The sequence below is a fragment of the Collinsella vaginalis genome (assembly GCF_900176655.1).
In the GTDB taxonomy this organism is placed as follows: domain Bacteria; phylum Actinomycetota; class Coriobacteriia; order Coriobacteriales; family Coriobacteriaceae; genus Collinsella; species Collinsella vaginalis.
This window is the reverse complement of sequence record NZ_LT838843.1, coordinates 844,057-892,400: the sequence shown is the minus strand read 5'-3', so window position 1 is coordinate 892,400 and position 48,344 is coordinate 844,057. Positions and strand designations below refer to the sequence as shown.

Sequence of the window (48,344 nt, the reverse complement as noted above, 5' to 3'; positions counted from 1 at the left end):
CCGGAAAGCGGGCTATAGAGCCAGTCAACCGCCTCAGGTGCAGGCCACCACGCGGTATCCTCCGCACGCCCCTCGCACACGGCGTGAATCGTCTCCGCAAGATGGGAGAGGGCCGTGAGCTGCTGCCCCGCGACGGTCTCGGCGAAGCGCTCGCGACGGGTGACCGAGGCCGCGATGCTGCGGGCGGCAAGGCGGGGCGCCAAGGCGGAGAAGAGCGCAGACGCCGCCGGAGCGACCACGACGATATCACGAGCCCCCGCCTCGACCATGCGCTCGATCTCATCGGCATACACGCGATCCCGGGCGTGGGGGCCCGCGATCTCCAGGAAGGACGCGCTTGGCGCATCTGGAGCAGCAGGGGGGACAACCGGTCCGGGTACAGGCGCGCAGGCTGCGCCCGCCGCAGCAAGCGCCCGTTGGATCTCAGGCCAAGATCCGGCGCGCCCCGCATCGAGCAGCCAAACCACCTCGCCCGCACGGGAACAGGCTGCGAGGAGCCTCAAGGCGTAGCCGGGTAGTCGGTCGATATCGCGCAGGAAGACCCTACGGGCCGCCGTGGGGACGGGCGCGGCTCCGATGAGATGGGCAAGCGCGCAAGCCGCTGTGGACGGCTCGACGAGCCCCCGTTTTTTGAGCTCGCTGCCATAGGAGCCGAGCAGCCTGAGGACGACCCGCTCAGCCGCGGACGCCCCGTCTCCCACCGACACGAACGGCAGGAGCTCGGCCGCCATGGAGGCGGCGAGGCGCACCGTGCCGGGGTTCCCGCGCAGCGGGGCCAGATCCTCCTCGGGGGTGTCGGCGATGAGCTGCGCCATCAGGAGCTGCCGCTCAAGCGGGGCGACGATGCGCCGTCCATCCCCCAGAAGCTCCCAGAGCTCCTCGACCCACGCGCCCACGGTGCCGACCCAGGCCCCTGTGCCGACCCCCGCCTCGGCGAGGGAGCGGCGCGCGGCATCGCGCTCGGAGGATGACGGGACGAGGAGGACGGCATGGCCGGCATCATGAACCGCGGCACCGATCAAGGCGGCCTCCCGCCCTCCGAGCCCGGCGCATGGATCTGCGTGTTCTACGTATGCGGTCACGGCGCCCTCCATCCCTCATCTTCTTGGAACCTATCTTACTCAGGCGTGCGGACACAACCTCCGCGGTGCTGGCGAGACCATTAAAAAGGCCCGCCCCTACGAGGGACGGGCCTCCTTCCGCCTCATGTCGGCGGCGCGTCAGGCGCGCTCCGCGAAGTCGATCAGAACCTTGCGGTATCCGCCCCACTCACCGTTCAAGGCCTTCGACACCCGGCTCACCGTGGTGGACGAGGCCCCGGTGCGCGCTTGCACCTCAACATAGGGCTCCCCCTCATCGAGCAGGCGGGCCACCTCCAGGCGCTGGGCGAAATCGCAGATCTCGCGCGGGGTGCACAGGTCTGTGAGGAAGGCCTGGGCCTCCTCCTTTGAAGAGATGGTGAGGAAGGCCTCGACGAGCTGCTCCACATCGGTGCGCTCGAACATCGTCTCAATATTCATACGGCAACCACCCGGTTCTCCTGTGACCCATCGAATGGCGGCGAACGGAACCCGGATGCGTCACCAAGCCCGTTGGCACGGAACAGAGTGTAGCACACCACCGCGCTAAAGCGTCTATTTTCATATGGAACGTTTCAGCAGATGAAAGCCAGTATCTCAGAGCGTGGGAAGGGTCGGTATGAGGGAGAGCGAACCTTCGAGGCCGCTCGTCCACAGCACCTCGTCGCGCGCGGTGATGAGCACGGCCTCAACGCCTTCGATGCCCTCGATGAACGGGAGCGCGGCCTCAGCGCCCATCATGAGCGCGGTCGTGGAGTAGCCATCGCAGTCGAGGGAGCGGCGGGCAACGATGGTGGCGCTCACGAGGTCCGTCTCGGCCGGCATGCCCGTCGCAGGATCGAGGATGTGGTGGTAGGTGACTCCGCCGCGGGTGAACCGCCGCTCATGCAGACCACTCGTGACCACCGAGCCATCCGCGATGTCTACGATGGCACGGTGGTGCGCGGGGTCGCGCGGGTTCACGATGCCGATGCGCCAGGGCGATCCGGACACCGTGCGCGGCCCCCGCTCGCCATCCGCCGGCCGGCCGCCGGCCACCACCACGTTCCCCCCGAGGTTCAGCACGAAGCGGCTGTGCCCCCGATCATGCAGGAGCCGAGCCAGGTCGTCGGCGATGTACCCTTTCGCGATGCCGCCGAGGTCCAGGACCGTGGCCGGATCTGCGATCGAGAGGGTCGGGACCCCATCCGATGCGGTCCCAACCCCGATGCGCTCCGCCCCCACGTGCGGCAGGGCGCGGGCGAGGGCGAGCTTGCTCGGGATGATGCCCGCATGAAAATCCCAGAGCGAGGTCAGGGTCCCCATGGTGATATCGAAGAGGCCGCCGCTCCGCTCCCCGTATCCGAGGGCGAGGCACACGAGCTCGGCGGTCTCAGGCGCCACCGGAACGGGGGCCGGCGCGGCCGCGTGAGCGCGGGCGATATCGGAATCGGGCCGGGTCCTTGAGAGGGTTCGCTCGAAGAAGAGACACCGATCCCGACAGGCAATCAGGGCCTCATCGGGACCGCATGCGGCAGCGTCGGAACGCCTTCCGTCCGGATACAGATACAGGCGCACGTCCGTGTTGAAAATGAACATCGCGAGCTCACGTGATCCCGCCAGTCCCGCATGAGGGCTCGCGGCATCCGGATCAAGACACGGGCTTTGCTCCTGCGGCATCCGCGCGCTCCCTTCGCATTCTGCGTCCTCGACCGAAATGGGGCATAATGCCCTCAACCGGTCATTCTAACGCCAGCGCGTCTGTGGAGAGGAGCCCCCATGCGCTTCATCCTGAACACCCTGCTCACCGCTATCGCCGTCGCGGTCGCGGCCTTCCTCGTCCCTGGTATCAACCCTTACGGGGCCGACCCCTGGGTCTCCTTCATCTTCGTCGCGCTCTTCCTCGGTGTCGTGAACTCCCTGGTGAAGCCTTTCATCACCCTGATCTCGCTGCCGGTGACGATCCTCACCTTGGGGATCTTCCAGCTCGTGGTCAACAGCTTCATGCTCGAACTCGCCAGCTGGCTCTCCGTGAACCTGCTGGGGGCGGGCATCTCCATCTCGGGGTTCTGGTCAGCCTTCTTCGGCGCCATCATCGTGAGCATCATCAGCTCGTTGCTGGGTGGGGCCGCAGAGCAGTCATGACCCCGCTCCCCGTGTGCTGGAAGCGCGACAGCTCCGCCGCAGCGCCGGATCGTGCTGCACGGGGTGGCCCGACGACGTGAACCGCCCCCACGCGTGGGCGCAAAGGGAACGGGCCCCGCCAGCCGTATGGCAGCCGACGGGGCCCGTTCTCCACAAGGCGCTCTCTTAGATGAGCTTCCCCTTGCAATGATCGATCATGTGCTGAATCATCTGGGCTGTGAACCCGGCGAACTCCCCGCGCCGGTGCACAAGGGCCCCATCTTTGATCACATCGTAATCAACCTTGATCTTGATGTGGCGCGTGACCGTCGCCACCTCATCACGGGTCATGCAGCCTTCCTGCACGCGCTCGGGACCGAGACCAAAGACGAGCTTCGGGTTGAGCATGACCTGCGGCACCCCATCGTCCCCTTCAATGGCGAACAGCGCGCGGGTCACGCCGATCTGGTTCGCGGCGAGGCAGCCCGCGTCGTCGAGCGAGGCCAGGGTGTCGAGCAGATCCTGGGCCGTATCCGCATCAGCCGCGGTCGCGGGCTCGCAGGGGGTTGAGAGCAGCGCCTCGTCGCGCACGAGCTCTTTGATCATGGGCGGTTCCCTTCAATCGGTCTTATCGGCGGCTATTGTACCGCAGCGATTTGGACGACAGGCACAACCGTCCATGGGAATCGACCGCGGCGATGCTCATCGCCCCCCCCAGGCACGCATCACGCCTGGCTATCGCTTCTCCCCCGCCGGCACGAGACAGTCGAAGCGCACCGCCTTGCCCATGATACGGTGACTCGGGGCCCGACCGGCGAGATCGGGGCCGTGAAGGGGCCGTTTGACGACCACCTTCCGCGGACCAGCGGCAACCGCCGCGGTGAGCAGCTCCCCAGGATTCGCACAGGGTGTCTCCAGCAGATGCAGGAGCTGGAACTTCTTCTTCACCGCCGCGCTCTTGCGGCGCTCGGGAAACATGGGATCGAGATAGACCACATCGGGCGCGGAGGGGAGTCCTGCCAACGTCGCGATCCCGTCGCCCTCGCGAACGCGCATGCGCGCGGCGATCGGGGCGAGCGCGGGATCATGCGCGGCACGGGCGAGAGCGTCCGCAAGCAGGACGCAGATAACCGGATTGTTCTCGCAGAGCAGGACCTCGGCACCGGCAGCCGCCAACAGAAAGGAATCCTCTCCCAAACCGGCGGTGGCGTCGACTACCTGAAGCGGGACGGGGCCGCCCTTGATGCGCACCGCACGCACCACGAGCTCACGCCCGAGCCGATCGGGCCGGATGCGGGGAATGAGCCGCGAGAAGTCCTGGCGGAGCTCCATGCCGTCGGCCACCAGCGCGAGACCACGCGAGTCCGCGAACATCACAAGGTCATTCGCGGCAGCAGGGCGCGAGGCCAGAGGGGCGTTGAGATGGGCGGCGAGCGATGCGGCATCCTCCTCGAAGCCTGGCTCGGCGGCGACCACAAGCCGCCGGCCGTCCGCCGCAGTCACCCCCGCCATCGCCTCTCCCCTCTGCATCGCCGCAAGTCCGCTGCGACCTCATACGGCCGCGATGCGCCCGTCAGCACCGCGCGCCTCCGGCTAGCCCAGCAGCATCCGGTCGTTCGCGAATTCGTCGCCGGCCGCACGCCCGAACTTCTGCAGCAGATCAGCCACCGTGAGGGCGCGTTTCTCCTCGCCGGCCACGTCGAAGATCACCTGGCCGTCGTGCATCATGATCAGGCGGTTGCCGAGACGGATCGCATCGTTCATGTTGTGCGTGATCATGAGCGTGGTGAGATGGCGCTCCTCCACGATCTGCGCCGTGAGCTCGAGCACCTTGGCCGCCGTCTTTGGGTCGAGGGCCGCCGTGTGCTCATCAAGCAGCAGGACGCGCGGGTCGGTGAGCGTGGCCATGAGCAGGGTCAGGGCCTGGCGCTGGCCGCCCGAGAGCAGGCCCACCTTGGTGCGCATGCGCGTCTCGAGACCGAGGTCGAGGGTCGCCAGCAGCCTGGGGAACTCGGCGCGCTCCTTTGCCGAGATCCCCCAGGCGAGGCCGCGGGATTTGCCGCGCCGCGCGGCGAGGGCGAGGTTCTCCTCGATCCACATGTCCGAGGCCGTACCGCGCATGGGGTCCTGGAACACACGGCCGAGGTACTTGGCACGCGCCGGCTCGGAGAGGCGCGACACGTCCTTGCCGGCGATCTCGATCACACCGGAGTCAACAGGGTACACGCCCGCGATCATGTTCAGCAGCGTCGACTTGCCCGCTCCGTTTCCGCCGATCACCGTCACGAAGTCGCCGTCGGCAAGCTCGAGGTCGATGCCGCGGAGCGCCTGCTTCTCGGTGACAGTCCCCTTGTTGAAGGTCTTCCTGACCCGGGACAGCTTAAGCATCTGCCTCACCGCCTCTCGTGTAGCTCGCCCGCAGGCGGTACTTCTCCCAGACCACCGGCACGCACAGCGCGAGGGCGACGATGATCGCCGAGAGGAGCTTCATGTCGTTGGCGTCCATGCCCATCTGGAGCACGATGGCGCGAATCAGGAAGTAGACGACGGACCCCACCACGGCGGCCGTCAGGCGCGCTGCGAACCCAGCCGTGAAGCGGGCCGGCAGCAGACGCGCGAGGACTTCGCCGATCACGATGGCGGCGAGGCCGATCACGATGGCACCGGTGCCCATGCCGATATCGGCGTACTTCTGACTCTCGGTGATGAGGCCTCCCGACAGGCCCACGAGCGCGTTGGAGAGCGTGAGGGCGACCACCTTGGTGACCTTGGTGTTCACGCCGAGGGCGCGGATCATATCCTCGTTGTCACCGGTGGCGCGCAGGGCGCTGCCGAGCTCGGTGCCGAAGAACCAATACAGGGCCGCGATCATGAGGACCGCGATCACGAGGCCGCAGATCGTGGCAACTGTGCTCTGGGGCAGACCCGAGAGGTCGGACAGGCGGCTGAAGATGGTCTCGTTGGCGAGGATCGGCGTGTTGGACTTGCCCATGACACGCAGGTTGATGGACCACAGCGAGATCTGCGTCAGGATACCGGCGAGGATGGCCGGGATCTCGAACACCGTGTGCAGGAAGCCCGTCACGGCACCGGCGACAGCACCGGCGAGCATGGCCGCGATGATCGCGACGAGCGGGTCCGCCCCGTAGCCCACCACGAGGACGGCGCAGACGCAGCCGCCGAGTGCGAAGCTGCCGTCGACCGTCAGGTCGGCGATGTCGAGCAGCTTGAAGGTGATGTAGACGCCAAGCACCATGATGCCCCAGATAACTCCCTGAGACACGGCACCTTGCAAGGCGAGCAACATGGGCTTCCCCCGTTTCACATCAAGCCGCGCGCACGCCCGGATGCCGCCTCGATATGGCAGTTCGGACGTGCGCGCGACGCGGTTTCTCGTTAGTTGGCGGTGACGGACGACAGGTCGATACCGAGCGCCTGGGCCGTCTGCTCGTTCGTGACGAGCTTGAGGTCCTCGGCGGCCATATGCTCGATCGGCATCTCGGCCGGTTTCGCCTCGCCCTTCAGAATCTTGACGGCCATCTCGCCCGCCATGCGGCCGAGTTCCTCGTAGCTCACGGAGAGTGAGAGGAGGCCGCCGGCCTCAACCTGGGCCTCCTCGCCGCAGATCACAGGGATCTTGGCGTCCAGCGCGATGCTCGCCACCTGGGCCATGCTCGAGGCGATGGTGTTGTCGGTGGGCACGTAGATGGCGTCGACCTCCCCCACCGCCGTCTCGACCATGGACTGGATCTCGTTGGAGCCCGATACGCCGTACTGCTTGGAGGTGAGACCCAGCTTGGCGATCTCGGTCTCGGCGAGCTTCACCTGGACCGCGGAGTTCGCCTCAGCCGAGCTGAACAGGATGCCCACGCGTTCCACCTCGGGGAGGACCTTCTGCATGAGCTCAAGCTGCTCGGCCACGGGCGTGAGGTCGGAGGTGCCGGTGACGTTGGTGCCCGGCTCCTCATCATCGCGCACGAGGCCCGACTCCACAAAGTCGGTGATCGCCGTGCCGACGACGGGGATGTCGGTGGTCGCGCCAGCCACCGCCTGGGCCGTGGGGGTCGCGATCGCGAAGATGAGGTCCTTTCCATCGCTCACGAACTTGGTCGCGATGGTCTGGCAGGCGGACTGATCGTTCTGCGCGCTCTGCTGATCGGCCTCGTAGGAGATGCCGGAGGCGTCGAGGGCGGCGATGAACCCCTTGTTCGCGGCATCGAGCGCGGGGTGCTCGGTCAGCTGAAGAACGCCGATCCGATAGGTTAACCCGGTGGGGGCGCTGCCGTCAGACGAAGACGAGGTCCCGCAGGCGCTGAGCCCGAGGCCGGCCACGAGCGCCGTGCCGGCGGCCGCGAGGACGCTCCGACGCGAGATCATGAAGTCGTTCATGCGATCTTGCCTTTCCTTTCCGCAGCTCAGATCAGCTACGTCTGTGCGTATCAGTTGGGGCGCGCAACCCCGTTTCAGCCGTGCTAGACGGTGATGTCGACCTTCAGCCCTGAAACGTCGACACCGCAGGCCTCGGCCATGTCGGCGTTCACGATGAGCTTGCACTCGCTGCTGCTCAGGGTCTCGATCGGGAGATCGGCCGGCTTCGCCTCACCCTGCAGGATCTTGACGGCCATCTCGCCGGCGCGGCGGCCGAGGTCCTCGTAGTTGATCGAGTAGCTGATGAGCCCCCCGTCCTCAACCATGGTATCGCAGCCGACGACCGTGGGGATCTTGTTCTCCCGCGCCACCATGGCGACGGTTGCCATACCGGCGGCGATCGTGTTGTCCGTGGGCGCGTAGATGGCGTCGACCTTGCCAACCGTGGACTCAGTGACCTGCTGGATCTCGTTCGAGCTTGAGACGGAATAGCGCTCATGGCCGATACCGAGCTTGTCGAGGGCCTCCTCGGCGAGCTCGATCTGGATCACGGAGTTCGACTCGGCCGTGCAGTAGAGCAGGCCCACCTGCTTGGCGCCGGGCAGGATCTCATGGAGGAGGTCGATCTGGTCTGCCACGGGGGTGAGGTCCGAGCTGCCGGTCACGTTGCCACCCGGGTGCTCGTTATCCTCGACGAGCCCTGACGCGGCGAAGTCCGTGATGGCCGTGCCGACGACGGGGATCTCCGACGTGGCGCTCGCCACAGCCTGGGCCGCTGGGGTGCCGATGGCGAGGATGAGGTCGTCGCCATCGCCCACGAGCTTGGCAGCGATGGTCTGGCAGGCGGTCTGGTCGCCCTGGGCGTTCTGCTGGTCGATGGTGTAGCTCAGGCCGGCGTCATCGAGGGCCGCGACGAAGCCCTTGTTCGAGGCGTCGAGGGCCGCGTGCTCGACGAGCTGGAGGACGCCGATCTTGAAGGTGGACCCGGCGCCGTCGGACCCGGCAGACTGGGTGCCACCGCAGCCGGCGAGGCCGAGACCGGCCACCGCGGCGAGGGCGGCGGAAACCGCTGTGCGGCGCGAGATGACGACAGTGCTCATATCTGTCATTCGAACCCCTTTCCCTATGAGTTCCGCAGCATGATGCAAGGTTAAGAGATAAGTGTACAACGGCGTCCGGATGGAGGTGGGCGGAGGCCGTCAAACGCTCCGCGCTGTTACGCGATGGTTACGTTGCCCGAGCGGATGCGCGGAGCCCCATATACCTGAGCAGCGGCCAGCGCGCCCCGCAGCCCTTGTGCCCACGTGACCGGCTGGGGCGGCCCCGAAAAAGCGCCTCGCCCCTTAGGGGCGCTTCGTCTCCACCCTGAAGCCGAAATGGACGATATGCCCCACCCAGACCGCCGCGATGATCACGCGCAGGACCGACAGGGAACCGGCGAAGTAGAACCCGATACCGAGCAGGAGCGTCACCGACCCGATCAGCCTGAGCTTCTCGGCCACCGACATCGGACGGCGCTCCATATAGTTCGAAAACACGAGGTCGTAGAGGCGCGTGCCGCGGAACCAAGTGTCGAGCCGCTCCGAGCTGCGCGCGAAGCAGAAGGCGGCCAGCAGGATGAACGGGGTTGTGGGGAGCACCGGCAGGACGGCACCGGCGGCCCCGAGCCCGAACGCGATGAGACCGGCGAGACCCCAAAGCCGGCGGGCCAGCGGGCCGCCGCGATGGGGCGTCTGGCCAGGTGCGACCTCCCTATCAGGCATGCTCCTCCTTCAGGTCAGGTTCAGCGGATTCACCGCGAAGCGGCCGCCGGACACCCGGGGCAGGCATTTCACGAGAGGGATCATCTCGCTTCGATCCGGATCTCGGATCCGCCCATCACGCACCCGCTTGGAACACGGGCGTGCGGTCGGTCCGCCGTGCACGTTTCAACGTACTAACTGTATGGGGTGAGCGCACTGCGAACCAATGGAGATGCTGCATCCACAATCGCTCCATAGGCATCATGGATGCGATCGCAGCCCTCTGGGACGTATGATGGACGGACCCCATCGAAAGGACGCCATGGAAACGATCGCCAGCGACGTCATCGCCCTCATACAGCGGGAGCCGGTCGGCAGCATCCTGCTCGCCATCGGCCTGGTCCTTGTAACCTTTATCATCTCGCACCTGGTCACGCACGGCCTCACGCATCTTCTGAACCGAGACAACAACCCCTTGCCGTCCTCGACGATCATCGTCAACGTCGCCCGGGTGGCTCTGTGGGTCGCGAGCGGCAGTCTAATCCTCGACGTCTGCTTCGGCATCAAGGCGAATGGCCTGGTCGCCGCCCTCGGCGTTGGAGGCATCGCGATCTCGTTGGGCTTTCAGAGCACGCTCTCGAATCTGATCGGCGGCCTCATGATCACGTTCACCGGTATCGTGAAGCCGGATGACCACATCGAAGTGGGATCCAAGACCGGCGTGGTCCAGGACGTGACCTGGCGCCACACGACGATCCGCGACGGCCTGGGGCAGACGGTTATCGTCCCCAACTCGCAGATCTCGACGACGGCTCTCGTGCACCTGCTCCCGGCGAACCGCGTGGTCGTGCCCATCACCGTCAGTCGGTCGGTGCCCGAGGCCGGTATCGCCGGCGAGAGCTCTGGCGCGGATTCGCCTCAGGGGATCGACGAGCTATCCCGCTTGATCGTGAACGCGGCGCGCGCCGGAGCCTCGAAGGTGTCTCCCGTGGTTGACGGGCCGCGCGTCATCTTCTCCGCGATCACTGAGTTTGGCATTGAGGGGAAGATCATCCTAGCCATCCGGGACGATAGCAAGACCTCGGCGGCAGCCGACGCCACGGTGCGCGCCGTGGCGGACCTTGTGAGCTGAGTATTGGCTCGTTGCGCGATCGGTCGCGGGCCGCACAAAGAGCGGGTGGCGTGTCGTGGACGACCCGGCAGCGTGCGGTGCCCTTAGATCTCGCGAGGCGCTCCAAGCGCGGTGCGGAACTCGATCACGTTGCCTTTAGCCTTGCTTCACGTTGTTCTCCCAACGTGATCAGGCTCTTGCGCGGAGGCGTGCAAGCCCTCCGTGGCGACGCTAGTAGAAAATGTCAGATCTGCGTCATATACAAAGGATATTCAGGCTTTGCCACGTCCTTCCGCCACGAAACTCCGAGGTTGTCAGGAAGTAAGATTGCAAATATAAAAATATATTAAATAAAACCTGAGCATTAGGAACCACCGAACCTGGTGAGAAGCTTCCGATGACGCAGATCTGACATTTTCTACTAGCCGAGCACGGACCATCAAAATGGTGAACCAAAATAATAAGTATTGGAGGTCGCACGCGCATGGGAGCAGGACGCGAACCGCGACCACATGGTCATGCCGGGAATGGTATACCTCTCCCAGCCCACCGAGTACGGCACCCTCTACAGCCGCGATGAGCTTACGGCCATCTCGCATGCCGCGCACGCGCACGACATGACGCTGTTTGTGGACGGGGCGCGCCTCGCCTACGCCCTCGCCTCACCAGAAAACGACGTGACCCTCGAAGACCTGGCGCGGCTCTGCAACGTGTTCTACATCGGCGGGACCAAATGCGGGGCGCTGCTCGGAGAGGCCGTCGTGGTGCCTGATCCGCAGACCATCCCCCATTTCTTCACGCAGATCAAGCAGCATGGCGCCCTGCTCGCCAAAGGGCGGGTGCTCGGCGTGCAGTTCGAAGCTCTCTTCGAAAACGGACTTTATGGGCGCATAGGCCGCAATGCCGTGCGCTTCGCTGGAGAGATCACGGATGCGCTCCTGCAGCGTGGGGCCGAGCTGTCGGTCACGTCACCAACGAACCAGGTGTTCGCCAACGTGCCCGACGCGCTGCTTGACAGACTCAACGAGCGCGTGGACTACGGGTTCTGGGAGAAGACCGACGAGAACCACACGGCGATCCGCTTCGCAACGAGCTGGGCCACCCGCCGCGAGGAAGTGGACGCATTGCTGTCGTTGATCCAGGAGTTGGACTTCCGGGGTTGAGCCTGATGGGCACAGCTCCGCTGGCCGTGGCCCGGCTATCGATCTGGGGTACCTGCAGTCCAAAAAAGGGCCCGGGCAGGCCCACGGATGTGCGGCGGCGAATCACGCCGCGACATCCGCGAGACCGGCCCGGGCCCTCCCGTGAACGGTCGTAATGCCTTACGCCTTAGTACATACCGCCACCCTGCTGGCCGGCGGTTGCGGCAGCGATGGCATCCTCAAGCTGGGTGTTCTTGGGGATATCGGTGACCGTGGCCTCAGTGATGAGGATCAGGCTCGCCACGGAGGCGGCGTTCTGAAGCGTGGTGCGGGTGACCTTCACCGGGTCGAGCACGCCCATCTCGATCATGTCGCCCCACTCGCCGTTGGCGGAGTTCAGACCGTGGCCAGCCTCGAGATCGCGGACCTTGTCGACGACGACGGCGCCCTCGAACCCGGCGTTCTTGGCGATGGTGGCCACCGGGGCGGTCAACGCCTTCTTGACGATGTCGATACCGATCTGCTCCTCGGGGTCTGCGACCTCGATGTTGCCGAGCGCGCTCTCAGCGTCCATGAAGGCCACGCCGCCGCCGGCGACGATGCCCTCCTCGACGGCCGCGCGGGTCGCCTGCAGAGCGTCCTCAACGCGGTGCTTGATCTCCTTGAGCTCGGTCTCGGTGGCAGCGCCCACCTTGATGACGGCGACGCCGCCGGAGAGCTTGGCCAGGCGCTCCTGGAGCTTCTCGCGATCGAAGTCGGAGTCGGTGTGCTCGATCTCAGCCTTGATGGCGGCAACGCGGTCGGCGATGGCGCTCTTCTCACCGGCGCCGTCGACGATGGTGGTGTTGTCCTTGGTGACGGTCACGGACTTGGCCGTGCCGAGCATCTCAGCCGTGATATCGGCGACCTTGATGCCGAGCTCGTCCAGAGCGGCCTGGCCGCCGGTGAGGACGGCGATGTCCTCGAGCATGCGCTTGCGGCGGTCACCGTAGCCGGGGGCCTTCACGGCGCAGACGTTGAGGGCGCCGCGAATCTTGTTCAGCACGAGGGTCGGCAGGGCCTCGCCGTCGATGTCCTCGGCGATGATGAGCAGGCCCTTGCCGGCGCGGGAAACGGCCTCGAGCACGGGCATGATGTCCTGCACGTTGGAGATCTTCTGGTCGGTGATGAGGATGTAGGGGTCCTTCATCACGGCCTCCATGCGGTCGTTGTCCGTGACGAAGTAGGCGGAGACGTAGCCCTTGTCGAACTGCATGCCCTCGACGGTGTCGATCTGGATATCGAAGGTCTGGCCGTCCTCGACGGTGATGACGCCGTCCTTGCCGACGACATCCATGGCCTCGGCGATCTTGGCGCCGACCTCGGGGTCGCCGGCGGAGATGGTGCCGACCGACGCGATCTGCTCCTTGGTCTCAACGGGGCGCGCGACGGACTTCATGGCGTCGACGGCGGCGTTGACGGCCTTGTCGATGCCGCGGCGGATGGCGAGCGGGTTGGCGCCGGCGGCCACGTTGCGCAGGCCGTCGTTCACGATGGCCTGGGCGAGCAGGGTCGCGGTGGTGGTGCCGTCACCCACGGTGTCGTTGGTCTTGGTGGCGACCTCCTTGACCAGCTGGGCACCCATGTTCTCGATGTTGTCCTCGAGCTCGATCTCCTTGGCGACGGAGACGCCGTCGTTGGTGATGGTGGGGGCGCCGAAGGAGCGCTGCAGGGCCACGTAGCGGCCCTTGGGGCCCATCGTCACGGTGACCGCGTCGGCGAGGGTGTTGACGCCCTTGGCGAGCTTCGCGCGGGCGTCGGTGTTGAAGGTGATGTCCTTAGCCATAATGTTCAATCCTCCAGGTAGGTATTACGTGTGGAACCGTTGCGGTTACTCGACGACGGCGTAGATGTCGTCGGCGCGCATCAGGAGGTAATCCTCACCGTCGACCTTGACCTCGTTGCCACCGAACTTGCCGTAGATGACGACATCCCCGGCCTTGACATCGACGGGGATGCGCTCGCCGTTGTCGGCGCGCTTGCCCTCGCCCACCGCGACGACGGTGCCGCGCTGTGGCTTCTCCTGCGCGTTGCTGGCGATGTAGAGGCCCGAGGCGGTTTTCTGCTCGGCCGCATCCGGCTTGACCAGGACGCGATCTGCGAGAGGCTTGAGACTCATGGTGGATTCCTCCTTTGTTGATGGACGGGTCCACGCCCGCTCCTATCAAGCTTTTACGTACGGAGAGAATGGTACCCACCACGCCGAAGTTATACAACTCCGTATCAAAAAATCTTATAAATGGACGCTTAGATTTTCTGCCCGGCAGCTCCGCAGGTACGGCATCGAAAGACCGGCCGGTCAACGCGGTCCCGTCCTAGGCCAAGCAACCCCGCGACCGCATGCGATGCGCTGGCGCACAGGGACCCCGCATGGCGAGACAAGGCTGTCGTTAGCGCTCGTAGACGCAAGCCCCTCCGAGATAGGTGGCAAGGACCTGGGTGCCCTGGGCCACGTCAGGTGCGACCCCGAGCAGATCGCGGTCGAGCACCGTGAAGTCGGCCAGGTAGCCCGGGGCTATCCGCCCGAGCTCCGCCTCGCGGCCCGCAGCCGCCGCGCTCCCCACCGTATAGGCACGCAGGGCATCCGCCATGCCGATCCGCTCGCTCGGCAGCCAGCCGCCAGCCGGCTCATGGGTGAAGGGGTCTTGACGCGTGACCGCCGTGTAGAGCACGTTCATGCTGGTCACCGGCGTGATGGGAGAATCGGTCCCAAACGCCTGGTCAACGCCGGCGGCAAGGTAGCTTGCAAAGGGCCACATGATCTGTGCGCGTTCGGCTCCGAGATCGCGCTCGGGGCCACCTGGATCGAGGGTGATGTGGCATGGCTGAGAGCTGGCGAGCACGCCCGCCGCGCGGAGCCGTTCGATATCCCCCGGCAGGAGATTCTCAAGGTGCTCCAGGGTGTTGCGCCCCTGAGCTGGAGCCCCGAAGCGCTCCTGGGCCTCGCTGAAGATATCGATCGCCCGGCTGATCGCGGCGTCGCCGATGGTGTGGATACGCACCGCATGGCCGCGCTCAGCTGCAGCGAGCACAAGGGCGCGCATGCGCTCGGGATCGACCGTGAAACGCCCGCGATCGCCGGGGAAGCGCGGGTTGGCGTAGGGTTCAGTGAGAGCGGCCGTATGCTGGCTGGACACCCCGTCGAAGAACTGCTTGAAGCCGGGTGCGCGCAGGAGCCCGCCAAAGGCCGCGGGATCTGCGTACCGGCGCTGCATGTCCTCCAGACGCGACTGGTCATCCAGGAGCGTCGGGAAAAGGTGGGCCCGCAGCGTCATCCTTCCCCGTGCGGCCAGGGACTCGTACACATCGTCGAAGATGAAGTCGCAGCCGGGATTCGGCATGAGCGACATGTCGCAGATGCTCGTAATGCCCTGCTCGGCCATGCGCCCCATCTGGTCTGCGTAGGCTCCTTGGATGCGCTCGGGCGAAAGCCAACCGAGGACCCGTGGGAGGAGCTCCATAGCCGCCGCCTCGCGAACGATGCCTGTGAGCTCCCCAGACACATCGCGATCGTAGCTGCCGCCCACCGGCGGCACGCTGTCGCGTGCGATACCCAAGAGCTCGAGGGCGCGGCTGTTGAGCCAGAGGGTGTGGCCGTCACCGGAGTACATGGCGCAGGGGCGGTCGGGGAAGGCCTCATCGATGCTCGCCTTGGTGGGCGGGACCGGCGGATCCCACAGGTAGTCGCGCCAGCCCTGCGTGATGACCCAGGCGTCGGCGGGGAGACCCTCCGCGAACGCTCGCGTGCGCTCCACAAGGTCGGCCTCGGATTCACCGCGGGCCATGAGCATGTACGGAGACTCCCCCACCGCGGTATGAAAGAAATGCAGGTGGGCGTCATGGAATCCGGGACAGACGAAGGCGTCGCCGAGGTCGAGGACGCGGGTTGACGAGGGGACCGCGGCCACGACGTCATCAGGGCGACCGAGCAGGGCGATGCGGCCTCCCACGATCGCGAAGGCGAGCTCGCGGGGGCGTCGCTCCCCCGGCGCCGAGGTGAAGACGCGCGTGGACCGGACGACGAGGTCTGCGGGGATGGTCATGGGGCCGCCTTTCCTGGAATGGCTGGCGCCATCTTAGCGCAACGAGGTCGACGCGGACCGGCGGCAGGGCGACCTCCGGCCGTCGGCGAACCGCATACCGACTCGAGAGCCCCCATGCCATGAGCGGGCGGTCCGGTCGCGCGAAACCAGCCGGACATAAACGGACACTACAAAGGCAAATTTGTCCATCAAGCTCCGCCCTTCTGATAGCATGGCGGGACTTCGCGCGCCGCTCAGGCACGTCACCGAGACGCACGATCAAGGGGGAACCATGGCAGACACGAGCACCACCGCCAGTGAGGCAGCCGCCGCAGGAACAGGCCCGACACCCGCGAAAACGGGTTTCAAGGTCCCGCGCCTGCCGGGTGACATCATGATCTACCCGATGATCGTCGGCCTCCTCCTCAACACCTTCTGCCCCCAGATCCTGGAGATCGGCGGCTTCTTCACCGCGGCGACGCGCGGCGGCGCCAACGCCGTGGTTGCCGCCATCCTGCTCTTCGTGGGAGCCGGTATCTCATTCAAGGCCACGCCGGGCGCCATCAAGACGGGCATCGTCGTGCTCATCCCCAAGCTCGCCCTCGCCGCGGCCCTCGGCCTCGCGGTCGCCTACTTCTTCGACGACAACTTCCTGGGCCTCTCGTCGGTCGCCATCATCGGCGGCATCTCATTTTGCAACATGGCGCTCTACACGGGCATCATGGGCGAGTACGGCAACGAGGCCGAACAAGGCGCCGTCGGAATCCTGTTCCTGACCGCCGGGCCTACGATCACGATGGTGATCCTCGGCGTGTCGGGCCTGGCGAGCATCCCCGTTGGGACCGTCATCGGATCGGTCCTGCCGCTCGCCATCGGCATCGTGCTCGGCAACTGCTTTCCCTTCGTGCGCAAGCTCCTCACGCCCGGTGCGAACCCCGCCATCGCGCTCGTGGGCTTCCAGCTCGGCTGCTCGATGAGTCTCGCGAGTTTCATCGCGGGCGGGCTCTCTGGCATCCTGCTCGGCCTGGTGGCGCTGTTTGGCGTGGGCAGCGTGACCTGCCTGTTCGAGCGGCTCTGCGGCGGACGTGGTACGGCGGCCATCGCCTGCTCAACCGTGGCAGGAACGGCGATGACCACGCCTGCGGCCCTGGTGGAGGTAGCCCCTCAATACGCCGCCATCGCGCCCATGGCCTACGCCCAGATCGCCACGGCGGTTATCGTGACCGCGCTGCTGGCGCCCATCGTAACCGGCTGGTACAGCAAGCGGTTCTGCAAGGAGGATGCGGCGTAGTCTGGGATGCGAGGCCAGGGGCGGATCCCGTAGCTGACTAGCGGCTTTCCGTTCGGTCCGCCACATAGACCGGCGCAACATGTGGCACGGCACGGCGCGCGGCCCGGTACGCCATGCGGCTTGGCGCACGAAATTGCATTTCTTTGAGTTCTGCATAGGCGTATCGTTGTAGGTGCGAATATGGTTTAAGTTTCACCAGGTAGATAGCCTGCAAAACGGGGCGTTGCGAGTGAAACCACTCACAACGCCCCGTTTTTGACGGCCAATCTATGCATTGCTCTAGAAAACGCAAATCGGCTAACCAACCGCGCATTGAAACAAGAGCGAATTCCTATTGCGACGGTCAGGACGGCAGGACATCTCAGCGACTGATGGCCAGCCGTGCTGTACGCGCTCGCACGGTCAGTAGGCAGTCCCGGTGCGCGAGACGGCCCTCGATCAGGCTACCGCCTTTCGGGCCACGGCCGACTCAGCGACGAACGCACCGGCCCCCACGAGGGCGATCGCAGCCCCGGCGATGAGGAACCAGGCGTCAACGCCCAGTTCCTCCGCAATCGGCGAGGCTATAAGCAGACCCAGCGGCATGGTCACCGTGCTGATCATCTGGAAGGCCGAGAAAGCGCGACCCATCTTCATGGGATCGATCGTACGCTGCAGATAGGCCATGAGCGGCGTGTTGAACCCGTTACCCGCCGCCCCCATGACGGCGCAGAGCGCGACGAACACGAGCCAGCCGGTGTACGTCGGCGGCAGCAGACCGCTGGCCGCTGTCACCGCTCCGAGCACGACGAGCGAGAACAAGGCGAAGCGAACCTCGCGCTTGATCCTGATCTGGCTGATCACACCTCCGGCAATGAACATGCCGGCAGCCCACGACATCTCGACGATGCCGGCCTCCGCGCTCCCCAGGTCAAAATGGGCGCCCGTCATGAGCGGATAGTACGAGGACAGGGGCATGAAGAGGATCGAGAACAAGATGAACGCGGCAGCAACGACCGACAGGGAGGGATCCTCCCAATACACGGCAAGGCCCTCCTTGAGCTCCAGGAGAGGGTTCTGGGGTCGTGGCATCTCCGCGCTGGCCTTCGCGCGATGGGAGGGGATGGATACAAGGAGAAGCGCCCCCGAGGCGGCAAGGGCGCCGACCAGATCGGTTGCAAGCACCACGTTCAGTGGGAGCGCGCCGTAGAGGGCCGCACCTGCAACGGGGCCCAGCAGGAACGATGCCGACATGATCATCTGGCTGATGCCGCCCGCGCGGACAAGCTCGTCGGCGGGAACGTATTGCGGGGTCATCGCCTGCATGGCCGGACCTTGGAAGGCACCGAGAGCCGATCGCAAGGCGAGGACGGCGATGATCACCTCGGTTGAGGTGCCGGCGACACCCATGATGATCGCGAGCACCACGGCGAGGATGCCCACCGCGAGGTCGGAGAGTATGCAGATGATCTTTCGGTTGTAGCGATCGGCCACGATGCCCGCAATCGGCGAGAGCAGGGCTTGGGGCAGGAACCCCACCATCCCCGCGAGTCCCAGCGTGGAGGCGGAGCCCGTGGTGACGGTCAAGTGCCAGATCAGGGCAAATTGCACGGCGGAACTGCCGATGAGCGAAATACCCTGCCCCGCCATGACGGTGTAGAAGGTGCGCCTCCATGAGGAGTCACGCGGGGTACTTGAGATGGGGCCGTCCTGGTGCGATGCGGCGGGTTGGTCGGCTTGGGATTCCTCAGATGAGGTTCCCTGCATTTCGGATACGTTGACAGCTGAGGCCAAGGGCTCCTCCGCATGATGCGAAGCGGGCTCGGTCATATGGATTCCTTTCAAACGGAGGAAGGCATTGTCGTATGGTTTCGACCCTGCGTCAAGGGCGTTCTTCACCTGTGCTTTGTACCCCGTGCAATCGGAAGCAGACGCTCAAATTTGCCGTGTGTGATGCCGTGTTCGACGCCGAGTGCACCCGGTCACCGCGCATTTCGAGCTGTCTGTGGTCGGTATCCATAGATCTGATTTTTTTCGTATATATCCTCTTTACTCTTGGATCATCTTCCCCTGACTCATTTTAAAACTTTCAGAAGTGCGGCAGTGAATCGCGAACTTTTAGATAGCCTGCAAATTGGGTCAAAACTTACCTGCGGTTTTATCGATCAAATCAGTCCGCTACTCAACGTGATCCCATTTACTGCCGCACTTCTGGAAGTTTTCAACTTTAATGGCCTCATCTGCAGCATAGCGATGGAACAACTGCAAGGCGAAACGGATGCCGGTCTAAACCCATGAGCCGAGTGCCCCTTTGGCCGCATTATCCCGCATTCACGTAACGACGACCACGTGATCTGACGGCAATCCGTAGGCGTACACTGACGGGAGCAGGCATGATCGCAACCCGGGAGGAACAATGAAACTCGGCATCATCGGCGCGGGCGGGATCGTACGCGCGACTCTCCCTGATATCCAAGCCGCGGGCATTGAGGTCACGGCGATTGCCGGCACACCCCGCAGCGCCGCCCGGACCCGGGAGCTCGCCGCCACGCACGGCATCGAGCACACGTACACCGACGCCCATGATCTCTTGAATGCCGCCGAGGTCGACGCCGTCTACGTCGCCGTTCCTAACCATCTGCACGCCGAGATGGCCCGCCTTGCCCTTGAAGCCGGCGTTTCCGTGATCTGCGAGAAGCCCCTGACGAGCGCCTATGAGGAGGCGGTGGCGCTCGCCTCCATCGCCCGTGATAAGAACCTCTTCCTCTGGGAGGCCATCGTCCCGCTCCACCAGCCGAGCTTCCACCTCATGCGCGAGCAGCTCAAAAACCTTGGCGACATACGCATCGTCACCGCGAGCTACAGCCAATACTCCAGCCGCTTTGATGCCTTCCGGGAGGGCACGGTTCTGCCCGCCTTTGACCCTGTCTGCGCCGGCGGGGCCTTAATGGATCTGGGGATCTACGGGCTGAGCATGGTCATGGGGTTGTTCGGCACACCGGATCGCGCCCACTACGCGCCGAACATCACCCGTGGAATCGACACGAGCGGGATCATGCATCTCAACTACGGCAGCTTCCAAGCGAGCATCGTCTGCGCGAAGGACTGCGACGGTGCCTCGGGGCTCTCCGTGCAAGGGACCCGCGGCTACTTGAAAAGCGAACTCCCGCCCAACGACTGCGGTCACTTCACCGTGCACATGCACGGGGGCGAGGCTCTGCAGCTCGGAGCCGATGCGCCCTCCCGCTTCCTCCAGGAGTTCAAAGACTTCAAGCGCCAGTGGGACGAGGACGACACGAGCTCCTGCTACGAAGAACTCGAACGGAGCCTTGACATCTCGCGCACCCTGCACACCATGCGCAAAGCCGCCGGGATCGTCTTCCCCGCTGACAGCATGATGACACACTAACCGGCAGCCCAAGACCTTTGAATCTCTCGACTGCACCCCCCCCCTCCTCTACCAGGGAGTATGAAAAGGGTTAAATAGTCTAAACAGGTGTGCAAGGCGCAAAGCGCCAAGCACACCTGACATATTTCCACTCTCCACGCCACGTGGGAGCCGTAAACGGAAGGGACCCCCGGGGCACCCTGAAGGTGTTCTGAGGCGCGCAGCGCCGAACACACCTGAAGGGTGCCCCGGGGGTCCCGGTACGCGAGTTCTAGACTCCCTGGCTTAGAACTTGTGGCCGCACTTCTTGCAGACGCGCAGCTTGTTCTTGCCGTCCTTCTCGTGGCCCACGCGGGTGCGCTGACCGCACTCGGGGCAGACGAGGTTCACATTGGACGCGTCGATGGCAGCCTCCTGCGAGACGATCCCGCCCTGCTGGTTCTGCTGGTTGGGCTTGACGGCCTTCTTCACGACGGCCACGCCCTCGACAACGACCTTACCCTCCGCAGGGAGCGCGCGCAGGACGGTGCCCTGCTTGCCGCGATCCTTGCCGGAGAGCACCTCGACCTTGTCGCCCTTCTTGATGGACATAGACATATGGTCTCTCCCTTACTTAGAGGGTCTCGGGTGCGAGCGAGACGATCTTCATGTACTTCTTGTCGCGCAGCTCACGAGCGACGGGCCCGAAGATACGGGTGCCGACGGGAGCACCGTCGTTGTTGATCACGACGGCGGCGTTGTCATCGAAGCGGATGTAGGAGCCGTCGCGACGACGGACCTCCTTGACCGTGCGGACGACGACGCAGCGGACAACGTCCTTCTTCTTGACGTTGGCGCCCGGCGTTGCCTCCTGCACGGCGGCGATGATGACATCGCCGATCCCCGCGTAACGGCGCTTGGAGCCACCAAGCACCTTGATGCAGCGAACCTTGCGCGCGCCGGAGTTGTCGGCGACGTTCAGCATGGTTTGCATTTGAATCATGGTAGTTCCTCCGAACTAGAAGACCGATGAGAGGTGCGCCGGCCATACGAGGCGCGGGCTGCGCCCGACCGGACGCACGTCACCGGAGTGTACAGTCGCCAGAGCTTACTTGGCGCGCTCGACGATGTCGGTCAGGCGCCAACGCTTGGTTGCAGACATGGGGCGGCACTCCATGACCTTGACGGTATCGCCAAGACCGGCCGTGTTCTCCTCGTCGTGCACGTGAAGCTTCTTGGAGCTTTTCACCATCTTGCCGTACTTGGGGTGACGCTTGCGCTCCGTGATTTCGACAACAATGGACTTGTTGCCGGCGATGGAGACCACGACGCCCTGGCGGACCTTGCGCGCGTTGCGCTCAGTTGCTTCAGCCATGTTTCACTCCTGACTGTTCTACTCGGCCGCAGCGGCGTTGGCTGCTGCGATCTGACGGGCGCGCTGCTCCGTGAGGACACGAGCGATGTCCTTCTTCACGGTCTTGACGCGGGCGGTGTTGTCCAGCTGGCTCGTGGCCATCTGGAAACGAAGGTTAAAGAGCTCGGCGCGACCCTCCTTCAGCTTCTCAGCCAGGGCCTCATCCGACAGCTCACGAATCTCTGCGGGCTTCATTTACTTATCCTCCCCGGAATCGCTCGCGGCGCGGGACACGATCTTGGTCTTGATGGGCAGCTTATGCTGGGCCAGACGCAGGGCCTCACGCGCGATCTCCTCGGACACGCCCGAGATCTCGAACATGATGCGGCCCGGCTTGACGACGGCCACCCACTCCTCGGGGTTGCCCTTACCGGAGCCCATGCGGGTCTCCGCGGGCTTCTTGGTGATCGGCTTATCCGGGAAGATCGTGATGAACACGCGGCCGCCACGCTTCATGTAACGGGTCATGGCGATACGCGCGGCCTCGATCTGACGGTTGGTGATCCAGTGGCGGTCGAGCGCCTGGAGACCGAACTCACCGAAGTGGAGCTCGGTGTGGCCCTTGGCCGTACCCTTCATGGAGCCACGCTGCACCTTGCGGTGCAGGACACGCTTGGGGGCAAGCACTAGCGACCCCTCCTCTCAGAATTGCGGCGACGCGGACGGCTGGGGCCCTCGAGCGCCGGGTTCGGCAGGTCCTGGCCGGGGAGCTTCTCGCCCACGTAGATCCAGACCTTCACGCCGCAGGCGCCCATCGTGGTGCGGGCGGTGGCGGTGCCGTAATCGATCTTGGCGCGGAGCGTGTGCAGAGGCACGCGACCCTCGCGGTACCACTCGCGGCGGCCCATCTCGGCGCCGCCGAGACGACCGGAGCACTGGATACGGATGCCCTTGGCGCCCGCCTTGCGCGCGGACTGCACGGCCTTGCGCATGGCGCGGCGGAAGGCCACGCGGCCCTCGAGCTGCTCGGCGATGGACTGGGCTACAAGCTCGGCGTCGAGCTCGGGACGCTTGATCTCGATGACGTCGACGGAGAGGTTGCCGCGGGTGACGCCGGCGACACGCTCGAGCTCCGTGCGGAGCTGATCGATCTCAGCGCCCTTCTTGCCGATCACGATGCCGGGGCGGGCGGTCAGGATGATGACCTTGACCTTGTCGCCGGCACGCTCGATCTCGATGCGGGAGACGGCGGCGCGGGCGAGGCGCTTCTTCAGGAAGGAGCGGATCTCGATGTCGTTGCCAAGCGTCTTGGCGTAATCCTTCTCAGCGAACCAGCGGGAGCGCCAGTCCTCAGTGATGCCAAGGCGGAAACCGGTGGGGTAGACTTTCTGACCCATGCTTCGCTTACGCCTCCTTTCGGGGAGCGACGATGATCGTGATGTGGCTCGTGCGCTTCAGAATGCGGGAAGCGGAGCCCTTGGCGCGGGGGCGGATACGCTTGAGCGTCGGACCCTCGTCCACATACGCGTACTTGATGAAGAGGTCATCGGCGCGCATGCCGTTGTTGTTCTCGGCGTTGGCCACGGCGGAACGGAGGACCTTCTCCACGTCCACGGCCACGTTGCGCTCGCTGAAGTGAAGGATGTCGAAAGCAGCGGCCACGGACTTACCGCGGACGAGGTCGACGACCAGGCGAGCCTTGCCGGGGGACACGCGCACGTACTTGGCCGTGGCGCGCACCTCGCGGGTCTGGGTGTCAGTTGACTGAGTTGCCATTTACGAGAAACCCCCTACTTGGCCTTGTGGCCACGGAACGTGCGAGTCGGCGCGAACTCGCCCAGCTTATGACCAACCATGGACTCGGTGATGTACACGGGCACGTGCTTGCGGCCGTCGTGCACGGCGATGGTGTGGCCGACCATCTCGGGGAAGATGGTGCTGGCGCGCGACCAGGTCTTCACGACGTCCTTTTTGCCCGCCTCGTTCATCGCGGTGATACGCGAGAGGAGGCGCGTCTCTACAAACGGGCCCTTTTTGAGACTTCTGCTCATTTGTGCTTACTCCTAACTCGGTATCGTTACTTGGTCTTGCGACGACGGATGATGAGGGCGTTCGAAGCCTTCTTCTTCTTGCGCGTGCGGTAGCCCTTGGTCGGCTTGCCCCACGGGGTCACGGACGGACGACCGGAGGTGTGGTTCTTGCCCTCACCACCGCCGTGCGGGTGGTCGACCGGGTTCATGACCGTACCACGGACGGTCGGACGGACGTTCAGCTTGCGCTTGCGGCCGGCCTTGCCGATCACGATGTTGGAGTGGTCGGCGTTGCCGACCTCACCCACGGTGGCGCGGCAGGTCACGAGGATGCGGCGCATCTCGGAGCTGGGCATACGCACGATCGCGTACTTGCCCTCCTTGCCCATGAGCTGGCAGGCGGTGCCGGCGGAGCGGGCGATCGCAGCGCCCTTGCCCGGCTGGAACTCAATCGCGTGGATGAGCGTACCGACGGGGATCTCGGAGAGCGGCATCGCGTTGCCGGGCTTGATGTCGGAACCGGCGCCGGAGACGACGGTGTCGCCCACCTGCAGGTCCTTCGGGGCCAGAATGTAGCGCTTCTCGCCATCCACATAGTGGAGCAGGGCGATGCGGGCGGAGCGGTTGGGGTCGTACTCGATGGTTGCGACCTTGGCCGGCACGCCGTCCTTGTTGCGCTTGAAGTCGATGCGGCGGTACTGACGCTTCACGCCGCCACCCTGGTGGCGGACGGTGATGCGGCCGGTGTTGTTACGGCCGGCCTTCTTCGGCAGCGGCTCGAGAAGGCTCTTCTCGGGCGTGGTGCAGGTGATCTCGGCGAAGTCGGAGATCGTCTGCCAGCGCCTGCCTGCGCTGGTCGGCTTGAGGTGCTTTACAGCCATTACCTATCCCTTTCATATCTGATCCGCTCGCCACCGCGCCAGGGAATACGCGCGCGATGACACCGGATTACCACGGTACCGGGCGGCTCCATTGTGGACCCCGGGACCTCACTCCCCGGAGTCCTGAGATCCCGGGGACTGACACACGGCTGCGGGCTTTAGGCCTGCGCGCCGAAGATCTCGATGCTATCGCCCTCGCGGAGCGTGACGATGGCCTTCTTCCAGGAGCGGGTCTTGCCGGCAACGTAGCGCACGCGCTTGGTCTTGGGCTTGACGCTCATGGTGTTGACGCGCGTCACCTTCACGTTGAAGAGCTCCTCGACGGCGTCCTTGATCTGGAACTTGTTCGCGTCCTTGGCGACCTCGAACGTGTACTTGTTCTCCTCCATAAGGGAGTACGCGCGCTCGGAGACGACGGGACGGATGATCACGTTGTGTGCGTCCATTTATGCAAGCACCTCCCCGAAGTGCATCGCGACGTCGGCGGGCATCACGAGAGCGCCGTTGTTGATGAGGTCGTAGGTGTTGGCCTCGGACGGCGTGATGATGAACGTCTTGGGAATGTTGCGGAAGGACAGGAAGGCGTTGACGTCGTCCTCGCGAACGATGATCGTCAGGCGCTTGCCCTCAAGGCCGAGGGCCTTGATGAGCGCCATGGCAGCCTTGGTGGACGGCTTCTCGAAGCCGTAGTCCTCCACGAGGACGAGCTCGTTGTCGCGCACCTTCGCGGAGAGCGCGGAGCGCATGGCGAGCTTGACCTCCTTGTTGTTCATGCGCTTGGCGTAGGAGCGGGGCTTCGGAGCGAAGACCACGCCGCCGTGACGCCACTGCGGGGAACGAGTGGAACCCTGGCGGGCACGGCCGGTGCCCTTCTGCCGCCACGGCTTCTTGCCGCCGCCGGAGACCTCGGAACGGGTCTTGGCGGACTGGGTGCCCTGACGCCAGCTGGCCTGCTGGAGGGTGACGATGTGGTGCATGATGTGGGTGTTCGGCTCGATGCCGTAGACGCCCTCAGCGAGCTCGACCTCAGCGGCCTTGTTGCCCTCGCTGTTCTTGACTTCAAACTTAGACATGTGGCGTATCTCCTTTGCCCTTAGGCCATGCGGATGGCGACCAGACCATTCTTGGCACCAGGGACCGCGCCCTTGACAAGAATGAGGTTCTGCTCGGCATCGATGCGGACAACGGAAAGGTTCTTCACCGTCACGCGCTCATTGCCCATGTGACCGGCCATCTTGACGCCCTTGAGGACGCGCGCGGGGTAGGCGCACTGGCCGATGGAGCCCGGGTGACGCTTGAAGTGGGAGCCGTGGGTCATGGGACCGCGACGCTGGCCCCAGCGCTTGATGCGACCCTGGAAGCCCTTGCCCTTGGAAGTACCGATGACGTCGACCTTGGCGGTGTCCTGGAAATCAGCGACGGTGACGACGTCGCCGACCTTGTGCTCCTCGCCCGAGGCAACACGGACCTCGCGCAGGTAGCGGACGGGCTCGACGCCGGCCTTGGCGAAGTGACCAGCCATGGGCTTGTTCACGTTCTTGGCCTTGATGTCGCCGAAACCGATCTGGACAGCGTCGTAGCCGTCGGTCGCCTCAGATTTAACCTGCGAGACGGTGCAGGGGCCAGCCTGGATGACCGTGACGGGAACGATGTTGTCGTTCTCGTCCCAAACCTGGGTCATACCGATCTTGCGGCCGAGAATCATGCTGATCATTCAGTGATCCTAACCTTCGGTGGTCTTGGGCCAATGCGAGCACCCCTTGCGCTCGCTCCCAGCGGACCACAACTGACTGCGCGCCCCGTCTCGGTGCTGGAACCGCTCGGACCTCCCAACCGCGCAACCCGTAGCGGTCGAAATGTCCAGGCAGCATCCTCCCCTGGACTGGGCACAGCCTGGTTAGTATACACGCGCACGGGCGTATCCATCGAGATTCACAATTGCTGCATGAATTGAATGCGGAGGTCAGGGGTTTGGCGCGGGCGTGGGTGGGTCTCGGGGCTTTTGGCGGGCGCAGGTTGCGGCGGGGCTGGTGTGTGTCGGCCTGGTCACCCGCGCCACTGCAGCTCGCCGGGCACCTGCGTGTGACGCGCGGCTATGCCCCTGTCGGGTCGATGATCCCTGTGTTTGTGAAAGCACCGGTTTTCCGGTCGAAATCGAACACGAGGATGAAGCAGTTGCCGATCCAGACGTCCTGCGGGCACCGGGCTCGGTCTGCCCAGGCCGCCTTGAACTGGGCGACCGCCGATCCATGTGAGACCGCGAGCACCCGCTCGGAGCCGGGGGCGTGCATGATCTTCGTGAGCGTTCGCACCATCCGCTCCCTTAACGCCGCACTCCCCTCCCCGCCGAAGGCCACGACGCCCTCGCCGGGATCCCAGAGGTCGGAGGGGACTTGATCGCGCGGACCGCCTTCGAGGGATCCGTAGCTGCGCTCGATCAGCCCGTCGTCGATCTCCAGCGGGGGCACGGGCTGCGGCGTACTCGGGTTGGCGGGGCGCCTTTGATCGTGCCGGTCACCTTTGCTTTCGACCATCCCGTCCAGCAGCTCCGACCTCAGCAGCGAAAGTGTCGCCCGAGCACGGCCGAGCGGCGATGAGATGAGCCTCGTTGGCATGATCCCCTGCGCTGCCAGCCAGCGTCTCGCCGCACGGGCCTGGGCGCACCCCAACTCTGTTAACGGTGAATCGCAGTGCCCCTGCACCAGACCGGCGACGTTGAACTCCGTCTGGCCATGGCGCATGAGGTAGAGGGTGGGCACGGGATCTCCTTTTGACGTGCGAAACGCAATGGGGTCATTGTGGCACGTGGGCGCGATGGGAGTGTGTAGAGCCTGGGTCTGCAAGAAATTCTGCGGCTTGGTGGGCTTCTCCTATCCCAGGCGATAGCTTAGCCGCCCTCGGTGTTCACGACGAGAATATCCTGCAGGGCCCTCCCGCCGTGGGCGGAAGTTCCCAACGGTTTGGTGTGGTTTTTCCTTCTTGGACAGTATTTCTCATCGGCTTGGCGTGGGTTTTGGCTGAGGAGCTGCGTAGCAGGCGTTCCGCGTCCATGAAACCCTCAGGTACAGAGCTCGGTCATTCTGTAGCTACATTCTGCATCGCCCAGAACCCACACCAATCCGAACATTTTGGGGGTGCGGACAAAAAGTTGGACACCGCGGAGGTGCCCAGACGGGAGGTCCGCATGCACGACAAGGTCGAGGTCGAGCTGTTCCTGCTGGCGCGCGAGGAGGGGATGGGCGTGTCGGAGGCCGCCCGGTTCGCCGGCGTCGGCCGCGGAGAGGCCAGCCATTGGGAGGCCGGCGAGCTGCCGCGCAGCTACACCGGGAGGCCGTGGGGCTCCGGCGCGGGTGGAATCGGGTCCAGGAGGAGCCCGGCGAGGAGGGAGCCCGACATGGAGATCCGAGGCCTCTTCGACCCGCCCGGGGAGGGGCCGCTGTCCGGCCTCACCCCCGACCAGGTGGAGAACGCTCTGCTCAGGGCGGTGTTGGACGACCTAAAAGCGGGAGGCTCGCCGCCGGCTACGATGTCGACCGCGAGCTCGTGCGCGCTCGCGGGAAGATTGATCGCGGCGACCGGCCTGTCCCAGACCTTGGTTCTCCGGTTTTTGGGGATCGCCAGGAGCNGGCCGGACGCGGCGCTCGCGGACTCGAGCCTCTCGGCGGCCTGCGCGACCCTGTCCCCGCGCGAGCGCCCGGTGGTCCACTCCGACCGCGGCTGCCACTACCGCTGGCCGGGGTGGGTCTCGATCTGCGAGGCCCACGGCCTGGTCAGGAGCATGTCGCGCAAGGGCAGGAGCCCGGACAACGCGCGGGCGGAGGGCTTCTTCGGCCTGCTCAAGAACGAGTTCCTCCGATGCCGCGACTGGGCGGGGGTGACGGCGGGCCGCTTCATCGCGGAACTCGACGCCTGGATCGAGTGGTACCGCGCGGGCAGGATGAAGCGCTCGCTCGGCTGGAGGACGATGGACGAGAACCGCAGGGCCCTGGGCTACGCGGTGTAGGATGTGTACAGGAAAACGTCCGCACCCCCTTTCTGCGCGCGACGGGAGAAGCCCACACCAAACCGTGCAGCTGGACAGAGACGAAGGCACTTCCCCTCGATCGGCCAAGCGCCCTGAGCTCCGCTATGAAAGCGCGGGCGCCCATCGAATGATCGCGGCACGTTCTGGCGCTACGCATACCTGGGCATGCCGACCCATTGGTGCCTAGCATGCCGCACCGAAGCACGACGCGTCCGCCCCCTCCGCGACAGTCGCACAAGAAGAAAGGGGCCGGCGAACCGACCCCTTTCTTAATATATGTACGGTGGAATCTCCTCATTTCTCGCACACGATGTTGGTTGGGACGTTGCTTCAGCCCCTTGGCTCGCTTGGTCACCGGCCCTTCCCTCCGATCCGCTCGGAAAGCGTGGGCGAGTCCGCTCGCTCCTAGTGCATAGGGAGGGTCTCGATACAGGAAGCGAGCCCCAGAGCTGATATCTCTTCTGAGCCCACTGGAACCACCTCCTCAGCCGGTCGCCCGTTTGGCGCGACGATGTTTCGGTACTTCTACTATGCCCGGTTACATGTGCAGTATGCGTTCGTCGCGAAGGCACCCTGCAAACGGCATGAAACACTGTGCGAACGGTTGGCACGGCGTAGTCGCCGCGGGGCCGAGCGGAGTCAGTCATAGAACATTTCACGACCACTTTCTCAACCCTAGCAGCTCGTCCGGACACAAGTCCGATCGACGTCATGAACGGGAGCCATGACCCACGAAGACCGTGAAAAAGACGCCCGACGGAGCGAGAGCACGCATAACATGGGTACAAGCACCCCTAGCAATGTACGACCTCACGAGAGGAACCACCATGGCCACCACCTATGAGCTCTTCATACTGCCCACCTGCCCGTATTGCCGCAAAGTGCTGCTCTTCATGAGCCAGCATGGCATCGAGCTGCCGCAGCGCGATATCAGCGCAGATCCGGAGGCCCGTGCCACGCTCGAGCGCGTGGGCGGCAAGACGCAGGTGCCGTGCCTGTTCATCGACGGCAAGCCGATGTACGAGTCGGACGACATCATCGCGTACCTCTCCGACACATTCGCCGATGGCGCCAAGCCCACCATCTCCGCCGAGGAGCAGGCGGAGCTCGACGGCGGCGCGACCTGCTCGATCTTCAAATGACGCACATCGCTCAGTTCATCCAAATAGCAAGCAGTTAAAGCCGTACGACGGCAAGCACGCCCAAAAGCAAAAAGCCCCTTGGCTCGAAGAACCAAGGGGCTTTCGCATACCGACGAACGGTCGAGACCGAAGCTTAGAGCTTGATCTCGATGTCCACACCGGCCGGCAGGTCGAGACGCATCAGCGAATCGACGGTGCCGGAGGTCGGGTCGAGGATGTCGATGAGGCGCTTGTGGGTGCGCATCTCGAACTGCTCGCGGGAGTCCTTGTCCACGTGCGGCGAGCGGATGACCGTGTACAGGTTGCGCTCAGTGGGCAGCGGAATGGGACCGGACACGCGAGCGCCGGTCTTCTGGGCGGTCTCGACGATGAGCTTCGCGGACTGGTCGACGACCTCGTGATCGTAGCCCTTGAGGCGGATACGAATCTTCTGGCTAGACAACTTCTACCTCCACTAAAGAGAACTAGGCGATTGACTTCAGGGCTTAGGCGTTGCCGCCGGCCTTGCTGATGACTTCCTCGGTGACCGACTTGGGTGCCGGCTCGTAGGAGTCGAACTGCATGGTGTAGGACGCGCGGCCCTGGGTCTGGGAGCGGAGGTCGGTGGCGTAGCCGAACATCTCGCCCAGCGGCACCTTGGCGCGGATGACCTTGTTGCCGGAGCGGTCGTCCATGCCCTCGATCTTGCCGCGACGGCCCGACAGGTTACCCATGACGTCGCCCATGTACTGCTCAGGCGTCTCGACCTCGACGGCCATGACGGGCTCGAGCAGGATGGGGTCGGACTTCTTGAGGGCGTCCTTGATTGCCATGGAACCGGCGATCTTGAAGGCGGCCTCGGAGGAGTCGACCTCGTGGTAGGAACCGTCAAAGAGGGTGACCTTGACGTCGATGACCGGATAACCGGCGATGACGCCCGTGTTCAGCGCCTCCTGGATGCCCTTGTCGATAGACGGGATGTACTCCTTCGGCACGACACCGCCGACGATGCCGTTGACGAACTCGTAGCCGAAGCCCTCCTCCATCTTCTCGAGCTTGATGACGGCGTGACCGTACTGGCCGCGACCACCGGACTGGCGGACGAACTTGCCCTCGGCCTTCTCGACGTCGTGACCCGGGGCCTCACGATAGGCGACCTGGGGCTTACCGACGTTCGCGTCAACCTTGAACTCGCGGAGCAGACGGTCGACGATGATCTCGAGGTGCAGCTCGCCCATGCCGGCGATGATGGTCTGGCCGGTCTCGTGGTTCGTGGACACCTGGAAGGTCGGGTCCTCCTCGGCGAGCTTGGTGAGGGCGAGGCCCATCTTGTCCTGCTCGGCCTTGGTCTTGGGCTCGATGGCGATGTCGATGACCGGGTCGGGGAACTCCATGGACTCGAGGATGATCTCCTTGCCCTCCTCGCAGAGGGTGTCGCCCGTGGTGGTGTTCTTGAAGCCGACGGCGGCGAGGATGTCGCCGGTCTCGCAGGAGTCCTGGTCGATGCGCTCGTTGGCGTTCATCTCAAGGATGCGGCCGAGGCGCTCGCGCTGACCGGTGGTGGCGTTCACCACGTAGGAGCCAGCCGTGGCCTTACCGGAGTAGACGCGGAAGAAGGTGAGCTTACCGACGAAGGGATCCGTGGAGACCTTGAACGCGAGCGCGGAGAAGGGCTCGTCGTTCGAGGGCTTGCGGTCCGCGGGCTCACCGGTCTTGGGGTCGGTGCCCTCGACGGCGGACACATCGAGCGGGCTCGGGAGGTAGTCGACGACGGCGTCGAGCAGCTCCTGGACACCCTTGTTCTTGTAGGCGGAGCCCACGAGGACCGGGTTCAGCTCGTTGGCGAGCACGCCCTTGCGGATCGCGGCCTTGAGCATGTCGGCCTCGATCTCCTCGTCCTCGAGGACCATCATCATGAGCTCATCGTCGAACTCGGCGGCGGCGTCGAGCAGCTCGGAGCGCTTCTCAGCGGCGAGCTCGGCGAACTCGGCCGGGATGGCGTCCATCGGCTCGGGATAGGTCATGCCCTTGTCGTCGGCCTTGAAATCCCACGCGGTCATGGTGACGAGGTCGATGATGCCCCAGAAGTTGTCCTCAGCGCCCATGGGCAGCTGGATGGCGACGGCCTTGGCGTGCAGGCGCTCCTTCATGGTGTCGATGGCATGGAAGAAGTCAGCGCCCACGCGGTCGAACTTGTTGATGAAGGCGATGCGGGGGACGCCGAAGTTGCGGGCCTGGCGCCACACGGTCTCAGACTGGGGCTGGACGCCGGCAACGGCGTCGAACACGGCGACGGCACCGTCGAGGACGCGCAGGGAGCGCTCGACCTCGGCCGTGAAGTCCACGTGGCCCGGGGTGTCGATGATCTGGATGCGGTACTCGGAACCGTCCTTCTTCCAGAAGCAGGTGGTGGCAGCGGACTGGATGGTCACGCCGCGCTCCTGCTCCTGCACCATGAAGTCCATGGTGGCGGCACCCTCGTGCACCTCGCCGATCTTGTGCGTCTTGCCCGTGTAGTACAGGATGCGCTCGGTCGTGGTGGTCTTACCGGCATCGATGTGGGCCATGATGCCGATGTTGCGGGTGTCCTTCAGGTTGTACTTGGTTTTAGCCATGGTAGTGGGTTCCTCTCTGGCTTACCAACGGTAGTGCGAGAAGGCGCGGTTGGCCTCGGCCATCTTGAAGACGTCCTCGCGGCGCTTGACGGAGGCGCCGACGCCGTTGGAGGCGTCGAGGATCTCGTTGGCGAGGCGCTCGGCCATGGTGTTCTCCTTGCGGGCACGGCTGAACGTGACGATCCAGCGGATGGCCAGCTGCGTGGCGCGGTGGGAGTTGACCTCCATGGGGACCTGGTAGGTGGCGCCACCGACGCGCTTGGGCTTGACCTCGAGGGTCGGGCGGACGTTGTCCATGGCCTTCTTGAAGACGGCCAGGGCGTCGCCCTCGGACTTGGCGGCGACGATATCGAAGGCACCGTAGACCACGCGCTCGGCGGTGGCCTTCTTGCCATCGAGAAGGATCTTGTTGATGAGCTGCGTCACGAGGCGGTTGTTGTAGACGGAGTCCGGCTGAACCTCGCGACGGGTAGCGGATGCACGACGCGGCATGTGTTATCTCCTCTTACGTGTTAGCTTGATCTGGTGGACGTCAGCGTTATTTGGGGCGCTTGACGCCGTAGCGGGAGCGGGCCTGCTTGCGGTTGTTGACCGGGGCGCAGTCGTACGCACCGCGCACGATCTTGTAGCGCACACCAGGGAGGTCGCGGACGCGGCCGCCGCGGACGAGCACGATGGAGTGCTCCTGCAGGTTGTGGCCCTCGCCGGGAATGTAAGCGGTGACCTCGATGCCGTTGACAAGACGCACACGGGCGACCTTGCGCAGAGCCGAGTTCGGCTTCTTGGGCGACGTGGTGAAGACACGGGTGCACACACCGCGCTTCTGCGAGTTGTGCTGCAGTGCCGCGTTCTTGGACTTCTTGGCGGACGACGTGCGGCCCTGACGAACCAGCTGGTTGATAGTAGGCAAAGCGTACTCCTTTTCGATTTGCTTCCAGCCCTGTACTATGTGCAACGGCTTGAAACGAGGCGGCAGCATCCGCCCGCGAATCATGCGGTCGATACGTTACGCGCGTAGGGCTGTGGTGTCAACAGACCACGTACCCGGGCGTTCCCCTATTTTGACCTGAATACGCGGAATTTCCATATTGCAGCTACGCCATGCTCTCGCAGACGGCTAACAGCAGGCAGCAACCTGTGAACCGTGTTTGAAATTGGCTACCCTCTCATGTTCCCGCACCTTGAAACAAGATCGGTTCGCCCCGAGCGTACCCACCTAGTGGAAAATGTCAGATCTGAGTCTATTCACGGCAGGATCGACCGCCTTGTAGCGTTCTTTACCGATATGGCAGCTTCTCAAGAAGGTGTCGTTCCATCGAAATATTGCATTTCGCAAGATATGACATGTATCGTTTGGCAATTAGAAGGCTCTGCCCCGTTGCCCCGCGCTGCAATGACGCAGATCTGACATTTTCTACTTGCTCAGCTGTGGGGCCGAAAATCGCCATCCATTGATATGAGAATACTAACTAACTTTTCTATTTTTATGAATATACTGACATCCGCACGCATACGAAAGCGGCCATCAGCAGCTCAACCGCATCTGAACGACGGTGCACCCTGCTTCGACAAGGTTGGAAATATGCGAGCGATCTCTGGCGGCACCGGTCTAACCCCGGTTTAACGTGAAGCGGCGCTGAAATGCCTTGTTTAGATCTCCTTGCCCAGCTCACCTTCGTCGCACCATGGCTGTCCACCGCAGCAGCTTGAAGAGCAGTTACGCCATCAAAAAAGGGGCGCCCCGGCAGGGGCGCCCCCTTTAGAAAACCTGGTGAGGTGATCGCGCTACTCGGCGGTCTCCTCGGAAGCAGACTCGGCCTCATCGCCGGCAGCCTCGTCGGTGGCAACCTCGGCCTCAGCCTCGACGGTCTCCTCAGCAGCCTCGGGAGCAGCATCCTCAGCGGCGGCCTCCTCCTTCACGACCTTCTTCGGAGCAGCAGCCTTGACCGGAGCGGCCTTCTTGACCTTCTTCTGCACCGGCTCGGTCACGAGCTCGATGATGACCATCTCGGCGCTGTCGCCCTTGCGAGGACCGAGCTTCATGATGCGGGTGTACCCGCCATCGCGGTCAGCCCACATGCCCTGAGCGGCCTTGTCGAAGATCTCGGCGACGAGCTGCTTGTCGCCGAGCTTGGCGATGGCAAGGCGGCGGGAGTGCAGGTCGCCCTTCTTCGCCCAGGTCACGATCGGCTCAGCGTAGCCGCGCAGCGCCTTGGCGCGCGTGATCGTGGTCTTGATGCGGTCGTTCTCGAAGAGCGCCTTGGCGAGGCTCTTCTTGATGGCCTTGGTGTGCGCGGCGGACGAACCGAGCTTCAGGCCTTTCTTCTTGTTGTGACGCATGGTCGTTCTCCTCTAGAACACGAACTTAGGCCTTGAGGCCCAGGCCCATGGATTCAAGCTTGTCCTTGACTTCCTCGATCGACTTCACACCGAAGTTGCGGATGTTCAGCAGATCGTTCTCCGAGAACTCCACAAGCTGGCGCACCGAATGGATGCTCGCACGCTTGAGGCAGTTGTAGGAGCGCACCGACAGGTCGAGATCCTCGATCTGCTTGTCGAGCTCGGCGTTGTCGTTGGTCTGCTCCGGGGCGAAGATGGACGCATCCTCCTCTTCCTCCGGATCGTCGGCGAGGTTCATGAAGGCGGCCATGTGCTGGTTGATGATATTGGCGGCCTGCACGACGGCCTCACGAGGGGTGAGCGCGCCGTTGGTCTCGATCTCGAGGACCAGGCGGTCGTAGTCGGTGTGCTGGCCCACGCGAAACGGCTCGACGAGCTTCGCGCAGCGGTGCACGGGCGAGTACAGCGAGTCCACGTGGATGATCCCGATGGGATCGTTGTCGCGCTTGTTCGCCTCAGCGGAGACATAGCCGCGGCCGTAGCCGATGCGCATGCTCATAGTGAGGTGGCCGCCCTCGGTGAGGGTGGCGATGTGCTGCTCGGGGTTGACCAGCTCGAACTCCGACGGGATGAAGAAGTCGGCGCCGGTGACCTCGCAGGGGCCGTTGACCGAGATGGTCGCCGTGGCCTCACCCGTGGTTCCGAGTGAGTGGAACACCAGACCCTTGACGTTCAGGACGATATCGGTGACATCCTCGACCATGTTGTCGATGGCCATGAACTCGTGCTGCGCGCCGTCAATCTGGATCGCCTCGACCGCGGCGCCCTCCAGAGAGGAGAGCAGGACGCGGCGCAGCGAGTTGCCCAGCGTGTCGCCGTAGCCGCGCTCGAGGGGCTCGACGGAGACGCGGGCGCAGGTGTCGTTGATCTCTTCGACCTGAACCTGGGGCCTAATGAATTCTGACATGTATTACCTCCAGCTTCAGCAGCCCGATGGGACTACTTAGAGTAGAGCTCGACGATGAGCTGCTCCTTGATGTCACCGCTGATCTGCTCGCGTGCGGGGAGCGAGATCACGTTGCCGGAGAGCTTCTCGATGTCGACCTCGAGCCAACCGGGGACCTCGAAGCGCTCGGACGAGATCAGCGCCTCCTTGATGGGAAGGAGGTCGCGGAACTTCTGACCGACCGCGACAACGTCGCCAGCCTTGACCTGGTAGGAGGGGATGTCCACGCGGCGGCCGTTCACGGTGAAGTGACCGTGGCGGACGGACTGGCGGGCCTCCTTGCGGGTGCGGGCGAAGCCGAGTCGGAAGACGACGTTGTCGAGACGGCTCTCAAGGATGATGAGGAGGTTCTCACCGGTGATGCCGTTCATCTTGCGGGCGCGGTTGAAGTAGCCGTGGAACTGCTTCTCGAGCACGCCGTAGATGAACTTGACCTTCTGCTTCTCGCGCAGCTGCATGCCGTACTCGGATTCCTTGCGACGACGGCGGGGCTGGCGGATAGATTCCTTCTTGCTGCTGTAACCGAGCTCAGCGGGATCGAGCCCAAGCTGACGGCAGCGCTTAAGAACAGGAGTCCTGTCGATTGCCATAGTGTATCGATCCTTTCAGTTACACGCGGCGACGCTTCTTGGGGCGGCAGCCGTTGTGCGGGATGGGCGTCTTGTCCTGGATGCTCGAGACCTCGAGGCCGGCGGCCTGGAGGGAGCGGATCGCGGTCTCGCGACCGGAGCCGGGGCCCTTCACGAAGACGGACACCTTGTGCATGCCGTGCTCCATCGCGATCTTGGCGCAGGCCTCAGCGGCCATCTGGGCGGCGAACGGCGTGGACTTACGGGAGCCCTTGAAACCGACCGTGCCGGCAGACTTCCAGGCGATGACGTTGCCCTGAGCGTCCGTGATCGAGACAATCGTGTTGTTGAACGTGGAACGGATATGAGCCTGTCCCACGGAGACGTTCTTGCGGTCCGCGCGCTTCAAGCGGGTTGCGCCGCGAACGTTCTTCTTTGCAGTAGCCATCTAGCGCTCCTTATTTCTTCTTCTTAGCACCGATCTGACGCTTCGGACCCTTGCGGGTGCGAGCGTTGGTGTGCGTGCGCTGACCGCGGACCGGCAGGCCCTTGCGGTGACGCAGGCCACGGTTGCAGCCGATGTCCATAAGGCGCTTGACGTTCTGGTTGCGCTCACGGCGCAGATCGCCCTCGACCATCATGTTGTTCTGGTCGATGTAGGCGCGGATGGCGTTCACCTCGTCCTCGGTGAGATCCTTCACGCGAGTGTCGGAGTTGATGTTCGTCGCCTCGCAGATCTTGGAGGCGGTGGTGCGGCCGATGCCGTAGATGTAGGTCAGACCAATCTCAACGCGCTTCTCACGCGGAAGGTCGACACCATTGATACGGGCCAACGTTGATCTCCTCTCTTAGCCCTGGCGCTGCTTGTGGCGCGGGTTCTCGCAGATGACGAGCACCTTGCCGTGACGCCGAATGATCTTGCACTTATCGCACATCTTCTTGACAGAAGGACGTACCTTCATCGTTCTTCCTCTCGGTAGTGCTCAAACTCCAATGGAATGCGTATCTACTCGCCCAGCCGCAGGCGTGAATAACCGAACAGGTTCAAGCATGCGAGAGCGACTGAAAGGCTGAGCAATCCTTGCAGTCGCAGACGGCAGCTATGTGCTAGCGTTTACTTGTAGCGATAGGTGATGCGCCCGCGCGTGAGATCGTAGGGGGAAAGCTCCACGACGACCTTATCGCCCGGGAGGATGCGGATGTAGTTCATGCGGATCTTGCCCGAGATCGAGCAGAGGACCGAATGACCGTTCTCGAGCTCAACACGAAACATGGCGTTGGGCAGCGGTTCGGTGACCGTACCCTCGAGCTCGATGGCATCTTCCTTTTTCACAGGCAATCATCTTTCTCTCGACAGAAAACGACAGCAACGGTGAATGATACAACACCCGTCTGCTCTCTTTGTGAAATCCGCCTTGACTCCACATCTTTTCGCAGCGCGTGCGTATAGGGAGGCTACAGGGCCCCTCCCTCGAGGGGGCACCAGGGCCCCTGGTCGTCGGCGGTGAGGATCACGGGGCCATCGAGGGTGATGGCGATCGTGTTCTCGAAATGGGCCGCCGGGAGATGGTCGCGGGTCGAAACGATCCAGCCGTCAGAACCGGTTGTGACCCGGGGGCTTCCCATCGTGATCATCGGCTCGATGGCGATGACCATGCCGGCTTCAAGTTTGACGCCCCGCCCGCGCTTGCCGTAGTTGGGGACGTTGGGCTCCTCGTGCATGACGTGGCCGACGCCATGCCCCACATAATCGCGGAGCACCCCGTAGCCGTTGCTCTCAGCGAGCTCCTGCACCGCGTGGCCGATGTCGCCGATACGGTTGCCGGGCACGGCCTCGGCTATGCCCGCCTTCAGGCAGTCCCGGGTGACCTCGCAGAGGGCCCGCGCCTCGGGCGAGGGCTCACCGCAGAAGAATGTCCAGGCGTTGTCCCCCACCCAGCCGTCCACCACGGCACCGGTGTCGATCGAGATGATGTCACCGTCGCGCAGGATGACGTCGGGATTGGGGATCCCGTGCACCACCGCGTCGTTCACCGAGGCGCAGATGCTCCCCGGGAACCCGCCGTAACCCTTGAACGCGGGGGTCCCGCCGTGCATCCGGATGATCTGCTCGGCGAGCTGGTCGAGCTCGAAGGTGGAGACGCCGGGTCGCACCATGGCCCCAACGCGCCGGAGCGCCGTCTTAGACAGCGCTCCGGCAACCTTCATCTGCTCAATTTCTTGTGCGGACTTGATCTTGATCATAGACCGAGTGCCTTCTTCGTATCGACGTACACCTCGTCGGGATCCCGATCGCCGTCGACGATCTTCAGGATGCCCTGGCCGCGGTAGTACTCGACGAGCGGGCTCGTCGACTTCTCATACACGGCGAGGCGGTTCTTGATGGTCTCCGGCTTGTCGTCATCACGCTGATACATCTCGCCACCGCAGACCGGGCAGGTCTCGTCGGAGGCGGTCCCGATGTGTCCGCAGGAGCGGCAGGTGCGACGCGAGGAGAGGCGACGAATGATCACGTCGAAGGGAACGTCGACCAGCAGCGCGCAGTCGAGCTCGCGGCCGAGCGCAGAGAGCTCGGAGTCGAGGGTCACCGCCTGCACGGTGTTGCGCGGGAACCCATCGAGCATGAAGCCCTCGCGGGCGTCATCCTCCGACAGGCGCTCCTTCACCAGGTCGATGACGAGCTGGTCGGGAACGAGGTCGCCGGCATCCATATAGGCCTTCGCCTGGACGCCGAGCTCGGTGCCGTTCTTCACGGCGGCGCGCAGGAGGTCGCCGGTGGAGATGTGCGCCAGACCGAAGTCGCGGACGAGGCGCTGGGCCTGCGTCCCCTTGCCCGCTCCGGGCGCTCCGAGCAAAACGATGTTCATGCTGCGGCTCCTCTCAGCCGTCCCTACTTAAAGAACCCGTCGTAATCGTACATCTTGAGCTGGCTCTCAACCTTCGCGAGCGTATCCAGCACCACGCCGACCATGATCAGCACCGAGGTGCCGCCGAAGGCCTGGATGAGCTGGTTGCCCGTAAAGGAGAACACGATGGACGGCACGATGGCGATGAGCGCCAGGAAGACGGCCGAGGGCAGCGTGATCTTGTTGAGGGCGTTCTTGATGTAGAGGGCCGTGGCCTTGCCCGGACGCACGCCCGGGATAAAGCCGCCCTGCTTCTTGAGGTTGTCAGCCGTGTCATCGGGGTTGAACACCATGGAGGTGTAGAAGTACGCGAAGAACACGATGAGCAGGACGTTCAGCACCCAGTTGATCCAGCCGGAGGAAAGCGCGCTCGCGGTGACCTGGATCCAGGTGACGCCGGGGAAGAACACGGCGATCTGAGCCGGGAAGTACAGGAGGGCGCTTGCGAAGATGATCGGCACGACGCCGGCCGTGTTCACCTTGATGGGCAGGTAGGTTGACTGACCGCCCATGATGCGCCGCCCCACCACGCGCTTGGCGTACTGCACTGGAATACGGCGCTGACCGCGCTCCAGGTACACGATGAGCGGGATGACGCAGAGGATCACGACGAAGATGACGGCCGTCACGATGATGTCCGTGGAGCCGCCCTCGGAGGAACGGAAGATGGCCTGAGGCAGCCCCGCCATGATGTTGGCGAAGATGATCAGGCTCATGCCGTTGCCGATGCCGCGCTGGGTGATGAGCTCACCGATCCACATGATGAGCATCGCGCCCGCCACGAGGGTGCCGACGATCATGACATCGAAGATCCACTCCGGGGCACCGGCACCGTTGAAGTTGATGCCGAAGCTCTTGAAGAGGAACAAGTAGCCGATGGAGTTCAGGATCGCCAGGGCCAGCGTGAGGTAGCGCGAGTACTGGGTGATCTTGGTCTGACCGACCTCGCCCTCGCGCGAGAGCTCATGCAGGCTCGGGATGATGCTCTGGAAGAGCTGGATGATGATCGAGCTCGTGATGTAGGGCATGATGCCCAGAGAGAACACCGACACGTAGGAGAGCGCGCCGCCAGAGAACAGGTTCAGCAGCGCGAAGGCGCCACCTGCCAGGGTGCTCGACGAGGTCGAGGCGAGGTCCAGCATCCCCTTGAAGGGGATGCCGGGAACAGGCAGGTGGGCGCCGATGCGGTAGAGCACCAGCATCGCGATGGTGAAGAGGATCTTCCCGCGGAGCTCCTTGATGCGGAAGGTGTTCTTCAGCCCGGTTAGCACGGCAGCTCGACCTGCCCACCTGCGGCCTCGATCTTGGCCTTGGCGGAAGCGGAGACCTTGTCAACCTTGACGGTGAGCTTCTTGGTCAGCTCGCCGTCGCCGAGAACCTTGACGGGCTCGTCGACGCTCTTGACGAGGCGGGCGGCCAGAAGGGCCTCGCCGTCGACGACGGCGTCGGCCTCGAAGCGAGCCTCGAGCTCGGCCACGTTGATGGCGGTGAACTCGATGCGGCGCGGGCTGCGGAAGCCGGGGAGCTTGGGCAGACGCATCGCGAGCGGGGTCTGGCCGCCCTCGAAGCCGGCGCCCTTGGTGCCGCCGGAACGGGAGCCCTGGCCGTTCAGGCCACGGCCGGAGTAGGTGCCCTTGCCGGAGGCGTTGCCGCGACCGACGCGCTTGCGACGCTTGTTGGACCCCTTAGCGGGGGTGAGATCGTGAAGCTGCATGGTTACTCCTCTACAATCTCGACAAGGTGCTTGACCTTGAAGATCATGCCGCGGACGCCATCGTTGTCGGCAATCTCGCGCGTGTGATTGATGCGGTGGAGCCCGAGGGCGCGCACCGTCTTGACCTGGTCCTGCTTGCAGCCGTTGGTGCTGCGGACCTGCTTGATCGTAATGGTCTTAGCCATGATTCGCTACTCCTTACCGACGAACATCTCGGCGACGGTGAGACCGCGGCGCTCGGCGACGTCCTCGGGGCTGGAGAGCTCCTTCAGGCCCTCGGCGGCGGCCTTGATGATGTTCAGGCCGTTGTCGGAGCCGAGCGACTTCGAGAGGACGTTCGTGATGCCCGCGAGCTCGAAGAGGGGGCGCACGGCGCCGCCGGCGATGACGCCGGTACCCTCGACAGCGGGCTTGATCAGGATGCGCGCGGCGCCGAACGCACCGAGCACCTCGTGCGGGAGGGTGCCCGTCTCGGTCACCGGGACGTGGAACATGTGCTTCTTGGCGTCGATGCTCGCCTTGGAGATGGCGGTGGGCACCTCGGCGGACTTACCCATGCCGAGGCCGACGTTGCCCTTGCCGTCACCGACGACCACGAGGGCGACGAGCGACATGCGGCGACCACCCTTGACGGTCTTGGCCACGCGGTTGATGAAGACGACGCGCTCCTCGAACTCGGAGGCCTCGCGCTGCTGACGTTGATTACGAGCCATTAGTCAATACCTCCTAGAACTCGAGACCGGCGGCACGGGCGCCCTCGGCGAGAGCCTTGACGCGGCCGTGGTAGATGCGGCCACCGCGATCGAACCTGACTGCCTTGATGCCGGCCTCGATGGCGCGCTTGCCCACAAGCTCACCGATCTTCTTGGCCGCTTCCTCGTTGCCGCCGTTCTGGCCCTTGAACTCGGCCTCGACGGTGGAGGCGGACACCAGCGTGGCGTGCTTGGTGTCGTCCACGATCATGGCGTAGATGTTGGCGTTGGAACGGACCACGCGCAGACGCGGACGCTCGGCCGTACCGAAGATCTTGCCGCGAACGCGACGCTGACGGCGCTTGAGGCCCTCCAGCTTCGCCTTTTGCTTGTTCATGAAAAACTCCTTTGAGTCCCGCCGGCACCTGACGGGGTGCCGGTCTTACGTGTGATCAGCGCGGAAGCGCGTTACTTGGCGGCCTTACCGAGCTTGCGACGGATGTGCTCGCCAACGTAGTGGATACCCTTGCCCTTGTACGGCTCGGGCGGACGCTTGGCGCGGATCTCAGCGGCGACCTGGCCGACCTGCTGCTTGTTGATGCCCTTGACGTTCACGTGCGTGTTGTCGGGCACCTCGAAGGTGATGCCCTCGGGCTGCTCGACGATGACCGGGTGGGAGTAGCCGAGCGAGAACTCGAGGTCCCGGCCCTTCTGCTGCACACGGTAGCCGACGCCCGCGAGCTCGAGGCCCTTGACGTAGCCCTCGGAGACACCCACGACCATGTTGTGGATGAGGGCGCGGGTGAGGCCGTGGCGGGCACGGGTCTCACGCTCGTCGTCCGGACGGGTCACAACAAGCTCGGAGCCCTCGACAGACACGGTGAGCTTCTCATAGAAATCCTGCTCAAGGGTGCCCTTGGGCCCCTTGACGATGACCTTGTTGCCATCGACTGCCACTTCGACCCCGGCGGGAATCTGGACAGGCTTCTTACCGATACGAGACACGGTGATCTCCTTTCCTTCTACTCGCCGAATCGATTACCACACGAAGGCGACGACCTCGCCGCCGATGCCCTTGCGGCGAGCATCGCGGTCGGCCATAACGCCCTGGCTGGTGGAGACGATCGCGGTTCCCAGGCCGCCGCGGACGCGGGGGAGGTCCTTGACGCCGGCGTACTTGCGCAGACCAGGCTTGGAGATGCGCTTGATGCCGTTGATGACCTTGGCCTTCTTGGGACCGTACTTGAGGGTGATGTGGAGGGTCTTGGACGGGGCGGTGTCCTCGATGGTGTAGCCCTCGATGTAGCCCTCCTCGTAGATGACACGAGCGACCTCGACGAGCTTCTTGCTGCTCGGCATCGAGACCTCGGTCTTGTTCGCAGAGTTGCCGTTGCGGATGCGCGTGAGCATGTCCGCGATCGGGTCTGTGAGATTCATGCTGATTCTCCTTCGTTCTTGATGAACACGTGCCGCGGTCCTCTCCCACCCGTGGAGGGAAAGCCTTCTCGGCACGCACTTCCATGCGTGCGGGCAAGGCAGGGCGCCCACCCGACGCGCTGGCAGTGACTTACCAGCTGGCCTTCTTGATGCCGGGAAGCTCGCCCTTCAGCGCCAACTCGCGGAAGCAGATACGGCACAGGCCGAACTTGCGGTAGACCGAATGCGGACGGCCGCAGCGCTGGCAGCGCGTGTACTTGCGGGTCGAGAACTTCGGCTCACGAGAAGACTTGACGATCATCGATGTCTTAGCCACTTATTTCCTCCTCACATGGACTGTATGTGCACCCCGCGCGGGGTCCGGACCGGATTGCCCGGACCCCGCGTATCCCGGGGCTTTGAACCTATTTCTTGAACGGGAAACCGAAGAAGTCAAGCAGGGCCTTGGCCTCCTCGTCGGTGTTGGCGGTGGTGACGATGGTGATGTCCATGCCACGGGTGTGGTCGATGGAATCGAAATCAACCTCGGGGAAGATCAGCTGCTCGGTGACGCCCATGGAGAAGTTGCCGCGGCCGTCGAAGCTCTTGGGGGAGATGCCGCGGAAGTCGCGGATACGGGGAATCGCGATGGCGGTCAGGCGGTCGAAGAACTCCCACATGCGGTCGCCGCGCAGGGTGACCTTGGCGCCGATGGGCATACCGGCGCGCAGGCGGAAGGACGCGATGGACTTGCGGGCGCGGGTGATCATCGGCTGCTGGCCGGTGATGGTGCGCAGGTCGCGCACGGCACCGTCGATGGCCTTGGAATCGGTCGCGGCCTCGCCGACGCCCATGTTGACGACGATCTTCTCGAACTTGGGGATCTGCATGACGTTCTTGTAGCCGAACTTCTCATGCATGGCCTGCTTGACCTCGTTCTGGTACTTGGTCTTGAGGCGCGGTACGTACTTCTCTTCAGCCATGAGCACTCCTTTGGGGTTTTAAGCGCGGGGCTGTGGCGGCGCCGCGGGGCTTTCCGCGGCTGTGCTGTCCTCGCGCCTCCTGCCGTGCCACACCCTCCCTGGCTTTGGATGGGCATGACGACTGACCGGCAGGAGCCGGGCAATACGTTCGATATGATACGCGCCGCTGCGGCCGAATGCCAGACAAATCTTCCCTCCGGCTTCCTGCCTGCGGAATTCCACAAATGGACCGCAAGACGGGCCGTGCCGGCGCGCCCGCGTTGCGGGGTCATCCGCGGCCGCCGCGTCGGGTCTGCGGCGATGGTGCCTCGGTTCGCCTGCGCATGTCATGCGGACGGTCCCGTGGTTCGCCCGCACGTGCCGCACAGACGACCTCGTAGTTCGCCCGTGCATGTCGCGCGGCGGTCTCGTACGGGTCCTCCCTATCGGGCCCCTTGATCATGCACGGCGCCCTGCCACCTTGTGCGCCCACCGTTCACCAATTTTGTTTCAGGTTTGTAACCATGCGTGAACAGATTTGAATACCGTATCCGTTGGATCTGTCTATCGCAGCAGATAGATTGTGTAAACCGATGAAATCTCTCACGGATGATGATGCCATTAAACACCCTAGTTCGGTTAGTTTATCGAATAGTTCTTTCCTCTTACCGAATTGGTGGAGGCCCTAAGGCGAATTATCAATACCATAAATGAAAAGTGTCCACATTCCGAGGTTTGGGGTCGGGGCGGTCGCTTGGGAAGATATGTCTGCATCTGAAGAAAGGGAACCATGGAACACGCTACGACCAGGGCGGCGCGCGCCTCGTGGCCACAGCGCATCGCCCGCACAGCCTGCGGTGCTGCCCTCGCTGCCGCATTCGCGTTCGGCGCCGCCGCGCCCGCCCTCGCCCTCCCGGCGAATCCGAAGCCCCTCAGCCTCACGCAGCCTGACGGCTCGTCGTTTGAGGCCCGCGGGCGCGGTGACGAGAACTTCAACTTCATGCTGAACGCCGACGACGTCGTCATTCTCAAGGATGCGAACGGCGTCTGGCGCCAGGTCACCGGATCGAACGGCAGCCTGGCCCTCGGCGCGCGGGCGGATGAGCCGGCGGGCTCCGCCTCCATCGGCGCCGACGGACTCGTCTCCGATGCCAGCCGCTCCGCGCTCTACGCCCTTGAGGGCAAGACGTACCGCAAGGACCAACTCAGCCAGGGCGGTGAGCCGGTGACCCTCGATTCCATCCACACGGCGAACCGGAGCACTGAGGAGGCGAGCGGGTTCCGCAGCGCCGCGAGCGACCAGGCGACGATCCCCCTCCTCATCATTGTCGTGGGCTTCGAGGACGAGCCCTACAGCACCACGTACGACTGGAACGAGCGGTTCTTCACCTCCGATTACGGCGTCTCGAGCCTGTACGAGATCACGTCGAACGGGCGGTTCACCTGGGCCCCGGCCATGGAGCAGAGCGCCTACGGCGAGGGCGAGAACACCAGCACCACCGACCGGTTCAACGACGGCGTCCTCCATATCAAGCTGAACCACGCATACGGCAACCTCGACACCGATACGGACGAGGGCTTCGATAACTACAAGCGCGTCATGAAGGAGATCATCGACGAGGCATCGAAGTACACGGATTTCGCGAGCTTCGATGCGGATGGTGATGGTGCCGTCGAGCCCAACGAGCTGGGCCTCGGCATCGTGTTCGCGGGCTACGAGGCCGCGACCAACCACATTCCCGCCGGCCACAACGGCATCTGGTCGCATCAGTGGGAGTTCAGCCAGGCGATTGGCGCTCCCTACCCGATCGACCTCGGCGGCGGTCAGAGTGTCACGATCGACAAGTACGTCATCCAATCCGAGACCGAGGCCTACTCGGACGGCACGGAGTACCAGAGCGGCGTTGGTGCCCTCGGCCACGAGCTCGGTCACTTCCTGGGCCTCCCCGACCTCTACGACACCGAGGACGGCACCGGTCCGTACGCCGCGTACAGCACGGGCATCCTCTCCCTGATGGACGGCGGCTCCTGGGGCCTCACGCGTGACGACGAGTACCGCCCGACCTTCCTCGATCCCTACAGCAAGCTCTTCCTCGGCTACATCGACCCGGTCGAGATCACCGAGGACGGCACCTACACGGCCACATCGCAGATGAGCGACGAGGGCTACAGCAGCCATATCATCCGCATCACCGATGATGAGTACTACATCATCGAGAACCGCCAGTACGAGTCCTTCGATGAGGGCGCCGCCACCAACCTCTGGGAGGGCACGGTGAGGAGCAATGCACCCGCTGGCGAGCCCGATAACAGCTACAAATATCAGAACCCCACGGGCGGCATCGTCATCTGGCACGTCGACAACGGCATCGCCGAGAAGTACGGCCTCACCGGCAACCCCAGCAACACCGTGAACGTCAAGAAGCACCGTCCTGGCGTCATGCCCGCTTTCCTCGAGCTTGAGAACGTGGGGAACGAGCGCCCGCTGCTCAGGATGCCCTTCCTGAACGCGAACACGACCCGTCAGCTGGAGAACCCGGCCACCCCGGTGCTCGCCTACAACGGCAGCGACGATCCGGCGGGCCGCGTGGACACCGGCATTCGGATCTCCTCCACCGATGAGGGGGCTGAGAAGATGACCTTCACGGTCGACTTCCCCGCCAGCGCCTCGGACTCGGGCATCACCACCCCCGAGGGGACGCTCACCAAGTCGGTCACCCTCCCGAACACGGGCGGAAGCGTGGCCCTCTCCCTAGCCGTTGAGAACTTCGACGCCACGGACAGCGCCTACGCGCAGGTATACGAGAACGGCGAGCCCGTAAGCGGGGACTGGGCACGCGTCCAGCTCAGCCGGATGGCGCTCGCCGATCGTGCGGCCGGTGCGGTCACGCTCGGAGGCACCCTGGATGTGCCTGCGAATGAGGGCGCGGCGGCACGGTCCCTCGAGGTCCGCTTTTTCCTGAACGGCGTTGAGGCTGAGTCCGCGCGTCTGGCGGTTACCGCCGAAGCCGCTGCTCCTGCCCCGCAGCCGGAGCCCCAGCCCCAGCCGGAACCGCAGCCGAACCCCAACCCGGGCGAGGGGCTCGACGGGTCCAAGGGCAAGCAGGCCGCCGACAAGACCCCGGTCCGCAAGGCGAAGGGCCGCCTCCTGCCCAAGACCGGCGACGTGAGCCTTGCGCTCCTACTGGGAGCCACCGCGAGCGGTCTCGGCGCCATCGTCGCGGCCGGTGCGCTGCGGCGGCGCCACGAGGGTGGGAAGTAAGCGCGGCACATCGAGGCGATGTGGCCTTCGGGGATGGCTTTGGCAAGCACGAGAGGCCTCGCGACGCTTGAGCTAACCACCGTATAGTCGACCCATAGACAGGGGCCGGTGCGGATGACCGCACCGGCCCCTTTGACGTATAGGACAAAAAGCGCGTCCAGCCAGTCCCAGTGTCCATCCGGTATGGCATGCAGCTCCCCCACCCGCTCTCAACAGGGTTGAGTTTATTGTCTGGATGCAGGCTTGCCAAAAGCGTTAACAGGACTTTGTGACCAACGTTTCCATGTGGCCGGCGTTTCCGGTCGCTCCGGCCTTCACCTTGTTCCCCGGCATCAAAAGCGGCATACGGCCCTTCACCGCGGGGTCGTTGCGCGGATATAAATTAGAACAGGATCTTCTTAATAGTCCATTATGCAAAAACCAAGATAAAATCGCCTAACCAAATCTGTTTATCAAGTTCCAGAAACTCGGGGTACGACACCGGCTAGTAGAAAATGTCAGATCTGAGTCATTTCCATGCCACACCTCCAGCCGTAGGCGCATTCGGGTGCGTTGGGCGCATAAGAGGTTATGACAAATCTCCAGGTCATCGAAGTGACTATTTAAATATGTGCATGCGTTAACGCCGATCCCTGAGTCGATGGACCCGGAATCCGCTATGTATAGGCGCCTGTTTGACGCAGATCTGACATTTTCTACTAGCGACCCTGCCCCCCGATCTTGCGCCGAACTTTGGCCTCCGTGGCGGCGCTCGCTGAGTCCGCGCTGGCGGCTCCCGATCGTGTGCCGAGCCTTGGCTCCATCGGCCTGCGTTCGGTGCCGGCAGCCCGCGCTTCGGCGCTGTCGCTCGTCGCGCCGCCGTAGTTCCGTAGCGCTTGCTCGTATGGGCCTTGAAAACGTACTTGCGAGCGCGTTCCCAGGCAGATGGGGATGCGGACGAATAGTTGGACACCACGGTGTCCCGAAGGGGGTCCGCATGTACAGCAGGGACGACAGGGAGCTCGCGCTGCTCGCCATCGGGGAGGGCATGAGCCGCTCCGCCGCGGCCGACCTCGTCGGCTGCAGCCGGGAGACGGTGAGGAGGTGGTCCTCCTCGGCATGGCCCCCCGCCGCGCGCAAGAAGCCGGTACACTTGCCCTACGAGGCGAAGATGGGCCTGGTCGCCCGCTACGAGGCGGGCGAGCGCGCGGCCGACCTCGCCGCGGAGGC

Annotated in this window: 57 protein-coding genes and 1 pseudogene; 9 read left to right on the top strand and 49 right to left on the bottom strand. The window is 64.2% G+C overall.

Annotated elements, in window-relative coordinates:
- From CAP13_RS09925 to CAP13_RS05845, 3 genes and pseudogenes are all read right to left on the bottom strand, one after another.
- Positions 1 to 1,082, bottom strand: a pseudogene (locus CAP13_RS09925) (PD-(D/E)XK nuclease family protein); the annotation flags it as partial.
- Between the two features lie 138 nt (positions 1,083 to 1,220).
- Positions 1,221 to 1,520 (bottom strand): YerC/YecD family TrpR-related protein, encoded by a 300-nt coding sequence (locus CAP13_RS05850; RefSeq protein ID WP_085830635.1) that lies wholly within the window; start codon positions 1,518 to 1,520, stop codon positions 1,221 to 1,223.
- A gap of 156 nt (positions 1,521 to 1,676) precedes the next feature.
- The gene (locus CAP13_RS05845) at positions 1,677 to 2,738 is read right to left on the bottom strand and encodes an FAD:protein FMN transferase (protein WP_085830634.1); all 1,062 of its coding nucleotides are present in this window, start codon (positions 2,736 to 2,738) and stop codon (positions 1,677 to 1,679) included.
- A 99-nt stretch (positions 2,739 to 2,837) separates the two neighbouring features.
- On the opposite strand from CAP13_RS05845, the gene CAP13_RS05840 reads away from it, so the two are divergent.
- Positions 2,838 to 3,203 (top strand): phage holin family protein, encoded by a 366-nt coding sequence (locus tag CAP13_RS05840; protein WP_085830633.1) that lies wholly within the window; start codon positions 2,838 to 2,840, stop codon positions 3,201 to 3,203.
- A 165-nt stretch (positions 3,204 to 3,368) separates the two neighbouring features.
- On the opposite strand, the gene CAP13_RS05835 is transcribed toward CAP13_RS05840, so the two are convergent.
- From CAP13_RS05835 to CAP13_RS05805, 7 genes are all read right to left on the bottom strand, one after another.
- On the bottom strand, positions 3,369 to 3,788 hold the full coding sequence (locus CAP13_RS05835) for a peptide deformylase (RefSeq protein ID WP_085830632.1): 420 nt from the start codon (positions 3,786 to 3,788) through the stop codon (positions 3,369 to 3,371).
- A gap of 129 nt (positions 3,789 to 3,917) precedes the next feature.
- On the bottom strand, positions 3,918 to 4,694 hold the full coding sequence (locus CAP13_RS05830) for a class I SAM-dependent methyltransferase (protein WP_085830631.1): 777 nt from the start codon (positions 4,692 to 4,694) through the stop codon (positions 3,918 to 3,920).
- Positions 4,695 to 4,775: 81 nt separating this feature from the next.
- Complete coding sequence (locus CAP13_RS05825; RefSeq protein WP_085830630.1) at positions 4,776 to 5,570, bottom strand: ABC transporter ATP-binding protein; 795 nt, start codon at positions 5,568 to 5,570, stop codon at positions 4,776 to 4,778.
- Complete coding sequence (locus CAP13_RS05820) at positions 5,563 to 6,489, bottom strand: ABC transporter permease (protein ID WP_085830629.1); 927 nt, start codon at positions 6,487 to 6,489, stop codon at positions 5,563 to 5,565. The genes CAP13_RS05825 and CAP13_RS05820 overlap by 8 nt, the downstream gene beginning before the upstream one ends.
- 89 nt (positions 6,490 to 6,578) lie before the next feature.
- Positions 6,579 to 7,571 carry an ABC transporter substrate-binding protein gene (locus CAP13_RS05815; RefSeq protein WP_085830628.1) on the bottom strand — a complete coding sequence of 331 codons (993 nt, stop codon included), beginning with the start codon at positions 7,569 to 7,571 and terminating at the stop codon, positions 6,579 to 6,581.
- Positions 7,572 to 7,654: 83 nt separating this feature from the next.
- Entirely contained in the window at positions 7,655 to 8,650 is a 996-nt protein-coding gene (locus CAP13_RS05810) for an ABC transporter substrate-binding protein (protein WP_085830771.1), read from the bottom strand.
- 243 nt (positions 8,651 to 8,893) lie between these two features.
- Positions 8,894 to 9,313, bottom strand: coding sequence for a YbaN family protein (locus CAP13_RS05805; protein ID WP_085830627.1), 420 nt, complete (start codon positions 9,311 to 9,313; stop codon positions 8,894 to 8,896).
- Positions 9,314 to 9,614: 301 nt separating this feature from the next.
- On the opposite strand from CAP13_RS05805, the gene CAP13_RS05800 reads away from it, so the two are divergent.
- Together CAP13_RS05800 and CAP13_RS05795 are read left to right on the top strand one after the other, a co-directional pair.
- Positions 9,615 to 10,424, top strand: a complete 810-nt coding sequence (locus CAP13_RS05800) for a mechanosensitive ion channel family protein (RefSeq protein ID WP_085830626.1) — start codon at positions 9,615 to 9,617, stop codon at positions 10,422 to 10,424.
- A gap of 446 nt (positions 10,425 to 10,870) precedes the next feature.
- Positions 10,871 to 11,566, top strand: a complete 696-nt coding sequence (locus CAP13_RS05795; protein ID WP_281248985.1) for a threonine aldolase family protein — start codon at positions 10,871 to 10,873, stop codon at positions 11,564 to 11,566.
- A 166-nt stretch (positions 11,567 to 11,732) separates the two neighbouring features.
- Here the strand turns inward: CAP13_RS05795 and groL are convergent, their stop codons facing one another.
- The 3 genes from groL to CAP13_RS05780 form a co-directional block, all read right to left on the bottom strand.
- Positions 11,733 to 13,370: a chaperonin GroEL gene (groL, locus tag CAP13_RS05790; RefSeq protein WP_085830625.1), complete on the bottom strand. Its 1,638-nt coding sequence runs from the start codon at positions 13,368 to 13,370 to the stop codon at positions 11,733 to 11,735.
- Positions 13,371 to 13,415: 45 nt separating this feature from the next.
- On the bottom strand, positions 13,416 to 13,703 hold the full coding sequence (gene groES / locus CAP13_RS05785; RefSeq protein ID WP_085830624.1) for a co-chaperone GroES: 288 nt from the start codon (positions 13,701 to 13,703) through the stop codon (positions 13,416 to 13,418).
- A gap of 271 nt (positions 13,704 to 13,974) precedes the next feature.
- The gene (locus CAP13_RS05780) at positions 13,975 to 15,627 is read right to left on the bottom strand and encodes an amidohydrolase (protein WP_085830623.1); all 1,653 of its coding nucleotides are present in this window, start codon (positions 15,625 to 15,627) and stop codon (positions 13,975 to 13,977) included.
- 271 nt (positions 15,628 to 15,898) lie between these two features.
- Here CAP13_RS05780 and CAP13_RS05775 point away from each other — a divergent pair, with 271 nt between their 5' ends.
- Complete coding sequence (locus CAP13_RS05775; protein ID WP_085830622.1) at positions 15,899 to 16,897, top strand: 2-keto-3-deoxygluconate permease; 999 nt, start codon at positions 15,899 to 15,901, stop codon at positions 16,895 to 16,897.
- Positions 16,898 to 17,335: 438 nt separating this feature from the next.
- Here the strand turns inward: CAP13_RS05775 and CAP13_RS05770 are convergent, their stop codons facing one another.
- Positions 17,336 to 18,706 carry an MFS transporter gene (locus CAP13_RS05770; protein WP_085830621.1) on the bottom strand — a complete coding sequence of 457 codons (1,371 nt, stop codon included), beginning with the start codon at positions 18,704 to 18,706 and terminating at the stop codon, positions 17,336 to 17,338.
- Between the two features lie 273 nt (positions 18,707 to 18,979).
- On the opposite strand from CAP13_RS05770, the gene CAP13_RS09695 reads away from it, so the two are divergent.
- Both CAP13_RS09695 and CAP13_RS05765 read left to right on the top strand, forming a co-directional pair.
- Positions 18,980 to 19,174, top strand: coding sequence for a hypothetical protein (locus CAP13_RS09695; protein WP_143764898.1), 195 nt, complete (start codon positions 18,980 to 18,982; stop codon positions 19,172 to 19,174).
- 118 nt (positions 19,175 to 19,292) lie between these two features.
- Positions 19,293 to 20,285 carry a Gfo/Idh/MocA family protein gene (locus CAP13_RS05765; RefSeq protein WP_085830620.1) on the top strand — a complete coding sequence of 331 codons (993 nt, stop codon included), beginning with the start codon at positions 19,293 to 19,295 and terminating at the stop codon, positions 20,283 to 20,285.
- 264 nt (positions 20,286 to 20,549) lie between these two features.
- Here CAP13_RS05765 and rplX read toward each other — a convergent pair whose 3' ends face one another.
- From rplX to CAP13_RS05700, 13 genes are all read right to left on the bottom strand, one after another.
- Positions 20,550 to 20,861 (bottom strand): 50S ribosomal protein L24, encoded by a 312-nt coding sequence (gene rplX, locus CAP13_RS05760; RefSeq protein WP_085830619.1) that lies wholly within the window; start codon positions 20,859 to 20,861, stop codon positions 20,550 to 20,552.
- Positions 20,862 to 20,877: 16 nt separating this feature from the next.
- Positions 20,878 to 21,246: a 50S ribosomal protein L14 gene (gene rplN, locus CAP13_RS05755; RefSeq protein WP_085830618.1), complete on the bottom strand. Its 369-nt coding sequence runs from the start codon at positions 21,244 to 21,246 to the stop codon at positions 20,878 to 20,880.
- 105 nt (positions 21,247 to 21,351) lie between these two features.
- Positions 21,352 to 21,618 carry a 30S ribosomal protein S17 gene (gene rpsQ / locus CAP13_RS05750; protein WP_085830617.1) on the bottom strand — a complete coding sequence of 89 codons (267 nt, stop codon included), beginning with the start codon at positions 21,616 to 21,618 and terminating at the stop codon, positions 21,352 to 21,354.
- Positions 21,619 to 21,636: 18 nt separating this feature from the next.
- On the bottom strand, positions 21,637 to 21,852 hold the full coding sequence (gene rpmC / locus CAP13_RS05745) for a 50S ribosomal protein L29 (protein WP_085830616.1): 216 nt from the start codon (positions 21,850 to 21,852) through the stop codon (positions 21,637 to 21,639).
- On the bottom strand, positions 21,853 to 22,284 hold the full coding sequence (gene rplP, locus CAP13_RS05740; RefSeq protein WP_085830615.1) for a 50S ribosomal protein L16: 432 nt from the start codon (positions 22,282 to 22,284) through the stop codon (positions 21,853 to 21,855).
- A complete protein-coding gene (gene rpsC, locus CAP13_RS05735) occupies positions 22,284 to 22,994 on the bottom strand; it encodes a 30S ribosomal protein S3 (RefSeq protein ID WP_085830614.1) in 711 nt (236 codons plus the stop codon). The genes rplP and rpsC overlap by 1 nt, the downstream gene beginning before the upstream one ends.
- A gap of 7 nt (positions 22,995 to 23,001) precedes the next feature.
- On the bottom strand, positions 23,002 to 23,373 hold the full coding sequence (rplV, locus tag CAP13_RS05730) for a 50S ribosomal protein L22 (RefSeq protein ID WP_085830613.1): 372 nt from the start codon (positions 23,371 to 23,373) through the stop codon (positions 23,002 to 23,004).
- Between the two features lie 14 nt (positions 23,374 to 23,387).
- A complete protein-coding gene (rpsS, locus tag CAP13_RS05725) occupies positions 23,388 to 23,648 on the bottom strand; it encodes a 30S ribosomal protein S19 (RefSeq protein ID WP_085830612.1) in 261 nt (86 codons plus the stop codon).
- A gap of 26 nt (positions 23,649 to 23,674) precedes the next feature.
- Positions 23,675 to 24,508 carry a 50S ribosomal protein L2 gene (gene rplB / locus CAP13_RS05720; RefSeq protein WP_085830611.1) on the bottom strand — a complete coding sequence of 278 codons (834 nt, stop codon included), beginning with the start codon at positions 24,506 to 24,508 and terminating at the stop codon, positions 23,675 to 23,677.
- 158 nt (positions 24,509 to 24,666) lie between these two features.
- Positions 24,667 to 24,954, bottom strand: a complete 288-nt coding sequence (gene rplW, locus CAP13_RS05715; protein WP_085830610.1) for a 50S ribosomal protein L23 — start codon at positions 24,952 to 24,954, stop codon at positions 24,667 to 24,669.
- Positions 24,955 to 25,581: a 50S ribosomal protein L4 gene (gene rplD / locus CAP13_RS05710; RefSeq protein ID WP_085830609.1), complete on the bottom strand. Its 627-nt coding sequence runs from the start codon at positions 25,579 to 25,581 to the stop codon at positions 24,955 to 24,957.
- A gap of 20 nt (positions 25,582 to 25,601) precedes the next feature.
- The gene (gene rplC / locus CAP13_RS05705; protein ID WP_085830608.1) at positions 25,602 to 26,222 is read right to left on the bottom strand and encodes a 50S ribosomal protein L3; all 621 of its coding nucleotides are present in this window, start codon (positions 26,220 to 26,222) and stop codon (positions 25,602 to 25,604) included.
- 379 nt (positions 26,223 to 26,601) lie between these two features.
- Positions 26,602 to 27,267, bottom strand: coding sequence for a histidine phosphatase family protein (locus CAP13_RS05700; protein ID WP_097677672.1), 666 nt, complete (start codon positions 27,265 to 27,267; stop codon positions 26,602 to 26,604).
- A 2,092-nt stretch (positions 27,268 to 29,359) separates the two neighbouring features.
- Here CAP13_RS05700 and CAP13_RS05690 point away from each other — a divergent pair.
- Positions 29,360 to 29,674 (top strand): glutaredoxin family protein, encoded by a 315-nt coding sequence (locus CAP13_RS05690; RefSeq protein WP_085830606.1) that lies wholly within the window; start codon positions 29,360 to 29,362, stop codon positions 29,672 to 29,674.
- Positions 29,675 to 29,807: 133 nt separating this feature from the next.
- On the opposite strand, the gene rpsJ is transcribed toward CAP13_RS05690, so the two are convergent.
- The 22 genes from rpsJ to rplE form a co-directional block, all read right to left on the bottom strand.
- Positions 29,808 to 30,116 carry a 30S ribosomal protein S10 gene (rpsJ, locus tag CAP13_RS05685; protein WP_085830605.1) on the bottom strand — a complete coding sequence of 103 codons (309 nt, stop codon included), beginning with the start codon at positions 30,114 to 30,116 and terminating at the stop codon, positions 29,808 to 29,810.
- 43 nt (positions 30,117 to 30,159) lie between these two features.
- Entirely contained in the window at positions 30,160 to 32,268 is a 2,109-nt protein-coding gene (gene fusA, locus CAP13_RS05680; protein ID WP_085830604.1) for an elongation factor G, read from the bottom strand.
- A 21-nt stretch (positions 32,269 to 32,289) separates the two neighbouring features.
- Complete coding sequence (gene rpsG / locus CAP13_RS05675; RefSeq protein ID WP_085830603.1) at positions 32,290 to 32,760, bottom strand: 30S ribosomal protein S7; 471 nt, start codon at positions 32,758 to 32,760, stop codon at positions 32,290 to 32,292.
- A 46-nt stretch (positions 32,761 to 32,806) separates the two neighbouring features.
- Complete coding sequence (gene rpsL, locus CAP13_RS05670; protein WP_085830602.1) at positions 32,807 to 33,178, bottom strand: 30S ribosomal protein S12; 372 nt, start codon at positions 33,176 to 33,178, stop codon at positions 32,807 to 32,809.
- Between the two features lie 875 nt (positions 33,179 to 34,053).
- A complete protein-coding gene (rplQ, locus tag CAP13_RS05665; RefSeq protein ID WP_085830601.1) occupies positions 34,054 to 34,608 on the bottom strand; it encodes a 50S ribosomal protein L17 in 555 nt (184 codons plus the stop codon).
- A gap of 25 nt (positions 34,609 to 34,633) precedes the next feature.
- Positions 34,634 to 35,575 carry a DNA-directed RNA polymerase subunit alpha gene (locus CAP13_RS05660; protein WP_085830600.1) on the bottom strand — a complete coding sequence of 314 codons (942 nt, stop codon included), beginning with the start codon at positions 35,573 to 35,575 and terminating at the stop codon, positions 34,634 to 34,636.
- A 32-nt stretch (positions 35,576 to 35,607) separates the two neighbouring features.
- Positions 35,608 to 36,204 (bottom strand): 30S ribosomal protein S4, encoded by a 597-nt coding sequence (rpsD, locus tag CAP13_RS05655; protein ID WP_085830599.1) that lies wholly within the window; start codon positions 36,202 to 36,204, stop codon positions 35,608 to 35,610.
- A 19-nt stretch (positions 36,205 to 36,223) separates the two neighbouring features.
- Positions 36,224 to 36,631, bottom strand: coding sequence for a 30S ribosomal protein S11 (gene rpsK, locus CAP13_RS05650; RefSeq protein WP_085830598.1), 408 nt, complete (start codon positions 36,629 to 36,631; stop codon positions 36,224 to 36,226).
- A gap of 10 nt (positions 36,632 to 36,641) precedes the next feature.
- Positions 36,642 to 37,016 (bottom strand): 30S ribosomal protein S13, encoded by a 375-nt coding sequence (gene rpsM / locus CAP13_RS05645; protein WP_085830597.1) that lies wholly within the window; start codon positions 37,014 to 37,016, stop codon positions 36,642 to 36,644.
- Between the two features lie 15 nt (positions 37,017 to 37,031).
- Positions 37,032 to 37,145 carry a 50S ribosomal protein L36 gene (gene rpmJ, locus CAP13_RS05640; protein ID WP_006363204.1) on the bottom strand — a complete coding sequence of 38 codons (114 nt, stop codon included), beginning with the start codon at positions 37,143 to 37,145 and terminating at the stop codon, positions 37,032 to 37,034.
- A gap of 152 nt (positions 37,146 to 37,297) precedes the next feature.
- Positions 37,298 to 37,516 carry a translation initiation factor IF-1 gene (gene infA, locus CAP13_RS05635; RefSeq protein ID WP_009141477.1) on the bottom strand — a complete coding sequence of 73 codons (219 nt, stop codon included), beginning with the start codon at positions 37,514 to 37,516 and terminating at the stop codon, positions 37,298 to 37,300.
- Between the two features lie 122 nt (positions 37,517 to 37,638).
- Entirely contained in the window at positions 37,639 to 38,427 is a 789-nt protein-coding gene (map, locus tag CAP13_RS05630) for a type I methionyl aminopeptidase (protein ID WP_085830596.1), read from the bottom strand.
- The gene (locus CAP13_RS05625) at positions 38,424 to 39,050 is read right to left on the bottom strand and encodes an adenylate kinase (RefSeq protein ID WP_085830595.1); all 627 of its coding nucleotides are present in this window, start codon (positions 39,048 to 39,050) and stop codon (positions 38,424 to 38,426) included. Before CAP13_RS05625 ends, map begins: the two co-directional genes overlap by 4 nt.
- 23 nt (positions 39,051 to 39,073) lie before the next feature.
- On the bottom strand, positions 39,074 to 40,360 hold the full coding sequence (secY, locus tag CAP13_RS05620; protein WP_085830594.1) for a preprotein translocase subunit SecY: 1,287 nt from the start codon (positions 40,358 to 40,360) through the stop codon (positions 39,074 to 39,076).
- Complete coding sequence (gene rplO / locus CAP13_RS05615; RefSeq protein WP_085830593.1) at positions 40,354 to 40,803, bottom strand: 50S ribosomal protein L15; 450 nt, start codon at positions 40,801 to 40,803, stop codon at positions 40,354 to 40,356. Before rplO ends, secY begins: the two co-directional genes overlap by 7 nt.
- A 2-nt stretch (positions 40,804 to 40,805) precedes the next feature.
- A complete protein-coding gene (rpmD, locus tag CAP13_RS05610) occupies positions 40,806 to 40,988 on the bottom strand; it encodes a 50S ribosomal protein L30 (protein WP_085830592.1) in 183 nt (60 codons plus the stop codon).
- A 6-nt stretch (positions 40,989 to 40,994) separates the two neighbouring features.
- Complete coding sequence (gene rpsE / locus CAP13_RS05605; protein WP_085830591.1) at positions 40,995 to 41,516, bottom strand: 30S ribosomal protein S5; 522 nt, start codon at positions 41,514 to 41,516, stop codon at positions 40,995 to 40,997.
- 13 nt (positions 41,517 to 41,529) lie between these two features.
- Positions 41,530 to 41,892 (bottom strand): 50S ribosomal protein L18, encoded by a 363-nt coding sequence (rplR, locus tag CAP13_RS05600; protein WP_085830590.1) that lies wholly within the window; start codon positions 41,890 to 41,892, stop codon positions 41,530 to 41,532.
- 71 nt (positions 41,893 to 41,963) lie between these two features.
- On the bottom strand, positions 41,964 to 42,500 hold the full coding sequence (gene rplF / locus CAP13_RS05595; protein ID WP_085830589.1) for a 50S ribosomal protein L6: 537 nt from the start codon (positions 42,498 to 42,500) through the stop codon (positions 41,964 to 41,966).
- Positions 42,501 to 42,533: 33 nt separating this feature from the next.
- Positions 42,534 to 42,932, bottom strand: a complete 399-nt coding sequence (gene rpsH / locus CAP13_RS05590) for a 30S ribosomal protein S8 (protein ID WP_085830588.1) — start codon at positions 42,930 to 42,932, stop codon at positions 42,534 to 42,536.
- A gap of 130 nt (positions 42,933 to 43,062) precedes the next feature.
- Positions 43,063 to 43,248, bottom strand: coding sequence for a type Z 30S ribosomal protein S14 (locus tag CAP13_RS05585; RefSeq protein WP_085830587.1), 186 nt, complete (start codon positions 43,246 to 43,248; stop codon positions 43,063 to 43,065).
- 88 nt (positions 43,249 to 43,336) lie between these two features.
- Entirely contained in the window at positions 43,337 to 43,894 is a 558-nt protein-coding gene (gene rplE / locus CAP13_RS05580) for a 50S ribosomal protein L5 (RefSeq protein WP_085830586.1), read from the bottom strand.
- A 769-nt stretch (positions 43,895 to 44,663) separates the two neighbouring features.
- Here rplE and CAP13_RS05575 point away from each other — a divergent pair.
- Together CAP13_RS05575 and CAP13_RS09920 are read left to right on the top strand one after the other, a co-directional pair.
- On the top strand, positions 44,664 to 47,135 hold the full coding sequence (locus tag CAP13_RS05575; RefSeq protein WP_085830585.1) for an immune inhibitor A domain-containing protein: 2,472 nt from the start codon (positions 44,664 to 44,666) through the stop codon (positions 47,133 to 47,135).
- 976 nt (positions 47,136 to 48,111) lie between these two features.
- On the top strand, positions 48,112 to 48,344 hold a 233-nt coding region (locus CAP13_RS09920), incomplete at its 3' end, for a helix-turn-helix domain-containing protein (RefSeq protein WP_179184952.1).

Excerpts from the sequence above, each read along its gene's own strand:
- CAP13_RS05850 (WP_085830635.1), bottom strand. The coding sequence starts at position 1,520 with ATGAATATTGAGACGATGTTCGAGCGCACCGATGTGGAGCAGCTCGTC.
- CAP13_RS05845 (WP_085830634.1), bottom strand. The coding sequence starts at position 2,738 with ATGCCGCAGGAGCAAAGCCCGTGTCTTGATCCGGATGCCGCGAGCCCT.
- CAP13_RS05840 (WP_085830633.1), top strand. The coding sequence starts at position 2,838 with ATGCGCTTCATCCTGAACACCCTGCTCACCGCTATCGCCGTCGCGGTC.
- CAP13_RS05835 (WP_085830632.1), bottom strand. The coding sequence starts at position 3,788 with ATGATCAAAGAGCTCGTGCGCGACGAGGCGCTGCTCTCAACCCCCTGC.
- CAP13_RS05830 (WP_085830631.1), bottom strand. The coding sequence starts at position 4,694 with ATGGCGGGGGTGACTGCGGCGGACGGCCGGCGGCTTGTGGTCGCCGCC.
- CAP13_RS05825 (WP_085830630.1), bottom strand. The coding sequence starts at position 5,570 with ATGCTTAAGCTGTCCCGGGTCAGGAAGACCTTCAACAAGGGGACTGTC.
- CAP13_RS05820 (WP_085830629.1), bottom strand. The coding sequence starts at position 6,489 with ATGTTGCTCGCCTTGCAAGGTGCCGTGTCTCAGGGAGTTATCTGGGGC.
- CAP13_RS05815 (WP_085830628.1), bottom strand. The coding sequence starts at position 7,571 with ATGAACGACTTCATGATCTCGCGTCGGAGCGTCCTCGCGGCCGCCGGC.
- CAP13_RS05810 (WP_085830771.1), bottom strand. The coding sequence starts at position 8,650 with ATGAGCACTGTCGTCATCTCGCGCCGCACAGCGGTTTCCGCCGCCCTC.
- CAP13_RS05805 (WP_085830627.1), bottom strand. The coding sequence starts at position 9,313 with ATGCCTGATAGGGAGGTCGCACCTGGCCAGACGCCCCATCGCGGCGGC.
- CAP13_RS05800 (WP_085830626.1), top strand. The coding sequence starts at position 9,615 with ATGGAAACGATCGCCAGCGACGTCATCGCCCTCATACAGCGGGAGCCG.
- groL (WP_085830625.1), bottom strand. The coding sequence starts at position 13,370 with ATGGCTAAGGACATCACCTTCAACACCGACGCCCGCGCGAAGCTCGCC.
- groES (WP_085830624.1), bottom strand. The coding sequence starts at position 13,703 with ATGAGTCTCAAGCCTCTCGCAGATCGCGTCCTGGTCAAGCCGGATGCG.
- CAP13_RS05780 (WP_085830623.1), bottom strand. The coding sequence starts at position 15,627 with ATGACCATCCCCGCAGACCTCGTCGTCCGGTCCACGCGCGTCTTCACC.
- CAP13_RS05775 (WP_085830622.1), top strand. The coding sequence starts at position 15,899 with ATGGCAGACACGAGCACCACCGCCAGTGAGGCAGCCGCCGCAGGAACA.
- CAP13_RS05770 (WP_085830621.1), bottom strand. The coding sequence starts at position 18,706 with ATGACCGAGCCCGCTTCGCATCATGCGGAGGAGCCCTTGGCCTCAGCT.
- CAP13_RS05765 (WP_085830620.1), top strand. The coding sequence starts at position 19,293 with ATGAAACTCGGCATCATCGGCGCGGGCGGGATCGTACGCGCGACTCTC.
- rplX (WP_085830619.1), bottom strand. The coding sequence starts at position 20,861 with ATGTCTATGTCCATCAAGAAGGGCGACAAGGTCGAGGTGCTCTCCGGC.
- rplN (WP_085830618.1), bottom strand. The coding sequence starts at position 21,246 with ATGATTCAAATGCAAACCATGCTGAACGTCGCCGACAACTCCGGCGCG.
- rpsQ (WP_085830617.1), bottom strand. The coding sequence starts at position 21,618 with ATGGCTGAAGCAACTGAGCGCAACGCGCGCAAGGTCCGCCAGGGCGTC.
- rpmC (WP_085830616.1), bottom strand. The coding sequence starts at position 21,852 with ATGAAGCCCGCAGAGATTCGTGAGCTGTCGGATGAGGCCCTGGCTGAG.
- rpsC (WP_085830614.1), bottom strand. The coding sequence starts at position 22,994 with ATGGGTCAGAAAGTCTACCCCACCGGTTTCCGCCTTGGCATCACTGAG.
- rplV (WP_085830613.1), bottom strand. The coding sequence starts at position 23,373 with ATGGCAACTCAGTCAACTGACACCCAGACCCGCGAGGTGCGCGCCACG.
- rpsS (WP_085830612.1), bottom strand. The coding sequence starts at position 23,648 with ATGAGCAGAAGTCTCAAAAAGGGCCCGTTTGTAGAGACGCGCCTCCTC.
- rplB (WP_085830611.1), bottom strand. The coding sequence starts at position 24,508 with ATGGCTGTAAAGCACCTCAAGCCGACCAGCGCAGGCAGGCGCTGGCAG.
- rplW (WP_085830610.1), bottom strand. The coding sequence starts at position 24,954 with ATGGACGCACACAACGTGATCATCCGTCCCGTCGTCTCCGAGCGCGCG.
- rplD (WP_085830609.1), bottom strand. The coding sequence starts at position 25,581 with ATGTCTAAGTTTGAAGTCAAGAACAGCGAGGGCAACAAGGCCGCTGAG.
- rplC (WP_085830608.1), bottom strand. The coding sequence starts at position 26,222 with ATGATCAGCATGATTCTCGGCCGCAAGATCGGTATGACCCAGGTTTGG.
- CAP13_RS05690 (WP_085830606.1), top strand. The coding sequence starts at position 29,360 with ATGGCCACCACCTATGAGCTCTTCATACTGCCCACCTGCCCGTATTGC.
- fusA (WP_085830604.1), bottom strand. The coding sequence starts at position 32,268 with ATGGCTAAAACCAAGTACAACCTGAAGGACACCCGCAACATCGGCATC.
- rpsG (WP_085830603.1), bottom strand. The coding sequence starts at position 32,760 with ATGCCGCGTCGTGCATCCGCTACCCGTCGCGAGGTTCAGCCGGACTCC.
- rplQ (WP_085830601.1), bottom strand. The coding sequence starts at position 34,608 with ATGCGTCACAACAAGAAGAAAGGCCTGAAGCTCGGTTCGTCCGCCGCG.
- CAP13_RS05660 (WP_085830600.1), bottom strand. The coding sequence starts at position 35,575 with ATGTCAGAATTCATTAGGCCCCAGGTTCAGGTCGAAGAGATCAACGAC.
- rpsD (WP_085830599.1), bottom strand. The coding sequence starts at position 36,204 with ATGGCAATCGACAGGACTCCTGTTCTTAAGCGCTGCCGTCAGCTTGGG.
- rpsK (WP_085830598.1), bottom strand. The coding sequence starts at position 36,631 with ATGGCTACTGCAAAGAAGAACGTTCGCGGCGCAACCCGCTTGAAGCGC.
- rpmJ (WP_006363204.1), bottom strand. The coding sequence starts at position 37,145 with ATGAAGGTACGTCCTTCTGTCAAGAAGATGTGCGATAAGTGCAAGATC.
- map (WP_085830596.1), bottom strand. The coding sequence starts at position 38,427 with ATGATCAAGATCAAGTCCGCACAAGAAATTGAGCAGATGAAGGTTGCC.
- CAP13_RS05625 (WP_085830595.1), bottom strand. The coding sequence starts at position 39,050 with ATGAACATCGTTTTGCTCGGAGCGCCCGGAGCGGGCAAGGGGACGCAG.
- rplO (WP_085830593.1), bottom strand. The coding sequence starts at position 40,803 with ATGCAGCTTCACGATCTCACCCCCGCTAAGGGGTCCAACAAGCGTCGC.
- rpmD (WP_085830592.1), bottom strand. The coding sequence starts at position 40,988 with ATGGCTAAGACCATTACGATCAAGCAGGTCCGCAGCACCAACGGCTGC.
- rpsE (WP_085830591.1), bottom strand. The coding sequence starts at position 41,516 with ATGGCTCGTAATCAACGTCAGCAGCGCGAGGCCTCCGAGTTCGAGGAG.
- rplR (WP_085830590.1), bottom strand. The coding sequence starts at position 41,892 with ATGAACAAGCAAAAGGCGAAGCTGGAGGGCCTCAAGCGCCGTCAGCGT.
- rpsH (WP_085830588.1), bottom strand. The coding sequence starts at position 42,932 with ATGAATCTCACAGACCCGATCGCGGACATGCTCACGCGCATCCGCAAC.
- rplE (WP_085830586.1), bottom strand. The coding sequence starts at position 43,894 with ATGGCTGAAGAGAAGTACGTACCGCGCCTCAAGACCAAGTACCAGAAC.
- CAP13_RS05575 (WP_085830585.1), top strand. The coding sequence starts at position 44,664 with ATGGAACACGCTACGACCAGGGCGGCGCGCGCCTCGTGGCCACAGCGC.